Origin of the sequence: Williamsia deligens, from assembly GCF_024171765.1 — a bacterium.
Taxonomy (GTDB): domain Bacteria; phylum Actinomycetota; class Actinomycetes; order Mycobacteriales; family Mycobacteriaceae; genus Williamsia_A; species Williamsia_A deligens.
Map to the genome: position 1 here is coordinate 687,875 of NZ_JAMTCI010000001.1, position 57,671 is coordinate 745,545.

Annotated in this window: 50 protein-coding genes and 1 pseudogene (2 of these 51 running past the window's edge); 23 read left to right on the forward strand and 28 right to left on the reverse strand. The window is 70.7% G+C overall.

The window, feature by feature from the left end:
• The 3 genes in view from LX14_RS03245 to LX14_RS03255 are tightly spaced (each overlapping or abutting the next) and all read right to left on the reverse strand, a layout consistent with a single transcriptional unit that may run on beyond the window.
• A protein-coding gene (locus LX14_RS03245; RefSeq protein WP_253645834.1) for an ABC transporter permease crosses the window boundary here: on the reverse strand, positions 1–79 show its beginning. The gene continues 776 nt to the left of window position 1, outside the view; the window shows 79 of its 855 coding nt (coding positions 1–79); the start codon lies at positions 77–79; its stop codon lies off the left edge, out of view.
• Positions 76–1,032, reverse strand: a complete 957-nt coding sequence (locus LX14_RS03250) for an ABC transporter permease (protein WP_253645835.1) — start codon at positions 1,030–1,032, stop codon at positions 76–78. Before LX14_RS03250 ends, LX14_RS03245 begins: the two co-directional genes overlap by 4 nt.
• Positions 1,029–1,868: a sulfurtransferase gene (locus LX14_RS03255; RefSeq protein ID WP_253645836.1), complete on the reverse strand. Its 840-nt coding sequence runs from the start codon at positions 1,866–1,868 to the stop codon at positions 1,029–1,031. The genes LX14_RS03250 and LX14_RS03255 overlap by 4 nt, the downstream gene beginning before the upstream one ends.
• 127 nt (positions 1,869–1,995) lie before the next feature.
• On the opposite strand from LX14_RS03255, the gene LX14_RS03260 reads away from it, so the two are divergent.
• From LX14_RS03260 to LX14_RS03270, 3 genes are read left to right on the forward strand one after another with little or no spacing between them, the layout of a single operon-like run.
• The gene (locus LX14_RS03260; protein WP_253645837.1) at positions 1,996–2,934 is read left to right on the forward strand and encodes a sulfurtransferase; all 939 of its coding nucleotides are present in this window, start codon (positions 1,996–1,998) and stop codon (positions 2,932–2,934) included.
• On the forward strand, positions 2,904–4,214 hold the full coding sequence (locus LX14_RS03265) for an NtaA/DmoA family FMN-dependent monooxygenase (RefSeq protein WP_253645838.1): 1,311 nt from the start codon (positions 2,904–2,906) through the stop codon (positions 4,212–4,214). The genes LX14_RS03260 and LX14_RS03265 overlap by 31 nt, the downstream gene beginning before the upstream one ends.
• On the forward strand, positions 4,211–5,215 hold the full coding sequence (locus LX14_RS03270; protein ID WP_253645839.1) for an LLM class flavin-dependent oxidoreductase: 1,005 nt from the start codon (positions 4,211–4,213) through the stop codon (positions 5,213–5,215). Before LX14_RS03265 ends, LX14_RS03270 begins: the two co-directional genes overlap by 4 nt.
• Before the next feature lie 61 nt (positions 5,216–5,276).
• Here LX14_RS03270 and LX14_RS03275 read toward each other — a convergent pair whose 3' ends face one another.
• Positions 5,277–6,641, reverse strand: coding sequence for an aminotransferase class I/II-fold pyridoxal phosphate-dependent enzyme (locus LX14_RS03275; RefSeq protein ID WP_253645840.1), 1,365 nt, complete (start codon positions 6,639–6,641; stop codon positions 5,277–5,279).
• 179 nt (positions 6,642–6,820) lie between these two features.
• On the opposite strand from LX14_RS03275, the gene LX14_RS03280 reads away from it, so the two are divergent.
• Positions 6,821–8,809: an OPT family oligopeptide transporter gene (locus LX14_RS03280; RefSeq protein WP_253645841.1), complete on the forward strand. Its 1,989-nt coding sequence runs from the start codon at positions 6,821–6,823 to the stop codon at positions 8,807–8,809.
• 24 nt (positions 8,810–8,833) lie between these two features.
• On the opposite strand, the gene LX14_RS03285 is transcribed toward LX14_RS03280, so the two are convergent.
• Complete coding sequence (locus LX14_RS03285; protein ID WP_253645842.1) at positions 8,834–9,430, reverse strand: TetR/AcrR family transcriptional regulator; 597 nt, start codon at positions 9,428–9,430, stop codon at positions 8,834–8,836.
• 158 nt (positions 9,431–9,588) lie between these two features.
• On the opposite strand from LX14_RS03285, the gene LX14_RS03290 reads away from it, so the two are divergent.
• Entirely contained in the window at positions 9,589–10,161 is a 573-nt protein-coding gene (locus tag LX14_RS03290) for a DUF308 domain-containing protein (RefSeq protein ID WP_253645843.1), read from the forward strand.
• A gap of 407 nt (positions 10,162–10,568) precedes the next feature.
• Here the strand turns inward: LX14_RS03290 and LX14_RS03295 are convergent, their stop codons facing one another.
• The 3 genes from LX14_RS03295 to purL all read right to left on the reverse strand — a co-directional run bounded on the left by LX14_RS03295 (position 10,569) and on the right by purL (position 14,766).
• Entirely contained in the window at positions 10,569–11,648 is a 1,080-nt protein-coding gene (locus tag LX14_RS03295; protein WP_253645844.1) for an NAD(P)H-dependent amine dehydrogenase family protein, read from the reverse strand.
• Positions 11,649–11,752: 104 nt separating this feature from the next.
• Positions 11,753–12,040: a hypothetical protein gene (locus tag LX14_RS03300; protein WP_253645845.1), complete on the reverse strand. Its 288-nt coding sequence runs from the start codon at positions 12,038–12,040 to the stop codon at positions 11,753–11,755.
• A gap of 440 nt (positions 12,041–12,480) precedes the next feature.
• Complete coding sequence (gene purL / locus LX14_RS03305; protein WP_253645846.1) at positions 12,481–14,766, reverse strand: phosphoribosylformylglycinamidine synthase subunit PurL; 2,286 nt, start codon at positions 14,764–14,766, stop codon at positions 12,481–12,483.
• A gap of 115 nt (positions 14,767–14,881) precedes the next feature.
• Between purL and eccA the strand changes: the two genes are divergently transcribed.
• From eccA to LX14_RS03330, 5 genes are all read left to right on the forward strand, one after another.
• The gene (eccA, locus tag LX14_RS03310) at positions 14,882–16,675 is read left to right on the forward strand and encodes a type VII secretion AAA-ATPase EccA (RefSeq protein WP_253645847.1); all 1,794 of its coding nucleotides are present in this window, start codon (positions 14,882–14,884) and stop codon (positions 16,673–16,675) included.
• A 133-nt stretch (positions 16,676–16,808) separates the two neighbouring features.
• Positions 16,809–20,237, forward strand: coding sequence for an ATP-binding protein (locus tag LX14_RS03315; protein WP_253645848.1), 3,429 nt, complete (start codon positions 16,809–16,811; stop codon positions 20,235–20,237).
• Between the two features lie 106 nt (positions 20,238–20,343).
• Complete coding sequence (locus LX14_RS03320; protein WP_253645849.1) at positions 20,344–21,741, forward strand: FAD-binding oxidoreductase; 1,398 nt, start codon at positions 20,344–20,346, stop codon at positions 21,739–21,741.
• A gap of 81 nt (positions 21,742–21,822) precedes the next feature.
• Positions 21,823–22,260: a VOC family protein gene (locus LX14_RS03325; RefSeq protein WP_253645850.1), complete on the forward strand. Its 438-nt coding sequence runs from the start codon at positions 21,823–21,825 to the stop codon at positions 22,258–22,260.
• A 72-nt stretch (positions 22,261–22,332) separates the two neighbouring features.
• Positions 22,333–23,085 carry an SDR family oxidoreductase gene (locus LX14_RS03330; RefSeq protein ID WP_253645851.1) on the forward strand — a complete coding sequence of 251 codons (753 nt, stop codon included), beginning with the start codon at positions 22,333–22,335 and terminating at the stop codon, positions 23,083–23,085.
• A gap of 3 nt (positions 23,086–23,088) precedes the next feature.
• On the opposite strand, the gene LX14_RS03335 is transcribed toward LX14_RS03330, so the two are convergent.
• Together LX14_RS03335 and eccCa are read right to left on the reverse strand one after the other, a co-directional pair.
• Positions 23,089–23,508 (reverse strand): DUF3761 domain-containing protein, encoded by a 420-nt coding sequence (locus tag LX14_RS03335; RefSeq protein ID WP_253645852.1) that lies wholly within the window; start codon positions 23,506–23,508, stop codon positions 23,089–23,091.
• 105 nt (positions 23,509–23,613) lie between these two features.
• Positions 23,614–27,627, reverse strand: coding sequence for a type VII secretion protein EccCa (eccCa, locus tag LX14_RS03340; RefSeq protein WP_253645853.1), 4,014 nt, complete (start codon positions 27,625–27,627; stop codon positions 23,614–23,616).
• 82 nt (positions 27,628–27,709) lie between these two features.
• Here eccCa and eccD point away from each other — a divergent pair, with 82 nt between their 5' ends.
• From eccD to LX14_RS03355, 3 genes are read left to right on the forward strand one after another with little or no spacing between them, the layout of a single operon-like run.
• Positions 27,710–29,266 (forward strand): type VII secretion integral membrane protein EccD, encoded by a 1,557-nt coding sequence (eccD, locus tag LX14_RS03345; RefSeq protein ID WP_253645854.1) that lies wholly within the window; start codon positions 27,710–27,712, stop codon positions 29,264–29,266.
• Entirely contained in the window at positions 29,263–30,759 is a 1,497-nt protein-coding gene (gene mycP / locus LX14_RS03350) for a type VII secretion-associated serine protease mycosin (RefSeq protein ID WP_308214064.1), read from the forward strand. Before eccD ends, mycP begins: the two co-directional genes overlap by 4 nt.
• Positions 30,759–31,529 carry a hypothetical protein gene (locus LX14_RS03355; RefSeq protein WP_253645855.1) on the forward strand — a complete coding sequence of 257 codons (771 nt, stop codon included), beginning with the start codon at positions 30,759–30,761 and terminating at the stop codon, positions 31,527–31,529. Before mycP ends, LX14_RS03355 begins: the two co-directional genes overlap by 1 nt.
• Before the next feature lie 9 nt (positions 31,530–31,538).
• Here the strand turns inward: LX14_RS03355 and eccB are convergent, their stop codons facing one another.
• Positions 31,539–32,978: a type VII secretion protein EccB gene (gene eccB, locus LX14_RS03360; RefSeq protein WP_253645856.1), complete on the reverse strand. Its 1,440-nt coding sequence runs from the start codon at positions 32,976–32,978 to the stop codon at positions 31,539–31,541.
• Positions 32,979–33,049: 71 nt separating this feature from the next.
• On the opposite strand from eccB, the gene eccE reads away from it, so the two are divergent.
• On the forward strand, positions 33,050–34,801 hold the full coding sequence (eccE, locus tag LX14_RS03365) for a type VII secretion protein EccE (RefSeq protein WP_253645857.1): 1,752 nt from the start codon (positions 33,050–33,052) through the stop codon (positions 34,799–34,801).
• Positions 34,802–34,897: 96 nt separating this feature from the next.
• Here the strand turns inward: eccE and LX14_RS03370 are convergent, their stop codons facing one another.
• From LX14_RS03370 to LX14_RS03400, 7 genes are all read right to left on the reverse strand, one after another.
• On the reverse strand, positions 34,898–35,203 hold the full coding sequence (locus LX14_RS03370) for a WXG100 family type VII secretion target (RefSeq protein WP_253645858.1): 306 nt from the start codon (positions 35,201–35,203) through the stop codon (positions 34,898–34,900).
• A gap of 47 nt (positions 35,204–35,250) precedes the next feature.
• Positions 35,251–35,574 carry a WXG100 family type VII secretion target gene (locus LX14_RS03375; RefSeq protein ID WP_253645859.1) on the reverse strand — a complete coding sequence of 108 codons (324 nt, stop codon included), beginning with the start codon at positions 35,572–35,574 and terminating at the stop codon, positions 35,251–35,253.
• A gap of 85 nt (positions 35,575–35,659) precedes the next feature.
• Entirely contained in the window at positions 35,660–36,445 is a 786-nt protein-coding gene (locus LX14_RS03380; RefSeq protein ID WP_253645860.1) for an ESX secretion-associated protein EspG, read from the reverse strand.
• Positions 36,445–37,395 carry a PPE domain-containing protein gene (locus tag LX14_RS03385; RefSeq protein WP_253645861.1) on the reverse strand — a complete coding sequence of 317 codons (951 nt, stop codon included), beginning with the start codon at positions 37,393–37,395 and terminating at the stop codon, positions 36,445–36,447. The genes LX14_RS03380 and LX14_RS03385 overlap by 1 nt, the downstream gene beginning before the upstream one ends.
• Positions 37,396–37,463: 68 nt before the next feature.
• A complete protein-coding gene (locus LX14_RS03390) occupies positions 37,464–37,766 on the reverse strand; it encodes a PE domain-containing protein (RefSeq protein WP_253645862.1) in 303 nt (100 codons plus the stop codon).
• 26 nt (positions 37,767–37,792) lie between these two features.
• Positions 37,793–39,061, reverse strand: coding sequence for a hypothetical protein (locus LX14_RS20595; protein ID WP_301283151.1), 1,269 nt, complete (start codon positions 39,059–39,061; stop codon positions 37,793–37,795).
• 53 nt (positions 39,062–39,114) lie between these two features.
• The gene (locus LX14_RS03400) at positions 39,115–39,432 is read right to left on the reverse strand and encodes a type VII secretion target (RefSeq protein WP_253645863.1); all 318 of its coding nucleotides are present in this window, start codon (positions 39,430–39,432) and stop codon (positions 39,115–39,117) included.
• A gap of 251 nt (positions 39,433–39,683) precedes the next feature.
• Between LX14_RS03400 and LX14_RS03405 the strand changes: the two genes are divergently transcribed.
• Positions 39,684–40,145, forward strand: coding sequence for a hypothetical protein (locus LX14_RS03405; RefSeq protein ID WP_253645864.1), 462 nt, complete (start codon positions 39,684–39,686; stop codon positions 40,143–40,145).
• Positions 40,127–40,573 (forward strand): YbaB/EbfC family nucleoid-associated protein, encoded by a 447-nt coding sequence (locus LX14_RS03410; RefSeq protein ID WP_253645865.1) that lies wholly within the window; start codon positions 40,127–40,129, stop codon positions 40,571–40,573. Before LX14_RS03405 ends, LX14_RS03410 begins: the two co-directional genes overlap by 19 nt.
• On the opposite strand, the gene LX14_RS03415 is transcribed toward LX14_RS03410, so the two are convergent.
• Genes LX14_RS03415 through cysD form a run of 3 tightly spaced genes read right to left on the reverse strand, consistent with a single transcriptional unit; the run spans position 40,566 to position 44,106 of the window.
• A complete protein-coding gene (locus tag LX14_RS03415) occupies positions 40,566–41,318 on the reverse strand; it encodes a 3'(2'),5'-bisphosphate nucleotidase CysQ (RefSeq protein WP_253645866.1) in 753 nt (250 codons plus the stop codon). The genes LX14_RS03410 and LX14_RS03415 overlap by 8 nt on opposite strands.
• The gene (cysC, locus tag LX14_RS03420; protein WP_253645867.1) at positions 41,315–43,192 is read right to left on the reverse strand and encodes an adenylyl-sulfate kinase; all 1,878 of its coding nucleotides are present in this window, start codon (positions 43,190–43,192) and stop codon (positions 41,315–41,317) included. The genes LX14_RS03415 and cysC overlap by 4 nt, the downstream gene beginning before the upstream one ends.
• Positions 43,192–44,106 (reverse strand): sulfate adenylyltransferase subunit CysD, encoded by a 915-nt coding sequence (gene cysD / locus LX14_RS03425; protein WP_253645868.1) that lies wholly within the window; start codon positions 44,104–44,106, stop codon positions 43,192–43,194. The genes cysC and cysD overlap by 1 nt, the downstream gene beginning before the upstream one ends.
• Before the next feature lie 127 nt (positions 44,107–44,233).
• On the opposite strand from cysD, the gene LX14_RS03430 reads away from it, so the two are divergent.
• The 5 genes from LX14_RS03430 to LX14_RS03450 all read left to right on the forward strand — a co-directional run bounded on the left by LX14_RS03430 (position 44,234) and on the right by LX14_RS03450 (position 49,723).
• Positions 44,234–45,130, forward strand: a complete 897-nt coding sequence (locus LX14_RS03430; RefSeq protein WP_253645869.1) for an enoyl-CoA hydratase — start codon at positions 44,234–44,236, stop codon at positions 45,128–45,130.
• Positions 45,130–46,308: an acyl-CoA dehydrogenase family protein gene (locus LX14_RS03435; RefSeq protein ID WP_253645870.1), complete on the forward strand. Its 1,179-nt coding sequence runs from the start codon at positions 45,130–45,132 to the stop codon at positions 46,306–46,308. Before LX14_RS03430 ends, LX14_RS03435 begins: the two co-directional genes overlap by 1 nt.
• Positions 46,305–47,294: an acyl-CoA dehydrogenase family protein gene (locus LX14_RS03440; protein ID WP_253645871.1), complete on the forward strand. Its 990-nt coding sequence runs from the start codon at positions 46,305–46,307 to the stop codon at positions 47,292–47,294. The genes LX14_RS03435 and LX14_RS03440 overlap by 4 nt, the downstream gene beginning before the upstream one ends.
• Positions 47,291–48,412 (forward strand): acyl-CoA dehydrogenase family protein, encoded by a 1,122-nt coding sequence (locus tag LX14_RS03445; RefSeq protein WP_253645872.1) that lies wholly within the window; start codon positions 47,291–47,293, stop codon positions 48,410–48,412. The genes LX14_RS03440 and LX14_RS03445 overlap by 4 nt, the downstream gene beginning before the upstream one ends.
• Before the next feature lie 66 nt (positions 48,413–48,478).
• Complete coding sequence (locus LX14_RS03450) at positions 48,479–49,723, forward strand: sensor domain-containing phosphodiesterase (RefSeq protein WP_253645873.1); 1,245 nt, start codon at positions 48,479–48,481, stop codon at positions 49,721–49,723.
• Positions 49,724–49,741: 18 nt separating this feature from the next.
• On the opposite strand, the gene LX14_RS03455 is transcribed toward LX14_RS03450, so the two are convergent.
• A complete protein-coding gene (locus tag LX14_RS03455; RefSeq protein WP_253645874.1) occupies positions 49,742–50,536 on the reverse strand; it encodes an SDR family NAD(P)-dependent oxidoreductase in 795 nt (264 codons plus the stop codon).
• Positions 50,537–50,622: 86 nt separating this feature from the next.
• Here LX14_RS03455 and LX14_RS03460 point away from each other — a divergent pair, with 86 nt between their 5' ends.
• Both LX14_RS03460 and LX14_RS03465 read left to right on the forward strand, forming a co-directional pair.
• A complete protein-coding gene (locus LX14_RS03460; RefSeq protein ID WP_253645875.1) occupies positions 50,623–51,471 on the forward strand; it encodes a helix-turn-helix transcriptional regulator in 849 nt (282 codons plus the stop codon).
• A gap of 21 nt (positions 51,472–51,492) precedes the next feature.
• Positions 51,493–51,861 (forward strand): annotated as a pseudogene (locus tag LX14_RS03465) (nucleoside deaminase); the annotation flags it as partial.
• Positions 51,862–51,877: 16 nt separating this feature from the next.
• Here the strand turns inward: LX14_RS03465 and LX14_RS03470 are convergent.
• The 6 genes from LX14_RS03470 to hsaA form a co-directional block, all read right to left on the reverse strand.
• Positions 51,878–53,029, reverse strand: coding sequence for a sulfotransferase family protein (locus tag LX14_RS03470; protein WP_253645876.1), 1,152 nt, complete (start codon positions 53,027–53,029; stop codon positions 51,878–51,880).
• Between the two features lie 48 nt (positions 53,030–53,077).
• The gene (locus LX14_RS03475; protein WP_253645877.1) at positions 53,078–53,860 is read right to left on the reverse strand and encodes an SDR family oxidoreductase; all 783 of its coding nucleotides are present in this window, start codon (positions 53,858–53,860) and stop codon (positions 53,078–53,080) included.
• Positions 53,857–55,068 carry a hypothetical protein gene (locus LX14_RS03480; protein WP_253645878.1) on the reverse strand — a complete coding sequence of 404 codons (1,212 nt, stop codon included), beginning with the start codon at positions 55,066–55,068 and terminating at the stop codon, positions 53,857–53,859. The genes LX14_RS03475 and LX14_RS03480 overlap by 4 nt, the downstream gene beginning before the upstream one ends.
• The gene (gene hsaB, locus LX14_RS03485; RefSeq protein WP_253645879.1) at positions 55,059–55,631 is read right to left on the reverse strand and encodes a 3-hydroxy-9,10-secoandrosta-1,3,5(10)-triene-9,17-dione monooxygenase reductase subunit; all 573 of its coding nucleotides are present in this window, start codon (positions 55,629–55,631) and stop codon (positions 55,059–55,061) included. Before hsaB ends, LX14_RS03480 begins: the two co-directional genes overlap by 10 nt.
• A gap of 10 nt (positions 55,632–55,641) precedes the next feature.
• Positions 55,642–56,559 (reverse strand): iron-dependent extradiol dioxygenase HsaC, encoded by a 918-nt coding sequence (gene hsaC, locus LX14_RS03490; RefSeq protein ID WP_253645880.1) that lies wholly within the window; start codon positions 56,557–56,559, stop codon positions 55,642–55,644.
• A gap of 85 nt (positions 56,560–56,644) precedes the next feature.
• On the reverse strand, positions 56,645–57,671 hold the 3' portion of the coding sequence (hsaA, locus tag LX14_RS03495) for a 3-hydroxy-9,10-secoandrosta-1,3,5(10)-triene-9,17-dione monooxygenase oxygenase subunit (RefSeq protein WP_253645881.1). 155 nt of this gene lie beyond the right edge of the window; the window shows 1,027 of its 1,182 coding nt (coding positions 156–1,182); its start codon lies off the right edge, out of view; the stop codon is at positions 56,645–56,647.

Below are 57,671 nucleotides of genomic sequence, written 5' to 3' on the forward strand. Positions count from 1 at the left end.
CCCCCGCGAGCGCTAGGCCGACCGGGATCCGGCGCACACGCGGCACCGCCCAGCCCTGGATCACGGGTGCCGCGCTCATCGGGCGCCCTCCTTCAGTTGCGGGTCGACGAGCGGCAGGGCGAGGTCGACGACGAGGTTCACCCCGAGGTAGACGGCTGCGGTCAGCAGTGCGACCGCGAGCACGACCGGGAGATCCTTGGCGGTGACGGCGTCGACCGTGACGGTCCCCAGCCCGGCGCGCCCGAACACCTCCTCCACGACGACCGTGCCGGTGAGCAGGCTGCTGATCGCCCACCCGGCCAGCGTCGTCGCCGGGATGAGGGCGTGACGCAGACCGTGGACGACGCGCAGTCGGATCGGACCCACACCGCGCGCCCGCGCCGTCACGGCGAACGGCTGCTCCAACGCCCGCTCGATGCCACCGCGGATGACCTGCGACAGCACGCCGGCGATGGGCAATGCGACGGTCACGCCCGGCAGAACGAGCCGCTGCAGTTCCGTCCCGGACGTCACCGGCAGGACACGCAACGTGAACGCGAACACCCAGATCAGCACCAGGCCGATCCAGAACGTGGGCGCCGACGCCGCCGACAGCTCGAGGCCGCTGACCACCCCGGCGAGGGGTCCGCGCCGGCCGGCGGTCAGCACGGCGAGGACCGGCGTCACCACCACGACGACGACCAGCGCGGTGCCGGCGAGCGTCACGGTCGACCACAGCTGGTCGCCGAACAGGATGTGGCTGACGCGGTCACCCTGGACGAACGAGTAGCCGAGGTCGCCGTGGAGGAGGTCGAGGAGGTAGCGCCCGTACTGCACGATCAGCGGACGGTCGAGACCCCACTCGTGGGCGATGCGCGCGCGCTGCGAGGAGTCGCCGCCGTCACCGGATGCCGCGGTGATGACGTCGCCGGGGGCGAGGTGCAGAGCGAGGAAGGCGACTGTGACAGCGGCCCAGGCGAGGAGCACCGCCGATCCCACCGTGGCGAGGACGCGTCGCGAACCGACGCCCCGTCGCGTCGCGAGGGCGGTCATCGCTCCACCGGCGCGCCGACGACGCTGCCCCACTCGGTCCACGACCCCTCGTAGACACGGACGGCGTGGACACCGAGCACGTCTGTCAGGTCGAGCCACCCGAGCGCCGCGCGGTGCGCGAGCCGGCAGTACAGGATGACCTCGTCTGCGCCGTCGGTCACCGGGGACACGCTGTGGCGCAGCGTCTCCCGATCACGGAGGCGGGAATCGGCGTCGAGGAGATCGAGGGCGTGCAGGTGCCGCGCGCCGGGGATCCGACCAGCGCGCACCGCGCCGTGGTCGACGGGGATCGACGGCGGAGACACCCGCGCGCCCGAGAACTCCTCGGGGGATCGCATGTCCACCACGACCGTCGTCGACGACCCCGACGCCGCCGCGACGTGTGCCCGATCGACGACCGTGGCGGGGTCGGAGGTGCCCACCGCGATCGGCTCGAGCGCGGGCGCCGAGGGCGACAGGGTGACGTCGGTGCGCGTGAGCTGTGCCAGGGCGGCCACCCCGCCGTCGAGGTACCGGAGGTCCCCGTCGAGCCCGACGACGCGGGACGCCCAGAGGACGTAGGCGGCGAACTGCGTCGGGTCGCCGGCGAGGACGATGGTCGACCCGGCACCCGCGCCGAGGTCGGCGAGCCGTCGTGCGATCACGGTGGCGTCGGCGAGCTCGCGGCGTGACTCGTGCCAGACGAGGGACCTCCAGTCGACGACCACCGACCCCGCGAGCCGACCGCGAGTCGCCGGGTCGTCGACCACCTCGACCACGACGACGGGCGCACCCTCGCGGACGGCGCGGACGAGCCAGGCGGTGTCGACGATCGACGATGTGTCGGTCGGTGCCATGTGTCCTCCACGTCCGGTTCTTTTTGTTTGCACGAGCAATGTATACAAACCGCGCGCAACGTGCGGTAACAAAATCACCGTGACCGGAATATTGTTTGCACACCCTCCGAAGCCGTACTTTTCGCCCATGACCGGACCGCGTTCGCAGCATGTGGTGTCCGCGACGGACCTGCTCACGCCCACGTCGCGCGCGACCGTGGTGCTGGACGTCCGCGTCGACCGCGAGGGCCGTCCCGACCCCGGCGCACATCACGCGGGCCGCATCCCGGGGTCCAGATTCGTCGACCTCGACCGCGACCTCGCGGGTCCACCCACGCCCGGCGGGGGTGCGCGGCCCCTTCCCCACCCGGCCGACCTGACGCGGTCGCTGCGGCGGTGGGGTGTCGGGCGCCGGACCACCGTCGTGGTCCTCGACGGGACGGCGTCCGCCGCAGCGGCCCGCGCCTGGTGGGTACTGCGGTGGGCCGGCCTCACCGACGTCCGACTGCTCGACGGCGGGTTGCGCGCGTGGGTCGCCGCAGGTGGGCCCCTCGAGACCGGCGAGGAGGTGACGACCATCGGCGCGCCTCTCGTGGACACACCAGTCGGCGACCACGTGATCGCGGTCCCCGGCGGCCTGCCCACCGTCGACACCGGCGACGTCGCCGTGCTGGCGGAGCGCGGTCTGCTCCTCGACGCTCGCCCGTCGGTCGCCTACCAGGGAGGTGAGGGCAGCCCGGGCCACATCCCCGGCGCCGTCAACGCACCCGTGTTCGACGACCTCACCCCCGACGGCACCCTGCTCCCGGACGATCGGCTGCGATGTCGCTACGCGGCACTGGGCGTCGGCACCGGGGACCAGGAGTGGCCTGTCGCGTCGTACTGCGGCAGCGGGGTCGCGGCGGCACTGCAGGTGCTGCATCTCGCGACACTGGGGGTGCGGGCCGCGCTGTACCCGGGGTCGCTGTCGCAGTGGACATCCGACCCCGCCCGACTCGTCGTCGGCGCCTGCATCACACCCCGCACCGACATCGATCCCACGAGAACGGAGTGGCCATGGTCGGCGACACCGACAGCCGCGAGGTGATCCTCAACGCGAACCTGATCCCCGGTGGCACCATCGGCAGCCCGTGGCGCCGGGCCGCAGAACCCGGGGAGCATTTCGTCTCGATCCAGCACTACCTCGACGTCGCCCGGATCGCGGAGCGCGGCCTGTTCGACGCCGTGTTCCTGGCCGATTCCCCGGACCTTCAGACCAAGGAGTGGAACGCCCCGAGCCGACTGATCGACCCGATCGTCGCGCAGTCGGTGATCTCCGCGCACACCGAGCGGATCGGTCTCATCGTCACGGCGACGACCTCGTACAGCGATCCCTATGTCCTCGCTCGTCAGCTCGCCGGGCTCGCGGCCGTGTCGAACGGCCGGGCAGGCTGGAACATCGTGGTCACCGGCGGCGACGCCGCGGCCCGCAACCACTCGATGGAACAGGCCCTCGCCAAGGCGGACCGCTACGAGAGGGCATCGGAGTTCCTCGACGTGGTCACGGCGCTGTGGGACTCGTGGACGCCGGACGCCATCGACGCGGACAAGTCCACCGGCAGGTACCTCCATCCGGGCCGGATCCACCCGATCAACCACGACGGCAAACACTTCCGAGTCGCCGGCCCTCTCAAGGCGCCGCCCCTGCGGCACGGTCGGCCCGTGCTCGTCCAGGCCGGTGCATCCACCCACGGCGTCGAGCTGGGCGCCCGTACCGCCGACGCCGTCTACACCGCCCACGTCGACGCCGACTCGTCACGGCGTCGGCGCGACGAGATCCGCACGCTCGCGCGTGCCGCCGGACGCGACCCGGACAGCGTGAAGTTGTTACCCGGGCTGATCGTCGTCCTCGCCGATTCCGAGGTCGCTGCCCGTCGGCGGCAGGACGAGCTGGCCGACCTGATCCCCGACGAGGTCCAGATCGTCAACCTCGCAGCGCGACTCGGCGTCGATCCCGACGAGCTCACACTGGATGCGCCCATCCCGTGGGATCGGGTGCCGCCGAACGACCTCTCGGGCGGTGCCCGGGGACAGCGCGCCGTCTTCCTGGAGTTCGTCCGGCGACAGGGACTCGACACCCGCGGCGCAGCACGGCTGCTCGCCGCCGGCAGCGGACATGCGACGGTGGTCGGTGGGCCCGAGCAGGTCGCCGACGTCATCACCACGTGGTTCACGACCGGCGCGTGCGACGGCTTCAACGTCATGCTCGACGAACTCCCCTCGGGGCTGCAGACGTTCGTCGACGAGGTCCTCCCGATCCTGCGTCGCCGTGGGCTGTTCCGGCACGAGTACACGTCGGACACCCTGCGCGGCCACTACGGGCTGTGACCGCGATCGCAGACGACCGGGCCGCCACGGTGCGCGCCCGGTCGCTGTTCCTGCAGCTGCGGGCGGGACGTCCGACACGGGAGATCTACCGCCGCGTCGTCGACCTGTCCGTCGTGGCCGAGGACCTGGGGTTCACGTCGATCTGGTTGGCCACCCGCCATTTCGGGGCGCATCACGCGGCGGCGCCGACGGCGTTCCCCATCCTCGCGGCGGTCGCCCAGCACACCCGACGCATCAGGCTCGGCACCGCAGTGGTCGCGCTGCCGTTCGAGAACGCCGTACGGCTCACCGAGGATGCCGCCGTCACCGACCACCTCGTCGACCGACGTCTCGAACTGGGCGTCGGGAAGGGTCTGGGGTTCGGTCACTCCGCGTCGGCGTACAGCGCGTTCGGGCTGTCGGTGGACGACCGGGAAGCGCTGTACGACCGGCGCCTCGCCGAACTCCACGACCTGCTCGCCACTGGGCTCGTCGACGGTGGTGTGCCGATCTGCCCGTCACCGACCGACATCCGCGGTCGGGTGTGGCAGTCGACCGGCAATGCGGACACCGCACGACGGGCGGGTGCGGCCGGGGACGGTCTCCTGCCCCATCCCGGGTCGGAGGCCGGACGGACCACAGGGATCGAGGCCGTCGTGGGGGCATACCTGGAGACCGCTGACGCGGCGACGGCCCGTGTCGGTGTGACGCTGGGCGTGCTGCCCGGCGTGATCGAGGACCTGCTCGACATCGACCGCGTGCTCAGCCCCGACTACTACTCCGGCACCACCGCCGCCAGCGATCCCGGTCGATTCCTCGGCGACGCCCGGGTCGCCCACGGATCCATCGACGAGGTCGTCACGACGATCACCCGCACCCAGGCTCCCGAGCGGGCGACGGAGTGGTTGTTCTCGGTGCCGCTCACGCTCGAACACCCTGCCTACGTCGACACCCTGCACACCATCGCGACGTCCCTCGCACCGGCGCTCGACGACGCCGTCGCCGCCGTAGACCGTCGCTGAAGTCGACCGCCGCTGACGCGCCCCAGCCGCCGGGGAGTCCGCCCCGAGGCCGCCGGCCGGGTCAGTCGAGGAACTCGCGATGGACCGCCGATGCCGCTGCGGCGATCTGATCGGCGAGGTCCCCGATGGCCGAGACGTCGTCGGGGAGTTGAGGTACCGCGATGCGGAGCAGCCCGGTCCCACTGCCGACGAACGACCGCGCGCCGCTGCCGACGTTCACGCCGCGGCGCGCGAGTTCGAGCATCGCGCCGGTCTCGTCACGGACCTCGGCCCAGACCACGAGACTGTTCGGCCCCGACGACGCGGTGATGCCGCGGTCGGCGAGCGCCGACACCAGGGCCGTCCGCCGTCGGTCGTAGTGCTCGCGCGCGGAGGCGACGACCTCGGCGGCCGACGGGTCCGCGACGAGATGGGCCAACGCGTTCTGCAGGATCCGGCTGTTCGCGGCGATCCCGTGGACCCGCAGTCGGATCGCCTGGTCGACCACGGTGGCGGCACCGCCGATGACGCAGGTCTTGATGTCCATGCCGAAGGCCTTGCAGTAGCTGCGCACCCGGACCGTCCGGTGCGGCAGCCGATCCCCCAACGACGGCGCCTGCGCCACCGCCAGCGGTCCGACCGCGTCGTCCTCGACGATCCACGGGGTGTGCCCGGCGTTCTCGATCACGTCGGCCAGTGCGTCCGCTCGCTCCTTGTCCAGCACCCCACCGGCCGCGTAGGCGCCCTCGGGCTGCAACACCACGACCGTGGGACCCAGTGCCAGGGCGGCGGCGAGCGATTCCGGACGGGCACCGTGATCGTCGGACTCGATCCCCACCACCCGGTATCCGACCGCCTCCAGCGTGTCCAGGAAACCCGGGATGATGGGCTCCTCCACGGCGACGAGGTCACCGGGCGACGCGGCCGCCTCGACGGCGAGCAGGAGCCCCTCGGAACCGCCGCCGGCGGCGACATAGGACTCGGCCGCGAACGGCCAGTCCCGCTGGACGGCGTCTCGCAGCCGATCGGTGATGTAGTCGCGGCGCGGCCGGTTCAGCTGGTCGGTCCGGAGACCGGCCAGGATCGCCGGCGCCAGATCCGGCTGCAGCGAGTAGTCGGGACTCCCGGTCAACAGATCGCGGTCGGCCCAGCCTCGATTGCGCTCCGCACCGTCGGCGGGACCCGCCACGACGGTGCCGCCGCGGCGGTTCGTGTCGATGAGTCCGGCACGCCGCAACTCCGCCCACGCGCCGACGATCGCCCGACTGCTCAGGTGCGATCCATGCGTCAGGTCGCGGATGGTGGGCAGCCGCGCACCCTCCGGCAGCCGACCGTCGCGGATGAGTGCCGTGACCTCCTCACGGATGTCGTCGGCGGTGTGGATGTCGTCCCGGGACAGGGCATGGAAGACCATCTCGGCCGGGTCCCGGACATCCGCGTGCGACACACGTCCACTGTAACCCCGGTCACGAGTAACAGAACGCTATTTGTGCACACGAGCGCGATAACACATCCCAGACGGCCCACCACCTACGGCGTGGCTTCCCACACCCTGATCGCGAGGAGGTCGCATACTCGACGGGCCGGATCCCGACGGGCGCCGGAGTCGACGAGAGGGAGCCGGGCATGGCGTTGAGCACCGAGAGCAGGCAGGACATCAAGGAGTTGACCGTCCGAGGGGTCGTCCTCGGTGGTCTCATCACCCTGGTCTTCACCGCGGCCAACGTCTACCTGGGCCTCAAGGTCGGTCTGACGTTCGCGACATCGATCCCCGCCGCGGTCATCTCGATGAGCGTGCTGCGGTACTTCCGCGACCACACCGTGGTCGAGAACAACATCGTGCAGACCATCGCCTCGGCGGCAGGGACGTTGTCCGCCATCATCTTCGTGCTCCCGGGCCTCATCATGGTCGGGTGGTGGACCGGCTTCCCCTACTGGACGACGGTCGCGGTGTGCGCCATGGGCGGCATCCTCGGCGTGATGTACTCGATCCCGCTACGGCGGGCGCTCGTCACCGGATCCGACCTCCCCTATCCCGAGGGTGTCGCGGGTGCGGAGGTCCTCAAGGTCGGTGACTCCGCGGCCGGCGCGGAGGACAACCGTGGCGGCCTGCGGATCCTCAGTGTCGCGGCGGTCGTCGCGGCAGCGTTCTCGCTCGTCGCCTCCCTCAAGGTGCTGAGCAACTCGGTGTCGGCGGCGTTCCGTGTCGGGTCGGGCGGGACGATGTTCGGCGCGAGCCTGTCGTTGGCGTTGATCGGCGTCGGCCACCTGGTGGGGATCACCGTCGGCATCGCGATCTTCATCGGTCTGATCATCTCCTACGGCGTCCTCGTCCCCATCCGGACATGGGGCGACCTGCCGTCCGGCGAGACCCTCTCCGACGCGGTCTCGTCGGTGTTCTCCTCCGACGTCCGCTTCATCGGCGCCGGCACCATCGCCGTGGCCGCCATCTGGACCCTGCTGCGCATCTTGCGGCCGATCGCGACGGGGATCGTGAGTTCGGCCCGTTCAGCGCGACTGCGGCGATCCGGTGAGACCGTCGACATCACCGAGCGCGACATCCCCGTGCAGATCGTCGGTGGCGTCGCGGTCCTGATGCTCATCCCGATCGGCTTCCTCCTGTTCGACTTCATCAGCGGCACAGCGCTCGACGGGAACGCCGCCGGGATCATCGCCGTCTCGCTGGTGTTCGTGCTCGTCCTCGGATTGCTGATCGCGGCGGTGTGCGGCTACATGGCCGGACTCATCGGATCGTCGAACAGTCCCATCTCGGGTGTCGGCATCCTCGTCGCGATCGGTGCGGCCCTGCTCATCAAGGTCACGTTCGGCAGCGCCGACCCCGGGCAGTCGACGGCACTGGTCGCGTTCACGCTCTTCACCACCGCGGTGGTGTTCGGTGTCGCCACCATCTCCAACGACAACCTGCAGGACCTCAAGACGGGTCAGCTCGTCGGGTCGACGCCGTGGAAACAGCAGGTCGCGTTGATCATCGGCGTGTTGTTCGGGTCGGCCGTGATCCCGCCGATCCTGCAGTTGATGCAGACGGCGTTCGGTTTCGTGGGCGCGCCCGGGGCCGGCGACGACGCACTGGCCGCCCCGCAGGCATCGCTGATCTCGTCGCTGGTGGACGGCGTGTTCGGTGGTTCGATCGACTGGGCGCTGATCGGGGTGGGCGCGCTGATCGGGCTCGGCGTCATCCTCGTCGACGAGATCCTGGGCAGGACGACGCGGTTCCGCGTACCGCCGCTGGCCGTCGGTCTCGGGATGTACCTGCCGATCTCGCTCACCGTCATCATCCCGATCGGCGCACTCCTCGGCTTCTTCTACAACCGATGGGCCGACGGCCGCGCCAACCCCGGCCGCACCAAGCGGATGGGCACACTGCTCGCCTGCGGCCTGATCGTCGGCGAGTCGTTGTTCGGCGTGGTGTTCGCGGCCATCGTCGCCGCCACCGGAGACGACTCCCCGCTGGCGATCGTGGGCGACGGCTTCGACAACCCGGCACAGATCATCGGCGGCATCGTCTTCATCCTGCTGGTCGCGTGGCTCTACCGATGGACCTCGCGCACGGCGACGTCGACACCCGCCGACACCGCCGACGCGTCCACGCTCTGATCGCACCAGGGGCCGTCGCGACCCTCAGCTCCTGTTCGCGTCGATGACGGAGGTGAACGCACCGGCAAGGGCGTCCGCGACGGTGGAGGGCGTCCCGAGGTAGCCGTTCACCATCGCGCCGTCGCGAAGGAGCATCAATTGCCGTGCGGTGGCGTGGGTGTCACCCACCCCGGCCTCGGCGGCGATGTCGGCGAAGGTGTCGAGCAGCCACCGGCGGTGGCCGTCGACGACGCCGCGCACCGGGTCATCTGGGTCGGAGAACTCGGCAGCGGCGTTGATGAACGCGCAGCCCCGGAACCCGGGTCCGCAGCTCGCGGCTCCGAGATCCGCGGCGAGAGCGCGCAGGGACCCGAGCGGGTCGTCCGCGTCGTGGAGCCGTTCCATCCACTGCCGTTCGCCCGCGGCCTGGTGTTCGAGGTAGGCGACGACGAGATCGCTCTTGGTCCGGAAGTGGCGGTAGAAGGTGACCTTCGTGATCCCGACCTGCTCGATGATCCGATCCGCACTGGTCGCACGGATCCCCTGGGAGTAGAACAGCTCGTTCGCCGCCCCCAGGATCCGGTCGCGGGTGGTGGGTGCCGACCGCGGTGTCGCGGTGCCCTCTGACGTGTCCGCCGACATGACTGACTCCCTCCCACTCCACGGTCACCCTACGGACCGACCACCGCCCGCTGACCGTCTATTGCGCTCACGGGTGGAGCCGTCTAGCGTCCATGTAGACGTACTAGTAACTCTACTAGTTCGTCCGCCACCCGGATCCCCCACGGAAGAAGCCTGCGATGACCCACTCCACAACCCGAACGCCGTCCGAGTTCCTCACCGGCCTCCGCGCGGTCTACGCGGTCCGCTCCGCCTTCGCGGTCGTGTGGGCCCTGGCCCTGGTCGTCGCCATGCCCCATGTGGGCCCCCTGTTGACCGCGCTCCTGGTCATCTACCCCGTCGTCGACGCCGGTGCCGTCTACGTCCAGAGCCGATCGGGCCGTCCTGCGTCGACGCCACGGGTCACCGAGAGGATCAACATCGTCGTCAGCGTCGTCGTCGCGGTTGCGGTCGGCGTGGCCTCGACGACTTCCGTCGCCGCAGCCGTCGGAGTGTGGGGAGCCTGGGCCATGCTCTCCGGAGTCGCCCAACTGATCACCGCTCTACAGCGGCGTCAGGCCGGCGGGCAGATCGCGCAGATTGTCAGCGGCGCGATCTCCGTGGTCGCCGGCCTGACGTTCCTCGCGCAGGCAGCACAGGGCACCGACAGCGTCACGAGCGTCGGCGGTTACGCACTTTTGGGCGGGTTCTTCTTCCTGGTGTCGGCCATCCACATGACCATGATTCTGCGCAGGACAGCCATGCATGCCTGAGCGATCGTGAAATTCTCTGTGTCACACCATGCGTCACTCGACACGACTCGGCCGTGGTTGCGCAGCAGGCCGCAGACTCACCTGTCCTGGTCGTGGCTCAGTAGCGGCGGCTTCGCGACGTGAAGTCCATCCCGCCACCGGACAGCAGGATGTAGGCCACCGTCGCCGCACCCACCACGAAAAGTGTCACCATCGGGTCTGTCCTCCTCTGCGCCCGGGGAGTGAGAGCAGCTGTGCCGCAATCGTCGACGGCTCCCCCGGCACGTGAGGTCAACGATATGGGCACGCCGACAGGCCCGCCCTCTCGGACGCGTGCGAGTTCGCCTACATGCCGTCCGCCCAGTGGCGCGCACCACGAAGATCAACCGCGCCGCCGGTGACCCGGGTCACCCGACGACGGTGCGGCCTCAGGTGCCGGCGACGAGCCCGCGGCCGGTGACGAGCGGGAGTTCCAGGGCGGTCACCAGACCGGGCTCGGCCGCGACGACGGCTTCGACCGCGTTCACCAGCCGCATGGCGGTGGTGATCATGCCGGAGATGTTGTGATCGCCGTTCTCGCCCCTGTGGACGAAGTCGACGGTCATCATCGGCTCACCGGTGATCTCGATGCGGTAGCACCCGTCGCCGGTGGTCGGTGTCGGCCAGTCGGGACGTTGTTCCGGGTGTGTGCGGGTGATGTGGTCGAGCACAACGCGTTCGACGCCGTCGACGAGACCCGCCACCTGGAACCGCACCGCCGCCATCGTCCCCGTGGCGATGTCGACGGACACGGTCGAGATGTCCTCCTCGGCCGCGTACTTCTCGACGTGTTCGACCAGCGGTTCGTCGAGCACGAGGTCCAGTCCCGCGGCGATCTGGCGGACCACACTCCCCCACGCCATCGACAACACCCCTGGGGTGAACAGCATCGGAGTCTCGTCGAGCGGCTTGCCGAAGCCGAAGATGTCGCGCATGACCACGGGTTGGTAATACGTCGAGTAGTCCGCGATCTCGTAGCACCGCACCTGGTCGATCCGCTGCGACAGGCTCGTCATGGCCAGGGGCAGCACGTCGTTGGCGAATCCCGGGTCGATGCCGTTGACGTGCAGGCTGGCGCCGCCCCGCACGCCGGCGTCATGGACGCGTGCGACGAGGTCGTCGGGGACGACACCCTTCGGGAACTGCAGGAGCACCGGGCCCGACGACACGACGTTGATGCCGTTCTCCAGGAAGAAGACGAGGTCGTCGATGGCCTCGAAGATGCGGTCGTCGGTCATCGCGGTGTGGACGATTGCATCCGGCTTCAGTGCGAGCAGCGCGTCGCGGTCGTTCGTCGCCTGGACGCCGAGATCCCGTCCGAGGTCGGCGAGATCACCGACGTCGCGACCGACCTTCGCCGGGTCCGACACCCACACGCCGACGAGCTCCAGCTCGGGGCGGGCGACGATGCCGGCGATCGCGTGCCGCCCCACCGTGCCGGTTGACCATTCGACCACTCGCAGTGCCATCGTCGCCTCTCGTGTTCCTCAGCCTCGTGCGCCGAGGGTAGAACACGTTCTAGTTCCGGCGTGTCCGAATCAGCGAGGCGGCACGCAGGCCATCGGTGCGCCGGTCAGGCCGACCGCAACCACCGTGTGGTCGCCGGGAGCACGAGGAGGATGACGGTGACGATCGGGAAGATCAGCCCCATGGTCGCCCCGATCCCGGAGCCCACCGCGAGTTCGACGCCACTGCTGGAGTTCGCGACCGCCGCCACGACGATGACCCCCGCGATCCCGACGAGCACCGACAGCCCGCACCCGACGAGGACCAGCGTCCGGCCGAGGATGCGTCGACGGAGCAGGAAGACGCCTCCCGCGACGAGCACGACGGCGCGCGCGAGGTTCCCGATCAGCTCCACCGCGGCGTATCCGGCGGGGTACGGCGTGCGACGAGGTCGTGCTGAGCACCGCGATGTCGCCGATGACCCCGAACAGGCCCGCCACCGCCCCGAGGAACGCGAGCACCGCAGCGATCACGGCAGTGGCCGAGGTCGGTGGCGACGAGAAGGTGACACCTCCACCGGGGTGCTGCGGATACCCCGGCACGCCATGACCCTGCGGAGCGCCGTAGCCGGGCGGCGGTGGGTAGCCCTGCGGGGGTCCGTAACCGGTCGGCGGTCCGTAGCCCTGCGGGGGTCCGTAGCCCTGCGGGGGTCCGTAACCCTGCGGCGATCCGTAGCCGGGAGGCGGTCCGTACGACGGGGGCTGTCCCCCTCCGCGGTTCGGATGGTCCCCGTGGTCCGGACCGGTCATCGCTGCCTCCCTGAGCCGTGTGGTCACAACCGCACGATGGTACGACTCAGCCGAACAGCGCCGGCAACGTGGCCTCGTGGGTCTCGCGCAACTCCTGCAACGACACCGAGAAGTGGTCCTGGATCTCGACGGAGTCCATCGCCTGATCGGCGACGCCGACGCGGTCCCACGGCAGCTGTCGTGCGTCGAGCATGGCCGTGAACCGTGTCTCCTCGGATCGCGGGACGGCGACCAGCACGCGACCGGCGGACTCGGAGAACAGGTACACGAACGGGTCGGCGCCCTCGGGCAGCACGATGCGCGCGCCGGACTCGCCGGCGAGCGCGGCTTCGACGATCGTCTGCGCGAGTCCACCCTCGGAGAGGTCGTGCGCGGCCGAGATCAGTCCGTCGCGCGATGCGGCGGTGAGGATCTCGGAGATGAGGCGCTCGCGGTCGAGGTCGACCGCGGGCGGGACGCCGCCGAGGTGGTCGTGGACGACCTGCGCCCAGATGGACCCGTCGAACTCGTCGCGGGTCTCCCCCAGGAGGATCAGCGTCTCGCCGGGCTCGGCGCCGAAACCGGTGGGGATGCGGCGGTGGACGTCGTCGATGACACCCAGGACGCCGACCACCGGGGTCGGGAGGATGGGCGTCGAGCCGGTCTGGTTGTAGAAGCTGACGTTGCCGCCGGTGACCGGGATGCCGAGATGCGCGCAGCCGTCGGCCAGTCCACGCACGGCCTGGGAGAACTGCCACATCACGGCCGGGTCCTCCGGCGACCCGAAGTTCAGGCAGTTCGTCACCGCGGTCGGGGACGCGCCGGTGACGGCGACGTTGCGGTAGGCCTCCGCCAGGGCGAGCTGGGCGCCCCGGTAGGGATCGAGGTAGGTGTACCGACCGGAGGCGTCGGTCGCCAGAGCGATTCCACGACCGGACGATTCGTCGATGCGGAGGACACCGGAGTCGGCGTACTCGGCGAGGACGGTGTTGCCGCGGACGTAGCGGTCGTACTGCTCGGTGATGAACTTGCGGCTGCACAGTGCCGGTGAGGCGATCATGCGCAGCAGCGTCTCCCGCAGCTCGTCCGAGGTCGACGGGCGTGCGAGACCGGCCGTCGTCGACGCGACCACCTCGTCCTGCCAGGCAGGACGCTCCACGGGACGCTGGTAGACGGGGCCCTCGTGGGCGACGGTCCGGGGCGGCACGTCGACGACGGTCTCACCGTGCCAGGTGATCTCGAGCCGGTCGCCGTCGGTGACCTCGCCGATGTCGGTGGCCAGGACGTCCCACTTGTGGCAGACGTCCATGAACGCGTCGACGTTCTCCGGGCTGACGACCGCACACATGCGTTCCTGGGACTCGCTCGAGAGCACCTCGGCGGGTGTCATACCCACGGCGCGCATCGGCACCTTCTCGAGGTCGACGTGCATCCCGCCGTCACCCGCGGCGGCGAGTTCCGATGTGGCGCAGGCGAGACCGGCGCCGCCGAGATCCTGGATGCCGATCACCAGACCCGCGTGGTACAGCTCGAGGCAGCACTCGATGAGCACCTTCTCGGTGAACGGGTCGCCCACCTGTACCGACGGCAGCTTCTTGCGGTTCGGCCCCGCTTCCCCGGAGTCGTCGAACGTCTCCGACGCCAGGACCGACACGCCACCGATGCCGTCGAGGCCGGTCCGCGCGCCGAACAGGATGATCTTGTTGCCCGCACCCGAGGCGAACGCCAGGTGCAGGTCCTCGGTGCGGAGGACGCCCGCGCACAGCGCGTTCACGAGTGGGTTGCCGGCGTAGCTGGGGTCGAAGACGGTCTCGCCACCGACGTTGGGCAGGCCGAGGGAGTTGCCGTAGCCACCCACACCGCGCACCACACCGTCGACCACGCGACGGGTGTCGGGGGCATCGGCGGCGCCGAACCGCAATTGGTCCATGACCGCGATCGGACGCGCACCCATCGCCATGATGTCGCGGACGATGCCGCCGACGCCGGTCGCGGCGCCCTGATACGGCTCGACGTAGGACGGGTGGTTGTGCGACTCGACCTTGAACGTGACGGCCCACCCGTCACCGATGTCGACGACGCCGGCGTTCTCGCCGATCCCGGCGAGCATCGACGACCGCATCTCCTCGGTGGTCGTCTCGCCGAAGTAGCGCAGGTGCACCTTCGACGACTTGTAGCTGCAGTGCTCGGACCACATCACCGAGTACATCGCCAGCTCGGCGTCGGTGGGGCGCCGGCCGAGGATCTCGCGGATACGCGCGTACTCGTCGTCCTTCAACCCGAGCTCGCGGTACGGCTGCGGGGTGTCGGGGGTGTCGGTTGCGTGGGTGACGGTATCGACCTGTGCGCTCACCGCGCCATCGTATTCGGTGTCGCCGATCACGTCGTGGCCGGTCACCGGCGGCCGGAGCGGCGTTGACTAGGGTGGGCGCGAGCATTCGTGTGTTTGTGCAGCGAGGGGGCGCACCGTGGGTGACATCCGGCAGGCGCGGCGGTTGTTCGACTTCGGGATCCTGTCTCTCGGACTCCCCGTCGACGGCCAGGAGGCCCCGCGGGATCCGGCGCAGGCAGCACTCGCCTTCCAGCGCGCATCCGAGTTCGCCCCGGAGATGGCCGACGCCTGGTTGGGCCGCATGGCCTGCGGTGACGACGCGTCGCACAACCTGCTGAACCTCTACCGCACACGCGGGTCGCTGCATGCCGAACTGCGCCGACTCGGGCTGCCACCCGGGACGCTGGTCGGTCGCTTCGCCACCGGCCTCTACATCGACTACCCGATCACCTCGACCACCGACGTGATCGCCGCATACGCGGCGTCGCTCGTCACCGGGCTCGATCACACCGGCGCCGAGGAGGTGCTCGCCGAGATCCCCGCCCACGAGGCGACACCGATCGTGACCTACATCCGCGCGATGCTGCACTTCACCACGCAGCGCTGGCCCGACGTCCTGTCGGTGCTCTCGAGCGCGGCGGCGGGGTGGACCGACGAGTACATGGTGGCCGGCGCGAACGTGATGATCGGCTCGGCCTGCGCGCAGCTCGGCATGTTCACCGAGGCCAACCGACGCCTCGAGGAGGCGGAGTCCGGCCCGATACCCGCGGCGGCGACGGCAGCGATGTTCACCCACGGCCTGGTGTTGCGGGAGGAGGGCCACGAGGAGAAGGCGCGCGCCCTGTTCGAGCAGGTCTACTCGCGTGATCCGGGCTTCGCGGCCAACGCCGAGGCGCTGCGCGATCCGCGGTACCGGCTCGTCGTCGTCGATCCCGAGCGCATCGCCCGACGCACCGACAAGTGGGACCCGGCGTCGGTGCCGGAGGAGACGATCGGTGTCGACCTGTCCGCGACCGGCAACGACCGCCTCACCGAGGCCAAGGCGGAACTCGAGCGACAGGTCGGCCTCGGCTCGGTGAAGACCCAGGTCGCGAAGCTCTCGTCGGCGGTGGCACTGGCCAAGGTCCGCGCCGACAAGGGGCTCGCGAGCCAGTCCCGCAGCCTGCACCTCGCCTTCACCGGCCCTCCCGGCACCGGCAAGACGACGATCGCCCGCATCATCGCCAAGACGTACTGCGGTCTGGGACTGCTCAAGTCCGACTCGATCGTCGAGGCGAGCCGACGCGACATGGTCGGCGAACACCTCGGCAGCACCGCGCCCAAGACGTCGGCGCTCATCGACCGCGCGCTCGACGGGGTGCTCTTCATCGACGAGGCCTACACGCTCATCCAGACCGGGCTGTCGGGCGGTGACGCGTTCGGACGCGAGGCCGTCGACACGCTGCTGGCGCGGATGGAGGACAACCGCGACCGCCTCGTCGTGATCATCGCCGGATACGACGGCGAGATCGACCGACTGCTCTCTGCCAACGACGGCCTGGCGTCCCGCTTCGCCCGGCGCATCCGCTTCGAGTCCTACCGACCGAACGAACTCGCGGAGATCGCCGAGGTCATCGCCAGGGCTCGCGACTCGCAGCTGCCCGCGTCGTCGGTGCGGGTGATCCAGGAGGCGTGCATGCCGCTCTACTCCTCGATGGTCACCGACCAGAGCGGCAACCAGGTCCGTCTCATCGACCTCGCCGGCAACGGTCGCTTCATCCGCAACGTGATCGAGTCCGCGGAGGAGGAGCGCGAGTTCCGCCTGAGCTCGGGCGAGATCGACATCGCCGACCTCGACGCCGACGCCCTCATGCGCATCGAACCGTCCGACGTGCAGACCGCGATCGACCAGATCCTGACGTCGATGAACCTGAACACCCGCATGCGCTGACCTCGCACGACGTCCTCCCCCGCGAGCGGGCGAACCCCCTGCGCGTCCGTCCGGGGTCCGATATAACCGGTGTGGCGCAGCGCGAGCAGCCGAGGCGGCGTCGACGAGTTGTTGCGACCTGTCGGGGAGGGCCATGCAGTATCGACTGCTCGGGCCCCTGGCGGTGACCCGGGACGGTGTCCCCTGCGATCTCGGGTCGCCCAAGCAACGCACGGTCCTCGCACTGTTGCTGCTCGACCCGGGAAGGGTCGTGTCCACCGACCGCCTCTGCGAGGCACTGTGGGGTGAGCGTCGGCCCGCCAACGCGATGTCGAGCCTGCACGCGTACATCTCGAACCTGCGGCGCATCCTGCGGGACGACGCGAGCGGGACGTCGCCCATCGTCCGACAACCGCCGGGATATCTCATCGACGTCCCCGCCGACGCCGTCGACGTGGCCGAGTTCCGCGCCCGCGCGGCGACCACGCGCGCGATGGTCGACGACCAGCGCTGGGCAGACGTGCTGGCGGAGTCGGAGCTGGCGTCGACGCTGCGGCAGGGCCCCCTCCTGGCCGACCTCGCCGACGCCGAGTGGGTCGCGCCGCACGCTGCCGCACTGGCCGACATCGACACCGAGATGCGGGAGCACCGCGTCGCGGCCCTGCTCGCCACCGAGCACCTGACCCCCGCGATCGAGGAGTCGACGGTCCTGCGGGAACAGAACCCGTTGCGCGACAGCTCGTGGTGGCTGTCGGCGGTCGCGCTGTACCGCGCCGGGCGCGCACCCGAGGCGCTCGGTGTCCTGCGCGAGCATGCCCGCCACCTCGACGCCGAACTCGGTCTGGAACCGGGCCCGGAACTGCGCGCGGTGGAGGTGTCGATCCTCAACCACGACCCGGAACTCGCGGCGTGGCCCCGCCGACCGGGATGGACCGGAGCGCAGAAGGCGCCCACCCCTGCGACCACCCGCGCCGAAGTGGCCCCCGCTCCGGCTGCGTCCCCGACATCCCTGGTCGGCAGGCGTCGCGAGGTCGACGTCATCGACCGACTCGTCGTCGACACCGTCGCGGGGACGACACGCTGGCTGACGCTCGCCGGTCCACCCGGGATCGGCAAGACCCGACTGGCCCAGCACGCGGGCACGGTCGCGGGCGCACACGGAGGCCCCGTCGTGTGGGCCCGTAACCCCGAGGAGACCGCGCCGGCGTGGTGGACCCTGCGGCAGGTGGTGCGCGGTCTCGATGGCGTCGTCGAGGTGCCCGACGGCGTCGACGCCGACACCGCGCGGTTCGCCATCTACGAGAGCGTGCAGGCCCTGGTGACCGCGGCGACCGCGTCCCGGCCGGTGACGATCGTGGTCGACGACGTGCAATGGGCCGACCCGGCGTCGCTGGGCTGCCTGACCTTCCTCACCGGCGCGCTCGTGGGGGTACCCGTGCTCGTCGTCCTCACGATCCGCGACGGCGACCACACCCCGGCGGTGTCCCGACTGCTCGCCGCCACCGCTCGGGACACCGGCAACCGCCACCTCGCGGTGCCCCCACTCAGCCCGTCGGAGGTCGCGGCGCTGGCCGATCAGGTCGCCGAGGACTCCCTCACCGACCGCGAACGCAGCGATCTCGTCGACCGCACCGGCGGCAACCCGCTGTTCGTCTCCGAGTACGCGCGACTGTCCCACGACGAGCGGGCCGGCGGCGACATCCCGGCCGCGGTGCGGTCGGTGCTGGACCGTCGCCTCGCATCGCTGCCGGAGGAGGTGGTGGAGGTCCTGCGCGTGGCGGCGGTCGTCGGCGACGCGATCGACCTGCGTGTCCTGACGGCGGTGTGTCGCCTGCCCGCCGCGGACATCGCCGACCTCCTCGACCGTGCCGCCGACCACCGCATCATCACCGCGGCCGGTGACACCGACGGATACGTCTTCGCCCACGGACTCCTGCGGCAGGAGGTGCTGGCGACCATGCGGTCGTCAGCCCGGGGGCGCACACATGCCCGCGTGGCGGACCACCTCGCCACCCTCCGGCCGACCGGCGACGTGCTCGGCCGCCGCGCGCATCACCTCGTGGCCGCAGGCCCGCTGGTCGACCCCCTCGACGTCGTCGCCGCATGCTCCGCGGCCGCCGACGACGCGGCCGCCCGCTGGAGTTCCGAGGTCGCCGCGGGATGGTGGCGCGCCGCCATCGACGCCTACGACCACGTCGAGGCCCACCGGCAGGTCGCATCCGTCCGCGACGATCTCACGATCTCGTTGCTGCAGGCCGAATCCCGCGCCGGCCGCGGCCAGACCGTCCTCGACACCGCACGCGCCCAGATGGTGGAGGCCATGGACGCCGGACGGGTGGCGACCACCGGCAGGCTCGCCGGGGCACTGCTGCGCTCGAGCGGTGGGTGGCCGTGGCAAGCCCCCAGCGCCGACCCGGGCCCACTCCTGGACGTCCTGGAGCGCGCCCGCGCCTTCACCGCCGACGACCCCGAGGCGCACACCTCCGTGCTCGCGGCCCTCGCCGTCGGCCACTGCTACAACCCCGACTCGACGGTCCCGGCCGAATGCCTCACCATCGCCGCCGATCTCGCCGCCGCATCCGACAACGACGACATGACCGCCCACGCCCTGCTGGGATACCTGCTCACCTATTCCGGTGTCGCACCGCACAGCCGCGACAGCCTGGACCGCGTGGACCGTCTGCTGTCCCTGGGTCACGCCCAGTCCCGCGTGGACACGGTGATCGGTCACTCCGTCGCGACGATGGCCGCGATGGGTCTGGGCGATGTCGCGCTCGCCGAGCACCACCTGGCCCTCGGCATCGCGGGAAGCGAGGAGCTGCGCCTGCCCGTCGTCCGTGCGCAGCTGCGCTGGATGGAGTCGACGATCGCGCTGTGGCACGGCGATCTGGCCGGGGCGCGCCGGCAGTACCAGATCGCCCGCGAGGTGCACGAGCAGACCGAGCTGTACGTGGCGGGCAGCGGGATGATCGCCCTGATGACCTACGCCTGGGAGCGGGGATCGTTGGCGGAGTTGGGTTTCGCCGCCGACGACCCGCTGCGGTGGATGCAGTCCGTCGTCGACGAAGGCGGCGACAACGGCATGGTCGGCGTGGTGGTGGCGGGCACGGCCGCCGTCGCCGGTGCCCGGGGGGACCGCACGGTGGTCGAGACGATGCTGTCGCGCTGGTGGGCCAACCGCGGCGCGCACGTGTGGACCACGTTGGGCACGGCGACGCTGCTCGCCCACGTCGCGGTCGACCTCCAACTCGCCGACCACCACGACCGGTTCATCGCCGACCTCGCGCCGTGGTCGGATCGCGTCGCGATCGTCGGTCAGGTGGGCTGCGTCGGACCGGTCGCGATGGCCCTGGCCCGGCTGTACGCCGCCACCGGACGGGTCGACGAGGCGCGGGCACATGCACTCGAGGCGCTGCGTCTCGGCGAGCGCACCGACGGTCTGCCGACCGTGCTGCGGGCCCGCCTCTGCCTCGCCCAGCTCGATCCCCCGTCGGCACGACGCGACGCCGAGCTGGCCGACATCCACGACCGTGCGCGCGCTCTGGACATGCTCGGCGTCGCCGAGGCGGTCGGCACCGGCTAGCGCCCCCACCGATCTCCAAGTTCTCTCCAAGCCGCTCGTCGCACTGTTCTCCCGAACCCGGACGACATCGTGGATCCGGGCCTGCGACAGGCGAGGAAGAGACATCATGACCGCAGTACTGCCCCCCACACCCACCGCCGACGTCGAGCTCCTCGACGCCCTGCGCGCAGACGTCACCGGCACGGTCGCCGCACCCGGCGAGCCCGGCTACGAGCGCGCGATGCCGTGGAACGTCGCCGTCCCCGTCGCACCGGCCGCCGTCGTCTTCGCCGTCGGCGCGGACGACGTCGCCGCGACGATGCGGGTCGCGGCCGCGCACGGTCTGACCGTCGCCGTGGCCGCCACCGGACACGGGGCCGTCCCGATCGACGACACCTCGGTGCTGGTCCACACCGGCGACCTCACCGAGTGCGTGGTCGACGAGGCGGGTCGCAGCGCGCGCATCGGTGCCGGCGTGCGGTGGCAGCAGGTCATCGACCTCGCCGCGCCGCATGGCCTGGCCCCGCTGGTGGGCTCGTCACCGTCCGTCGGCGTCGTCGGGTTCCTCACCGGATGCGGCATCGGCCCCTTCGTCCGCACCCACGGCCTGTCGTCGGACCACGTGCGCGCGTTCGACCTCGTCACCGGCGCCGGTGACGTCCTGCGGGTCACCCCCGACGAGCACGCGGACCTGTTCTGGGGCCTGCGCGGCGGGAAGGGGACCCTCGGGATCGTGACCGCGGTCGAGATCGACCTGCTGCCGATCGCCTCGTTCCACGGCGGCGCGCTGTACTTCGACGGCGCCGACGCCGACGCGGTCCTGCGCACCTGGCGCGACTGGAGCCTCGAACTGCCCGAGAGTGCCAACACCTCGATCGCGTTCCTGCAGTTGCCCCCGCTGCCCGACGTGCCGCCGCCGCTCGCGGGCAGGTTCACCGTCGCCGTCCGCTACACCTCGACCGCGGAGCCGACGGAGGCCGCGCGCCTCCTCGCGCCGATGCGTGCCGTCGCCGAGCCGATCATCGACATGGTCGGCGTGATGCCCTACGCGGCGATCGGTGCCGTGCACGCGGACCCGGTCGACCCCATGCCGTCGACCGAACAGCACACGCTGCTCGCAGCCCTGCCCGACGAGGCCGTCGACGCAATGATGACCGGCGCGGGACCGCAGTCGGGGTCGCCGCAGGTCATCGTCGAGATCCGTCGTCTCGGGGGTGCGTTCGCCCGGCCCGCCGCCATCGACAGCGCGTTCTGCCAGCGGGACGCGGAGTACACGCTCATGGCCATCGGCGTCCTCGCCCCGGAGATCGCGGCGATCGTGCCCGGGCACGCCGCCGGCCTCATGGCGTCGATGCAGCCGTGGTCGACGGGTGGCCGCCTGGCGAACTTCGGTGCCTCGGGCGACCCCGAGCGCATCGCGCGGTGCTACGACGAGGACACACGTCACTGGCTGGCCGCTCTGGGCGAGCAGTACGACCCTGCGGGTGTCCTGCGCGTCGGCCAGGTTGTCCGGCACCCTCGCTGAGACACCAGCGGGCCGCGGACGGCGTTTCGGCGGGCCGGTGCCGGGAAACCGGGGCCGACCCGCCGAGACGAAGGACCCACCATGAGCGAGTTCCCCCGACTGGCGAACGTCGTCGTCGACGCGGTCGACGTGCGGACGACGGCCGAGTTCTATCGACGACTCCTCGGACTCGTCTACCGCGCCGGGGACGAGCCGCCCACGGACGGCACCGACGACGCCGACTGGCTGGTCCTGTACACCGCGGGCGGCGAGCGACTGCTCGCGTTCCAGCAGGCCGACGTCCTGCCCGCGACGACGTGGCCGTCGCCGGAGGTGCCGATGCAGATGCACCTCTGCTTCTACGTCGACGATCCCGACCGCCTCGACGCGGAGGCGGACCGTGCGCAGGGACTCGGCGCCACCCTGCGGCAGCACCGGACCGACGATCCCGATGAACCGCTGTACGTCCTCACCGATCCGGCGGGGCACCCGTTCTGCCTCTACACACACCCGTCGGTCCCACCGGGCAGCCCGTTGTGATCAGCGCCCGGGAATGCCGACCGCGGCGGAACCGTCGGTACTCGTCGAGACTTCGACGACGAGGGGACGGCAATGACGCAGGGACGACTGACCGACACGATCGCGGTGGTGACGGGAGCATCCAGCGGGATCGGTGAGGCGACCGCGCGGGCGCTCGCCGCGGAGGGCGCCACCGTCGTCGTCCTCGCGCGACGCCGAGACCGGCTCGACGAGCTGGTGTCGTCGATCGCATCCGAGGGCGGTCAGGCCCGCGCACAGGAGGTCGACGTGACCGATCCCGCGGCCGTCGCCGCCGTCGTCGCCGGGATCGCCGACGAGTTCGGCAGGATCGACATCCTCGTCAACAACGCGGGGTTCCTCGCGAACGGTCCCGCCGTCGACGCCGATCTGGCCGACTGGCACCGCATGGTCGACGTGAACGTCAACGGCGTCCTGAACACGACTCACGCCGCGCTGCCGCACGTGATCTCGGCTGTGGGACACGCGCGCGGTGTGGCCGACATCGTCACCGTCAGCTCACTCGCCGGACGACGTGTGCCGACGTCGGAGAACAACGTGTACTCGGCGACGAAGCACGCCGTGAACGCCTTCGCCGAGGCATTGCGCCGCGAACTCGCCGGTCAGCAGGTCCGTGTGGGGCTGATCGAACCCGGCATCGTCCGCAGCGAGATGACGACCGGCGGTGGCAAGGGCGCACCCGACGCGACGCAGGGTTCCCCCCTGCTCGTCGAGGACATCGCGGCGGCGATCGTCTTCATGGTGACCCAGCCCGACCACGCCGCGATCAGCGAGATCGCCCTGCGCCCGACAGAACAGGAGCGGTGAGCGTCAGCTGCCGAACAGGAGCCCACCCAGGAGCAACGGCAGGAGCAGCGCACCCCCCACCACCGCGCTACCGACGCCGAGGGCACCGAGTGCCACCGCGGGATCCGTGCCACTGCCGCCGCCCGCCGAGCCACCGGAGATCCCGCCATGTCGCGAGCAGGCCCCGCTCCGGTTCTCGGCGTGGCTGTACGTGCCGTCGGCGCACCGGATGCTCGTGGTGCTCCCGTCGGGCACGGGTGTACATCGCCCTCGGGAGTTCTCGTAGTACCCCGATCCGCATCCGTCGCTGACGCTGTGGACCACACCCGTGTCGGCGCGGGCGGTGGCGGCGCCGGTGACGAACGGTCCGGCGACGAGAGCCATCACGAGGACGGCGACGACGACGAGTGCTGATGAGACGCGACGGGCGACGGGATTGTGCATGCCGGAATAGTCCGACAGACGCGGTCGACGACGCGCCGACACGGCCAGCATGTCGGATGTTCGAATGACGCCTGCCACGCTGACGACATCGACTGAGATCCGGGGTCAGTCCAGCGGAGGCGACCAGGCGACCTGCATCAGGCGGTCGCCCGCACGGGTGACGAGCACACCGCGACCGGGCGGACGCGGCGCACTCTTCGTGGTGCCGAGCAGCACCCCCTCGTCCTTGGGCGCGCTCATCATCAGGCCGTCCACCGACAGGTCCTTCAGACGACTGATCACCGGGTCGAACAGCGAGCGTGACGCACCGCCGCTGCGGCGCACCACGATCAGATGCAGGCCGATGTCACGCGCCTGGGACAGCATGTCGACCAGAGGGAGCAACGGGTTGCCCGACGCGACCGCGACCATGTCGTAGTCGTCGACGACGACATAGATCTCCGGGCCCTCCCACCACGAGCGGTCGCGGAGTTCCGCGGCCGTCACGTCCGGGCCGGGCACGCGCCCGGCGAGCACCCCGGCGAGCTCCTGCACCAGCGGCTCCGCCTGCTGCCCCGACGTCGCGTACGCCGCGAGGTGGTTGCCCGACACCTCGCCCAGCAGGGTCCGCCGGTAGTCGAGGACCAGGATCTTGGTGTCCGCGGGGCGTCCGTTCTCGACGAGACCCCGCACGATGGTGCGCAGCAGCGTGGACTTGCCGCACTCGACGTCGGCGAACGCGAGGAAGTGCGGCTGGGTCGCGAAATCGAGCACCACCGGCGACAACTCGGCCTCGTCGATGCCGATGGCGACCTGGGTCGGGCGCGGCGTCGTCGCCCCGAACGCCCGGGCGACGACGTCCTCGCGGTCCACCCGCTCGGGCAGCATCCGCACCGCGGGCGCCTTCTGGTCGGGGTAGTACCCGGCGACCGCCGCGACCGCCCCGGCGACACCCGCCGACAGATCGACGACATCGGAGCGGCCGTCGAGACGCGGGATCCCGATGAGCATGTGCAGACGGTCGGGCGACAGGCCCCGGCCCGGGCGGCCGATCGGGACCGTGGCCGCGACCTTGCGGTCGACCTCGGAGTCGGCCGGGTCGCCGAGACGGAGCTCGATGCGGGTGCCGAGGAGATCCTTGACCACCGGGCGGATCTCCATCCACCGCGAGGCGCTCACCACGAGGTGGATGCCGTACGAGAGGCCCTGTGCCGCAAGCGCGGAGAAGGTGTCCTCCAGTGCGTCGTACTCCGACCGGATCGTCGCCCAGCCGTCGACGACGAGGAACACGTCACCGAATCGCTCGTCGGCGACACCCGCGTCCCCCGATGATCGGCGACGTCGGAACTCCTGCATCGAGTCGATGCCCAGTTCGCGGAACCGTGCCTCCCGACGACGGAGGACCGTCATGACCTCGGCGACCGTGCGACGGACCCGGTCCTCCTCGAGGCGCGTCGCGACGGAACCCACGTGCGGCAGGTTCGCCAGACCGGTGAGCGTGCCGCCACCGAAGTCCAGGCAGTAGAACTGCACCTGGTCGGGGGTGTGGGTGACCGCCGCGGACAGGATCAGTGTCCGCAGCGCGGTCGACTTGCCCGACTGCGGCCCGCCGATCACCGCGGCGTGACCCTGCGCGCCGGCGAGATCGAGGGTGAGGACGTCACGACGCTGGTCGTAGGGACGGTCGACGATCCCCACCGGGAACCGCAACGACGAGACGGGCTTCGACGCCGTGGATCGCCAGTCACGCACCTGCAGCAGCGAGTCGACGGACGGGGAGTCCTCCAGTGGCGGCAGCCAGACCTCGTGGGCGGATCGCCCGTGCCCCTCGAGCTGGGCTACCACCGTGTCGAGGACGGTCACCGCGCGGCCGTCGCGCAGTGCCGGGGTGGTGTCGACGGGGTCCGGTGCGACGTCGATCATCTCGTCGACGGCGGGGCGCACGTCGGGGACCTGTGTCGCGGTGAACAGCCGGATGGGCACCGTCGGACCCGATCGACCCGCGGTGTCACCGCGGCGGGTGGTGACGGTGGACGGGACGTACGGTCCCGAGACGTAGGAGGCGTTGAAGCGGACCGGTTCCGACGAGTCGCACTTGAGGTACGCCGACCCCGGCACGGCCGGCAGGTGATATGCGTCCGGGACGCCGAGGACGGCTCGGGACTCGCTGGCCGAGAACGTCTTCAGCCCGATGCGATAGGACAGATGCGAGTCGAGGCCACGCAGTTTGCCCTCCTCGAGCCGCTGCGAGGCCAGCAGCAGGTGCATCTGCAAGGATCGGCCGAGCCGGCCGATCATCACGAACAGTTCGGCGAAATCCGGCTTCTGCGAGAGCAACTCGGAGAACTCGTCGACGACGATGAACAGCGCGGGCAGCGGGTCGAGTGCGGCGCCGTTCATCCGGGCTCGTTCGTAGTCGGCCACGTTGGCGAAGTTGCCCGCCGACCGCAGCAACTCCTGGCGGCGGTTCATCTCGCCGGCCAGGGCGTCGCGCATGCGGTCGACCATGGCGAGCTCGTCCTCGAGGTTCGTGATCACCGCGGCCACGTGCGGGAGGCCGTCGAGCCCGAGGAACGTCGCACCACCCTTGAAGTCGACGAGGATGAGGTTCAGCGCCTCGGGCGCATGCGTCGTCACCATCGACAGGACGAGGGTCCGCAGGAACTCCGACTTGCCCGAACCGGTTGCGCCGATGCACAACCCGTGCGGCCCCATCCCGTTCTCGGCCGCCTCCTTGATGTCGATCTCGAGGGGCTGACCGCTCTCGGTGACGCCCACCGGCACCCGGAGACGGTCGCGCGGGGTCCGTGGACGCCACACACGGTCGGGGTCGACGGCGCCCGCGTCGGCGATGCCGAGCAGTCGCATGAGGCCCGGGTCGCGAGGCCCGGTGTCTGCGTCGAGGTTCACCAGCTGCGCCGCGGTGGCGAGCGAGTAGCGCGCCATCCGCCGTGCCACCGCCTCGGCGGTGGCGACGGTCATCTCGTCGGCGGCGGCGAAGTTCTCGACACCGAAGGCGGATCGCGCACCGAGGGCGCCACCGTCGATGACGAGCTGCGTCCCTCGCCGTGCGGCGAGCGTCAGCGGGTTGTCGTTGAGGCCCAGGACGGTCACCGAGTCCAGTCCACCGTCGTTGATCGACCGCTCGTCGCCGTTGACGTATCCGCCGGCGAGGACCACCAGCCACTGGATGCGACCGTCGGCGGGGGTCGCGTTGCGCGAGAACCGCGGGCGTTCCGTCAGCTCGGGGTCGTGGTCCTCCTCGAACTCCCGCAGGGACTGGTAGAGCATCCGGGCCGGGCCGGCTCCGTCACGCCGTGTGGGGTGCTGCAGATGCGGCAGCCACTTCGCCCACGACCACTCGGTCGTGTCGGGGTCGGCGCAGACGATCGCCACCCGCACGAGGTCGGGACCGTGAAAGGTGCACAGCTGCAGGATCATCGACCGGGCGAGTGCGTTGACCCGCTCCGTCGTGCCCTCGATCGTCACGGCGGGGAACGCGCGCAGCGAGATGGCGGTCGGCAGTCCGCGGACGACGGCATGCATACGGATGAACCGGCGCAGCGCCATCACCGAGACCGGCTCGAGGTCCTCCAGGGGCCCGGTCTCCGGGCGGGCGAGCCGGGTGGCGAGGCGTTGGGCGCCGATGCCCAGGCGCACATGACAGAAGTCGGCGTCGTCGGTGCGTCGTTCCCACATCCTTCGCGAACCCACCGCGGGCAGCAGCGATCCGGTCGCCGGGTGCGACCAGGACAGCGCGCGCAACTGGTCGGTCGCGGTCTCGTCGACGTCCTTGCGCAGACGGCCGAGATAGCGCAGATAGTCCTTGCGCTCCTCGTTGAGCTCGGCGGCACGGGGTCCCCCACCGCGGCCACCGGAGGCGAACATGCCGACCATCGACATCAGCATCATCATCGGGAAGAGCAGCGTCACCGGGTTCTTCAGCGCCGAGGACCCGGCCGTGAAGAACAGCGCCATCATGCCGACCATGGCGACCACCATCACCAGCGGCAGCATGCGCGTGAGGATGCTCGCCGGGACGGCGCGCGGGATCTCCGGCGGGGCCTGCACGGCCATCTCCCCACCGGGGAGACGGGGGCGCGGAGCCCGCGCTCGACGGACGAATCCCTCGGTCGTCATGCTCTCGGCCTCCCCGTCACCTGCGAACGTTGCGTCGGCTATCGTACGTTTCGCACAGCTGACAGGGAGGCGCTGGCTGCCGATGACGACGTACCCGCCCGGACCGGGCCCCATGCCGGGGAGTCCCGGTGTCGCCGCGGCCATGTCGGCCGGACCCCTGGCCACCGGTCCGCTCTCCCGTGACAGCACACCCCGCCGTGTCGAGCCCCAACTCGCCCGGGTGTCGGTGCTGAGCGGCCGCACCCAGGTCGACGTCGCGCTGCCCGCGGACGTCCCCCTCGCGTCGCTCATCCCCGAGCTCGCCGGGCTTCTGCTCCGCAACCAGTTCGGCGAGCCCGAACGTGTCCCCGACGACCTCGCCGTCCGGTGGACGCTGGGCAAGGTCGGGCAGCCGGTGCTCGACGAGACCAGGACGTTGATCGAATCAGGCATTCACGACGGCGATCTGCTGGTGCTCCGTTCCGAGGGCACCGCCGAACTGCCCACCGTCTACGACGACGTCATCGACGCCGTCGCCGGGATCACCCGCCGCGAGTTCCGCTCGTGGTCGGCCACCGCCGCCCGCTGGGTGGGCGTGGTGGCGTTCCTCCTCGCCGTCGTCGTCTCCGGCGTGCTGACGATGGTCGCCTCGTGGTCGTCGCACCGGTACGACCTCGGCGCCGTCGCCCTGGTCGCGTTCGTCGTCTTCTTCGTCGCCGACCTCGTGGTGCGCGCCAACGGCGCCGACCGCGTCGTCGGTGCGGCGCTGACGGTGGCGTCGTGCGTCGCGGTCTTCGTCGGCTGTTTCGCCACCCTCGGCGCCGCCGACAACGCGGCGAACGTCCTGCTGGGTGCGGGGGTCGCGCTCCTGGTCGCGGTGGTCGCGCTGCGTGTCACCGTGGGCGAGCCGTTCACGCACCTGGCGTCGATCACCGTCGCCGCGCTGGTCACGCTCGGCGCGCTGGGTCAGTTGCTGATCGGTGCGCCCGTGCAGCACACCGCGGCCGTCCTCGCCGTCGTCGCGATGCTGGTCGCCCTCATCGCCCCGCGCCTCACCATCCTGCTGGTGCGCCTGCCGATCCCGACGGTCCCGTCCGCCGGTGCGTCGCTCGACGACATCGATCCGCCCGACCAGCAGAACATCAACGCCGGCGTCGCGGCGATCGGTGCTGTCGCCCTGCCCGAGACCGCCGCACTGGAGATCCGGGCCAAGGCCGCCAACGCCCACATGTCCGGGCTGATGCTGGGTGCGGCCGCCGTCGCCGCCGTGTCGGCGGTCGTGGTCGCCGTGCCCCACCCGGATGTGGACTGGAAGTCGCTGGTGCTCGGCGTGCTCGTCGCCGCGGCGATCGTCCTGCGCGGCCGCTCCCACAGCGACCTCGTACAGGCGGCCGGGATGATCGGAATCGGCGCCTCCGCGCTCCTCGGGGTCGTCGCGGTGCAGTCCGTCGCCGACGGGATCTGGGCCGTGCTCGCCGTCGGCCTGACCCTCGTCGTCTCGGCGGCCTCGTTCCTCTTCGGCGTGGTCACGCCGACGATGGAGTTCTCCCCCGTGATGCGCAGGATCGGCGAGATCGCCGAGTACCTGGTCATCACCGCGACGGTGCCCATCGCGGCGTGGGTCATCGGGCTGTACTCGCTCGCCCGCGGCGCACTGTGACCGCTGACCCCACGACCTGGCGCGCAGGTGGACCCCTCCTGCGCCTCGTGGTCGCGGGCGTCGTGGGAGTCGCCGCCACCTCGGCCCTCCCGCTCACCGGGCTGGTGATGCCCGCGACGGCACAGGCGATGTCACCGCCGACCGTCGGTGGGCCGGTGCCGTCGGAGAGCCCCATCGCACCGTCGGCGCCGACCAAGAAGGCGTTCCTGTGCTCGGCGATGGTGTCGACGAAGTCCGACCACATCGCCCGACCCGCGAACCTGCAGATGCTGAACATCGAGAAGGCGTGGACCTTCTCGCGGGGCGCGGGACAGCGCGTGGCCGTCATCGACACCGGTGTGTTCCGCAGCCCACGACTGTCGGTGACACCCGGCGGCGACTACGTCTCCTCCGGCGACGGCACCGGCGACTGCGACGGGCACGGCACGCAGGTCGCCGGCCTGATCGCCGCGAAGCAGTCGCCCGACGACGGGTTCGCGGGCGTCGCGCCGGACGCCTCCGTCATCGCCATCCGGCAGTCGTCCTCGGTCTACGGTCCGGCCGACTCGCGCCGGGACTCCTCGACCATCTCGACGGCTCCGGACAACTCCGACAACGGGGTCGGTGACGTCACCACGTTGGCGCGGGCGGTCGTGCGGGCGGTGAACCTCGGTGCCACCGTCATCAACATCTCGGTGGGTGCCTGCGCCTCCGCCGGCACCGACCTCGGTGATCGTGCGTTGGGTGCGGCCGTGCGCTTCGCCTACGACCGCAACGTGGTGGTCGTCGCCGCCGCGGACAACATCACGCAGCAGGGTGGGTGCTCACCGCAGAACAGCGCGGCCCAGGGCGGTCGCGACCCGGACCCATGGTCGACGGTCACGACGAAGGCGACGCCCGCCTACTTCAGCCCGTACGTGGTGAGCGTCGGGGCCGTCGAAGCCGACGGGACGCCGTCCACCTATTCCCTCGCCGGACCCTGGGTCACCGTCGCCGCACCCGGGTCGGAGATCGAGTCGCTCAACACCTCCACGCGGCCGATGATCATCGACGCGAACGTCGGTGACGAAGGCCGCCCGGCGCCCATCTCCGGCACCAGCTTCGCGGCGCCGCTCGTCTCCGGTCTCGCAGCACTGATCAGGTCGCGGTTCCCCGACTTGACCGCCCGACAGGTCATCGACCGGATCACCCGGACCGCCCACCATCCGGCCGACGGTCGTGACGGGGCCGTCGGATACGGCCTGATCGACCCGGTCGCCGCACTGACCACCACGACCCCCGATTCGACACCGGCCGACGCATCACCCGCCGATCCACGAACGGGTGACTCGCGCAACGTCTTCGCCGAGCAGCCGCTGCGTCCCGCCGCCGCGCCGGCGGCGCCGAGTCCGGTGCCGCGCTACGTCGCGTTGGGGGTCGCGGGTGGCGCCGCCGTGCTGTCCGTCATCGCCTGGATCCTCCTCCGACGGCGTGGAGGGGACCGACGCCAACTGCGCGAGGGCATCGACTACTGATGGCCCCGGTGGACGCGTGGAGGCTGAGCACTCTGCACTTCCGGCAGCTGTGGGAGGAGTCGGACGCCGCGGACTACCCGCTCGAATTCGCCTACGCCGACGCCGATGTCGCAGCGGGAGCCGACACGCCGCGGCTCCCCGGTCTCTCCGACCTGACGCCTCCGCAGCGGGCCGCGATCGACGCGATCACCCGCCCCCGGGTGACGATCGCGGCGACCGGTCTCGACGCGCGACGCGACTTCGCCGACCCCCGCCACCACGTCCGCATCCTGTCCGCCACGGCCGACATGACGACGGTGTACGTTGCGCGCCAACACCTCGGTGCCACCGTCGACCGCGGCGCGACGGTGGCGATCACCCAGCACGCACCGTCGCAGTGGACCCACGACCTGGTGGGCCTGCTCCCGCGGTCGCCCGGGGCGGGAACGCTCACGACCGACGCCACGGTGGCGTTCGCACCGGTACCCGGGTTCGACATCGGCACCGTCTCGACCGTCGTCGAGCCCCGGACGCCGACGGCGGCCACGGCATTCGCCCGCCCCGACCCGGCGACCTGTGGCAGCCTGCGCGTCCAGGTCGGCTCGATCGCGGACGGACGTCGACCCACGGCTCTGGAGGTGCGTTTCCGCGACATCGTCGACGACGGTCGTTACCTGCTCATCGTCGACGAGCCGGGGGTGGCGATGGGCGTGGACCACAAGGGCTTCGCCTCCATGCTCAACCGCGTCGTCAACACCCTGCGCACGCGACACCGCGCGGCGGGCGACTGACGCCGCCGGTCATGACCCGGCGTCCGGCGTCACGTCCGACCGCTCGATCAACGCCGTGTTCCGGGCCAGGGCGGGACCGGGCGGCATCAACCTGACGATGGGGTACGGCGCCGTGAGCGGGTCCGGCATCCCGAGCGCACCGGTCGCACTCGACGGGACCCCGTACCGCACACCGGTGTCCGCGACGAGGAAGTCCGACGCCGTCTGCGCGCTGTCCGGGTCGCTCCCGGTGGTCCGGACGAAGTAGTTCGTGCCCGGCGGCACGTACGAGACGTCGGCACCGAGACCGTCCGCGCGGGCACCCACCGTCGACACCAGGGTCTTCTGGTCGGCCACCGGGAAATCGGGCTCGAGTGCCAGTCCGACCGTTGCCGCGGTGTCGCCGTCCTTGCGCCATCCGAAGCACAGCGCCTTCTGCGACGTCCCCTCCACCTCCGTGGGTGCAGTGTCGGGATAGCCCGCGACGGAGAGCGATTCGACCGGCTGAACCGTGGTGATCGCGCTCGGGCTGACCGTGATGGGCTGGCCGCTGGTCGCGACCGACGCGCGGATCAGGTCCGCGACGAACGGCGACACCTTCTGGATCCCGTCGCGGAGGACGACGTAGAGCTGATCGCCGCCGCCGGCGGCGGTGTCGAGACTGGACACCCGGATGATCGACCCGATCCGGGCACCGTTCAGGCCGAATCTCGACGCGTCGCCCGCCCCGGGGATCTCCGGCGCCGCGATCGGGCGGGACGGCGGGACCGCATCCAGCAGAGCGGGACTGACCGAGCGGGCGTCCACCGACTGCAGGCCGAGAGCCTGGCGCACCACGACGTCGTCGGGATCGACCTGCGCGCGGGTGCCGCGGTAGAGGACGTAGCGGTCGTTGCCGCTGCGGACGTACAAGGCGTCCGACGGACCGAGATCCCGTGCCCCCGGGCCCGGGACCGGCGCGCCCGCGATGACGCCGACGGTCGGGCTGCCGTCGGGGTCTCGGGGCTCGTCGAGACGGTCGCAGACAGACCACTGCGACACCCCGGGCGCACCCGTCGCCGACAGGTCGCTCGGCGCGCCGGGGATGCCCAGCTGCGCCCCGCGCGGGTAGTCGGCGAGCACGGAATCGCTGACAGAGGCGGGCTTCTCGGCCTTGCCCGCCACGAGACGCGCCGACGCCAGGTTCAGGGCGGGGTGCAGACGGCCGTCGACGATCACGTACAGCTGACCGGACTGCTTGCTCATGACGATCGTCGAGTCGCCCACCGATCCCTGGGGCTTGAAGAAGCCGAGGGCCACGGCACCGCCCACCACCACCAGCGTCAGGATCAGGCCCACGATCACCGCCTTCACGTGCCCGCCCATGGGGTCGTGGATCATGCGGATGTCGCGCCGGACAAGGGCGTGCTCAAGACGCTTCAACAGGAAGCGATAGCCGCTCACCTGCGACTTCGTCGTCCGCTGTGCCATGGCCTCCCCCGTCCGCGCGCGAGTGCTCCACACCCATTCAGCTGTACAGAACTGCTGTTAAGGTACTGGACGTGGCGCACCCGACTCGGCCCGGCTCCTCGCCCCGAGCGTCTGCTCTCGTCCGGGCGCTCCCCCTCCCGTCGGTGATCGCGGCGGAGGTCGTCGCGGTCATCGTGTTCGCGGTGCTGCGCGCCGTCGGGGTGGCCCTGATCCCCACTGCCGTAGCGACCGTCGCGGTCGGGATCATCGGCGCACTCCTGGCCGTCCGCGCACCGTCGGACATCTCGGTGTACGGCCGGGTCGCCCGTCGTCTCGCCTACCTACGACGGTCGGGACGCACTCCCGATGACCCGCCGGTGCCCTTCGATCTCCCCCAGTCCGACGGCACCGCCATCGGACTGCGCTGGGCCGACGACCGTCTCATCACGGTCATCCGCATCGCGCGTCCCGTCGCACCGACCGCGCTGATCCCGTCGAACACCGTCGTCTCGACCTCCGGGCTGTCGTTGGGTGTGGTCGCGCGGGCGTTGTCGCAGTTCGACATCGAGCTGGAATCGATCGACGTCGTGGCGCACGGCTGGCGTTCCCGGGCAGCGGCGCACCTGACCGGGCCCTACTCGACGCTGACCGCCAACCTGCCGACCGTCCCCCAGCAGGACGTCTGGGTGGTGCTGCGTCTGAACCCGCTGCTGTGCCCGGATGCCATCGCCGCGCGCGGTGGCGGCCCGACGGGTGTCCTGCGCACCGCCGTCACGGCGACCCGGCGGGTCGCCAACCACCTCGCACACGAGGGGTACCGGCCCTCCATCCTCTCCGCGGCCGGGATCACCGCGATGGGTGCACAACTCGTGGACCATGCCCAGGTCGACGACGCCGCCGAGGGGTGGACGTCCATCGCGGACGGGTCGTACTCCACCACCTGCTACGCCGTCACCCGCACCGTCGACGCGGATCTCAGCACCGACATCTGGACGACCCCCAGCCTCTCGACCACCTGCGCCACCCGCCTGCGCCGTGAGGGAGCCGGGTACGAGCTGTCAACGGTGGTCCGGTACTCGACGGTCGGCGACCTCACCCTCTCGCCCCCGGCGGAACTGCGACGGCTCGACGGGCACCAACGCGCCGCTCTCGCACGGACTCTCCCCGCCGGCCGCGACAGCATCTCCGCGCTCCCGCGCGACGTCCTGGATCTCGACGCCCTCGACGAGATCCGCGTCGTCGACGGCGGTCACGGCCAGTTGTTCGGCGCGAACGCCTCCGGGGACGCGATCGCGATCCCGCTCTTCGGATCCGACGTGCGTCGTGTCGACGTCTACGGCTCGGCGTTCCTCACGCAGCAGATCGTGGTGCGCGCCATCGCCGTCGGTGCCCGTGTCGTCATCCGCACCGACCGACCGGACACCTGGGCCGCGCTGGTCGCCAACGTCAACGACCCCCGCACGCTGTTCATGTTCGGGTCGCCCATCGAGCAGCGCAGTTCGATCGCGCAGTACTCGCTGTGCATCCTCGACGCCCGCGAGGCCACGGAGGACCCCACGGTCGGCACCCAGCTGCGTGTCCACCGCACCGCCGGCATCCCCGAACGGCTCGACGAGACATCGGATGTCGCGATCTACCAGGACACCCGCGACCAGTCACGCGCCTACATCGTCACCCGCACCGAGACGTGCGCCGCGACACTGGTCGCGCTCCCGTCGGAGGGTGCACTCATCGACGGCGGTCGTCCCGTACGGCGCCCGCAGCAGGCACCCGCGCCAGTCGGTGGTGGACAACCCGCTCCCTCCCAGGACCGCCGCAGTCGCCACTCACTGGGCGAGGGCTGACACTGCGCTCCATCACCGACGACGGCGCACCACCAACGACGACGGGCGGTGCACCGGATGTCCGGTGCACCGCCCGTCGCGGTGAGATGGTGTGGCTCAGGCGTTGAAGGTCCGGGCAACCGCACGCTCGGTGTCGGACATGTTGCCCTGACCGTCGCTCGCGGCGCGGATGATCTGGGCGAGGACACCCTGGATCTCGGTGACGTCGCTGGTCCACTTCTGGTGCACGGCCCGGAAGGACGCAGCGGCCTCGGACTGGGGATCCCAGCTCTGCTCGATCTTGGTGCGGATCTGCTGCATCTCTTCGTTCAGCTGGTTGAACTGGCCCATCTTCGAGTGGATCTCCCCGAGGAGATGCGTCAGCTGGCCGGTGTTGTAGACGATGAGTCCGTCTGCGCTCATGGTGTCGAGACCTTTCTGGGTGTCGCCGGGGTGAGGGGTCGGGAGGATCAGAGGTTGAGGCCGCCGCCGGCGCTGCGCAGGCCGGCCGAGGCGTCGGAGTCGGTGCTGGAGTAGTTCTTCGTGCCCGCGTTGACGCTCTGCAGGACCTCCTGCATGGTCTGCTGCAGCTTGGTCGACCCCTCCTGGTAGCGGGCGTTCACGTTCTGGAACTCCCGCGACGCGTCGCCGGCCCAGATGGACGCGCCACCGGCCTCCTGCACGACCGCGGCGGTCTGGTTGAGCGTCGTCCGCATGTGCTCCTGGAGGGACTCGGCCTGCTGCCGCAGCTGGTCGACTGACCCGGTGTCGATATTGGTGCCCTGATTGGCCATCAGATCTCTTCCTTCGTCGTGTCCGATTCACGGACGCCTGTGGTGTGGCGGAGGAGGTTCCCCCACCGATCCCAGCCGGCGGTCATCAGACGCCCCCGGGAAGTGTGTGTGCGAGCTGTCGCAACGCGGACGCGACGCGGGCGCCGTCGCCGGCGCCGATGGACGTCCACCGCTCACCGGACACCGACGGGGTCGCCACCGACAGCACCCGTCCGCGGGCGGTGTCGAAGACAGCGATCACCGATCGCTGTGCGGCGTCGTCGGCGCGGGCGACGATCTCGGTCTGTCCGACGCAGTCCACCAGGGTCGCCGCGAGCCGACGCGCGGCCGGCTCAGGCTGACCGAGGGCGAAGAAGGCTGCGGCGTAGTCGGTCTCATCCGCGCACGAGCGCAAAGTGGTGTCGAGGACGTCGCTCGGGACACGCAGCTCGGGCACATCCGCGCCCGGCGCCTCCCCGATCAACGCCACGATCTCCGACCTCACGAGGCGGGCGTCGTCACCGGCGACGACCTCCCGCACCGCGAAGGCATCGCCGTTGCGGGACAGCAGGAACCTGCGGTCGGCCGAGGCGACGATGCACACGCGCAGGATCTGGGTGACGTCGACTCGTCGCATCTCCACGATCCAGTCGGCGACAGCGGCCGCGATGAGGATGGACCGAACGTGCAGGTCGACGTTGCCGGCGTCGTCGATGACGTCGCGTGCTTCCAGAGCCGCGCGCGCGTCGTCTCGCGACTGCGCCGTGAGTCCGTCGTCGGGCGTCTCCTCGATCCGCAACACCGTCGGCATGGTCTGCAGTGCGAGAGCGTCACAGAGGGTGAGGATCTCGACGAGCGAGAAGCGGTGGACCACATCGGTGTCGATGACCATCACGCTCCCTCCCGATCCGAGACGCCCAGGACAGGGGGTGCGGCGTCCACGTGACCGTCGGCGACGGCCTCCTGTACAGAATCATAGTTCGTGCCGGCGACCGGTGCCGTGGGGACACCGGAGTGCGACGCCGACGCCATCGGGGCGACGGGTGCGACGGCAGGCCCACCGGCCACCGTGGTGGCACCCTGATCCACCACCGACACCTCCTCGCTCACGACGCCCTGGCCCGCGGCGCGGGATGTCTGCGTCACGTACTCATTGGACGCACGCGCGACCGGAGTGGTTCCACTCATCGCCGCGATGGCCACCATGGCGCCCTGGGCGGCGGCGACCGCGGCCGAATCCTGTTCCGCGAGGCCCGCTTGCGCGGCATCGCGGTTCGCCGCGGCCGCCGGTGCGTGGACGAGACCCGCGGGCACCCTCGCCGGCTCCCACGGCCTGGCGACGGGCGTCGTGGCCTCCTCGTAGGTCTCCATCACCCGTGAGGCCTGCGCCTTCATGCCCATCGCCTGCTCGTCGAGCTTCGCGATGCCCCCGGCGATCAACGCCGACGGTTGCGCCGTCACCGCCTTCAACGCGGTCTCCATCTGGCCCACCGCGGCGATCACGTGGGCATCGGGCATGGCGGCGACGGCGACGGTGTGGGCGATGGCCTGTCGCTCAGCGGCTTTCGCGTTCGCACGGGCGTCGTCGCCGACAGCGGTGACCCAGGCGCTGAGCTTGTCGATGGCGGCGAGAACCCCCGAGCGTGTCGACCCGGTCCAGCCGTCGTCGACGATCTTGCGGACCGCTGCGAACTCCTCCCGGAGCTCGTGGAGGCTCGCGGCGACGGATCCCCATGCGAGGGCGGCCTCGAACATCGGGCGCTCGCCGGCGCCGGCCGAGAGCTGACGGCTCAGCTCCTCGGCCGGCCGCACCTCCCACCGCACACCGGTGAATCCGACCATTGCCCCTCAGTCCTCTCGATCAGCGATCAGCTATCAGCGATCAGTCACGCGCACAGGCGATCCGGAACTCAGAGTCCGGAGAGCTCCGACGCGACCGTGGCGTCGGTCGTCGCGATGGTCGCGGACCCGTCACGCAGCGCGGCGGCGACGTCGCGGATACCCGCGACACCCTTGACGATCTCGGCGTCGAAGGAGTCCGCGGACGCGGTGAACGACGCCGAGGCCGCACGCGAGACCTCGTCGGAGCCGGCGGGTGCGGTCCGCAGGTCGTCGCCGTGGGTCGCGACCGTGCGCTCGAGCTCGGCGGCGATGGCCTCGAGACGGCTCACGGCCTTGCGCAGGTGGGCCGGGTCGACGGCGATGTCACTCATGAGTTCTCCTTCGGGACGATGGATGGTCAGCTGTCGAGCTCGTCGGGGCTGTCCCAGACCGACTGTGCGGCACTCGGTTCGACACCACCGAGCACCGATGGCGCAGCGCTGGGGCTCTCACCGACCACCTCGTCGGCGTGGCGGGCGTCCACCGAGGTCTCCCGGTCGGCCGCATGGGCACTGCTGCTCGAGGCCGACGCCCCGGCACCCGCCGCGCCCATCGGCATCCCGGCGGGACCGACCGCGCTCGTCGTCGTGGTGGCGGTGCGCCCGGTGACCACCTCGTCCTGGTTCGAGGCCGACCCACCGGCGCGTGTGGGTCCGATCGGCGCGTCGGCGGGACGGGTGCCGAGTGGGGCGTTCGCCCCGCCCCCGGCGCCACCGAGACCGCCGACCCCACCGAACCCCGCAGCGCCGCCGGCGCCCCCTCCGGGACCACCGCCACCGGGGCCGGGCCCGGCTGTCTCGGCGCGGACGTCGAGCTTGTCCGAGGCGGCGGCGAGGCGGCCGGACAGCGAGGCGCGGCCCAGTCCACCGCCGATGCCACCCCCACCCACGGCACCCATGATCGACTGCACCGGGCTGGTGACGGCCTGGACCGCCGACGAGGCCATCCCCGGGACCGCGGCGGCGGCCTGCGGCGCCGCGGTGATCGGGACGGGGTGGCCCGCGAAGGTCATGTTGGCGGTGTGCGCGGTCAGTTCCGCACGGGTCTCGGCCACCACCGCGAGACCTTCACTGAGATGTGCGGTGGCCGACGCGATGATGCCGGCCTGCCCGATGGGCGTGATCGCCGCCGGGATGAGAGGGGCGAGCGACGCCGCGAAGCTGGCGATGACACCCTGCAGCAGCGCGACACCCTTGCCGACCGTCGCGGTCGCGGTCGCGACGATGCGCGAGATGTCCGCGCTCTGACCGCCGGTCTCGACGTTGTTGACGTTGGCCTGTGTCCCGGTCGCCATGGCCGCGGACCCGCCGGCCCCCGCCCACAGCGGCATGACCGTCGACATCGCCTGCGACAGGACGCCGAAGACGCTCTCGAACGCCTTCTGCAGCCCGTCGAAGAGCTGGGTCGGGTCGAAGGGGGCATTCGCCATCGACCCCGAACCGAATCCGGACAGCAGGTCGGTCAGCGGCCTGAACAGCGACGCGAGGTCGATCGTCGGCAGCGGCGGCATGGCGGGCAGCGGAGGCATCTGCGGCATCGGGGGCAACGGCGGGAGGCCGAGGTGTTTGCCCAGGATGTCGCCAACCGGCATGTGGAGCAGCGGCGCGACGCCGCTGTGCTCCAGCATGTCCAGAACTGTGGGGCCGTGTCCGGGTGCCGGCGCGTGGCCCGCACCCTCGGTCACAGCGGCGTGCTCGCCGAGTTCAGCGCGTGGCGGGTGTCGCCGTCGGTGCCCTCGTAGTTCGCAGCGGAGGCGAACGCCGATGCGGCACTGCCCTGGTGGACGGCGACCAGCGCGGCCGTCGACACCGCGTTGGCGAACTGCGCCCCGCCGAAACTGGCGAGGAAGTCCTGCCCGATGAGGCCGAACACGGGCACCATGACCGCGACGTTGGCCGCGAGGTCCATGGCCCCGGCGCTGTCGATCGCCGCGCCGACCGCGGACACCGTGGTCCCGTATGCGCGGATCGCGTCGGGCTCGACGGAGAGATTCGTCATCGTGGTACGACCCCCTGGTCTCGACGTAGCGTCGGACGCCTGTCCGACGCCCGGGTGGAGCCTATCCGACTCCGGACGGGTCTTCCACACGATCGTTAGAGATCTTCATCATCTCGAACGGTTGCTCATGTCGTAGGACGCGGAGCACCGCCGATCGGTTCCATCCCGTCCGACATCTCTGTGCCACGGCGCCTGTGGACAAGCCCCCGACACCTCCTGCCCGGACACTCGTGCAATGCCATCATGGGCGCGTGCGACGCCACCCCGAACCCGACTGGTACCCCGACGACGACTGGGACGACGACCCGCAGGCCGACGAGAAGGCCGGTGCGTCGGACAGCGACAGCGACGGCACCGACGGCCCCGCCGGGGACGAGGAGGTCGCGCTGCCCACGGTCGGACGCGCGGCGACCCCCACCGGCTCGGTCGAGGTGCGCACGACCATGCAGGGTCTCCCCACCTCGATCCACATCGAACCGTCCGAGATGGACCGCTCGGCGACACGGCTCGCGCGCACCATCCTGCTGCTGTGCCGTCAGGCCGGGGCGCGGGCGGGGGCGGCACATCGCGCCGAGTTGCTGGCGCAGGGCCACCCCCTCGAGGCCGTGTCCTACCTCCAGCTCCCGACCGATCGCGACGTGGCCGCACTCGACCGTCAGGTGGACGACTTCTTCGACGACGAGGAACCGAGCACATGGATGCGACGCGCATGAGCGGCCAGGACTTCCCGCCCCGGGCACCTCTGCCCGACTCGGCCCCGATGCCGCCGCGGTTCCCGATCACCTTCGACGACATCGAGGCGAGTGCCCGTCGCGCGCTCGACCGCCTGCAGTCGACGTCGGAGAACATCTCCGCCATCCGCGTGGAACACAGCGACGACGACGACCGGGTCACCGTCGTCGTCGACGGCACCGGCGCACTCGTCGACCTGCGCATCGCCGACGACGCGATGTCGATGCCGGCGGCGGAGCTCGCACAACTCGTCGTCGACACGGCGACAGCCGGTGCCGGCACGGCCTTCGCCGAGCTCGGCGGTCACATCACGGCGTTCACGGCGGCTGCCGCGGACGACCCGGGCCCGCAGGGTCTGCTGATGCGTCCGGCAGACGGCGCAGACGAGCCGGGCCGCGGCGTCAGCTGATCGCGTCGAGGACGGCGTCCTTGAGATCCGCGCGGCACACGAGCAGGTCGGGGAGGTAGACGTCGTCGCGGTTGTACTCCAACGGCGACCCGTCGACGCGACTGCACCACAGGCCCACGGCGCGGGCGACGGCGACCGGCGCGGCCGAATCCCACTCGTACTGACCACCGGAGTGCACGTAGACGTCGGCCTCACCGCGCACGACGGCCATGGTCTTCGCCCCCGCGGAGCCGAGGTTCACGACGTCCCCGCCGACGGCGGACGCGACCGGGTCGGCCAGGGCCTGCGGTCGCGACGCGCTGACAACGACCCGCGGACGGTCCGTCGTGCGCTCGGGCAGCAAACCCGCGACGGGGTCGATCCGCTCCTGGTCGGTGGTGTAGGTGACGCCGAGGTCGGGCAGCGCGACCGCCCCCGCCACCAGGCCCGACCCGGCGTGCCAGAGGGCCACGTGCACGGCCCAGTCGGCGCGGTCGGGCATGCCGAACTCCCGTGTCCCGTCGAGGGGATCGACGATCCACACGCGGTCGGCGGCGAGACGTCGGCGGTCGTCGGAGGACTCCTCCGACAGCACGGCGTCGTCGGGACGTTCCTCGCGCAGACGCGCGAGGAGGAGGTCGTTGGCCTGTTCGTCGCCCGCGGCGCCGAGCGCCTTCCCCGACAGTCCGTCCTCGGACCGCAGCCGCACCAGCAGTTCCCCGGCGGCCGCGGCGAGTTCGCCCGCCAACCGTGCGTCGGCCGTCACAGGCCGAGGTCGCGGATGATCGCGTCGGCCACGTCGCCCGGGGAGCCGTCCTCGGGGGTCACCACGAGGTCCGCCGCGGTCGGCCGTTCGTACGCGGAGTCGATGCCGGTGAAGTTCCTGACCTCACCTCGACGGGCGCGGGCGTAGAGGCCCTTGGGATCGCGGCGTTCACATTCCTCCAGCGGTGTGTCGACGAAGACCTCGTGGAAGGTCAGTCCGCGGGCGCCGTGGATGTCGCGGGCGCGCTGCCGTTCGGCGGCGAACGGACTGATCAGCGACACTATGGCAACCGCGCCGGAATCGGCGAACAACGCGGCCACCTCACCGGTGCGGCGGATGTTCTCGCGACGGTCGGCGTCGCCGAAGCCCAGGTCGGCGTTGAGGCCGTGACGCAGGTTGTCCCCGTCCATCAGGTACGCCGGCCGCCCGGACGCGACGAGGCGCCGCTCGAGCTCGACGGCCAGCGAACTCTTCCCCGAACCCGACAGGCCCGTCAGCCAGATGGTCGCGCCGGGGTACGGCCGCTGGTCGGGCGTCACCTTCGACCCGTGCCAGACGATGGTCGCCTCACGGCTCACCGGACCGGTGATCATCCCCGCGCCGACCGTCTGGTGGGTGGCCTCGTCGACGAGGATGAAGCTGCCCGTCTCGCGGTTGCGCCGGTACGCGTCGAACATGAGCGGCTGCTGCGAGTGCAGGGTGACCCGACCGATCTCGTTCAGCGACAACGACTCCGCGGACTCGTCGCGGTGCAGGCTGTTGACGTCGAGGCGGTATTCGACCGTCGACACCTGCGCCCGCGACTGCGTCGTCGAGGAGGCGATGACGTAACGGTTCCCCTCCCGCAGGGTGGTCGCGTCGGAGAACCAGCAGACCATCGCGTCGACGTCGCGGCCCACCCAGGGACGGTTGTTCGGCCGCGCGATCATCTCCCCGCGCGAGATGTCGATCTCGTCGGTGAGTGCCATCGACACCGCCATCGGCGGGAACGCCTCGGCGACGGGAGTCCCTCCAGGACCCCAGATCTCGGAGATCGTCGACGTGAACCCACCGGGGAGCACCACCACGTCGTCGCCGGGTCGGAACACCCCACCGGCGACGGTGCCCGCGTACCCGCGGTGGTCGGACCCGTCCGCACGCTGCGGTCGGATGACGTACTGCACGGGCAGGCGCGCGTCGATGAGGTTCCGGTCCGAGGCGATGTGGACCTCCTCGAGGTGGTGCAGCAGCGGCGTGCCGTGGAACCAGGGCATGGCCTCCGAGCGGTCGACGACGTTGTCGCCGTGCAGCGCCGACACCGGGATGAACGTCAGGTCCCCGACGGTGAGCTTCGAGGCGAACGCCGCGAACTCGGCGCGGATCTCGTCGAAGCGCTCCTGCGAGTAGTCGACGAGGTCCATCTTGTTCACCGCGAGCGTGAGGTGCGGGATGCCCAGCAGCGACGAGAGGAACGCGTGCCGGCGCGTCTGCTCCAGCACCCCCTTGCGCGCGTCGATGAGGACGATCGCCAGGTCGGCGGTGGAGGCGCCGGTGACCATGTTCCGCGTGTACTGCACGTGGCCCGGGGTGTCGGCGACGATGAACTTGCGGCGCGGTGTCGCGAAGTAGCGGTAGGCGACATCGATGGTGATCCCCTGCTCGCGCTCCGCGCGCAGACCGTCGGTGAGCAGCGCGAGGTTCGCGTAGTCGTCACCACGTTCGGCGCTGGTGCGCTCGATGGACTCCATCTGGTCGGTGAAGATCGACTTCGAGTCGTAGAGCAGGCGTCCGATCAGTGTCGACTTGCCGTCGTCGACGCTCCCGGCGGTCGCCAGTCGCAGGAGTTCCTTGCCCGCACGTTCGGTGCCGGGTGCCCGGTGGTCGACCGCGGTCATCAGAAGTACCCCTCTTTCTTGCGATCCTCCATGCCCGACTCCGAGATCCGGTCGTCGGCGCGGGTCGCACCCCGTTCGGTCAGGCGGGTCGCCGCGACCTCGTCGATCACCTCGGCCACCGTCGTCGCGGTGGACAGGACGCACCCCGTACAGGTCGCGTCACCGACGGTCCGGAACCGGACCGTCTCGGTGCGCGTCTGCTCACCGTCCTCGGGCTGCAGGAAGCGGGTGCGCGCCAGCAGCATCCCGTCACGGGGGATCACCTCGCGCTCATGGGCGTAGTAGATCGGCGGGAGATCGATCTGCTCGGCGCCGATGTACTGCCAGATGTCGAGCTCGGTCCAGTTGCTGAGCGGGAAGACCCGGATGTGCTCGCCCGGTGCGTGGCGTCCGTTGTAGAGGTTCCACAGCTCGGGTCGCTGCGCTCGGGGATCCCACGCGCCGAACCGGTCCCGGAAGCTGAACACCCGCTCCTTCGCCCGGGCCTTCTCCTCGTCGCGGCGGGCCCCGCCGAACACCGCGTCGAACCGGTTCTCGGTGATGCCCCGCAGCAGTGCCGCGGTCTGCAGGCGGTTGCGGCTCGCCCCGCGTCCGGTCTGTTCGACCACGCGCCCGGCGTCGATGTCGTCCTGGACCGACGACACCACCAGACGCACACCGGTCTGGGCCACCACGCGGTCGCGGTAGGCGATCACCTCGTCGAAGTTGTGTCCGGTGTCGACGTGCATCAGCGGGAACGGCACCGGCGCAGGCCAGAACGCCTTGCGCGCGATGTGGAACATCACGACCGAGTCCTTGCCACCGGAGAACAGCATGCCGGGGCGCTCGAACACGGCGGCGACCTCGCGGAAGATGTGGACCGACTCCGCTTCGAGGGCGGCGAGGTGCGAGATCTCGTAGCCGCGCACGGCCACCTCCCTGGTGTCGAATTGTCGACGTCGTGTTCGACTATGTGATGGTGAATCTAGGGGCCGGTCTCGACGTGCGTCAACCCGGTGGGCAGCTTTACCAACCAAGCACTTGCTAGGTACCCTCCGAGATGTGTCCGACACCCCCATCCCCGCGCCTCTGACCGGGGACGAGCTGACGTCCGACTCCACCCCGGTGGCCTACGAGGTCGCCGACGGCGTGGCCTACGTGACGCTGAACCGACCCGAGTACCGCAACGCCCAGAACTCGGTCATGACGTACTCGCTCGACGCCGCCTTCGTACGGGCTGTCGACGACGCCGCGGTGAAGGTCATCGTGCTGCGCGCGAACGGCAAGCACTTCTCCGCCGGCCACGACATCGGCACCCCCGAGCGGGACTTCCATGTCCGGTATCCCAACACGGCGTCGCTGTACTGGGACCACACCGATCGCAGCGGCGGCGACCAGCGTCTGGCGCGCGAGATCGAGGTGTACGTCGGCATGTGCCGTCGGTGGCGCGAGATCCCCAAGCCGGTGATCGCCCAGGTCCACGGGGCGTGCATCGCGGGCGGCCTCATGCTCGCCTGGATCTGCGACTTCATCGTCGCCTCCGACGACGCGTTCTTCTCCGATCCGGTGGCCCGCATGGGCATCCCCGGCGTCGAGTACTTCGCCCACGCGTTCGTGCTCGGTCCGCGCCGGGCGAAGGAGCTGCTGTTCACGGGCAAGCGCTTCACCGCCGAACAGGCCGAGAGATGGGGCATGGTCAACCACGTCGTCCCCCGTGCGGAGCTGCAGTCGACCGTCGACGGGATCGCCGCACAGATCGTCGAGATGCCGCAGCTGGGACTCGCGCTGTGCAAGAAGGCCGTCAACATCTGCGAGGACCAGATGGGGCTGCGCACCGCCATGGACTCCGTCTTCGGCTGGCACCACTTCGCGCACAGCGCCAACGCCGAGTCCGCCGGCGACTCGCTGGGCGGTATGGACGCGAAGTCCATGAAGGCCAGTGCGGGCGGGGACTCCTGATGGATCTCGACTTCGACCCCGAGGTCGTCGAGTTCCGGTCGCAGGTGCGGGAGTGGTTGCGAGACAACGTCCCCGCGACCCCACTGCCGTCGATGGACTCCGCCGAAGGGTTCGAGGCCCACCGTGACTGGGAGCGGCGGATGGCCGACGCCCGATGGTCGGTGGTGAGCTGGCCGGAGGAGTTCGGCGGCCGCGACGCCGATCTCGTGCACTGGCTCGTCTTCGAGGAGGAGTACCACCGCAGCGGCGCACCGGGCCGCGTCAGCCAGAACGGCATCTTCCTGCTGGCCCCCACCCTGTTCGAGCACGCCCACCCCGAGCAACTGGCCGCGATCATGCCCCGGATGGCCCGCGCCGACGACATCTGGGGGCAGGCATGGAGCGAGCCCGAGGCCGGCAGCGACCTCGCGTCGCTGCGATCGACGGCGGTGCGGACCGACGGCGGGTGGCTGCTCAACGGTCAGAAGACGTGGAGTTCCCGGTCCAGTTTCGCCGACCGCGGATTCGGCCTGTTCCGGTCCGATCCCGACGCGACGCGGCATCGGGGCCTGACCTACTTCATGTTCGATCTGCGCGCCGAGGGCGTGACCGTCCGCCCCATCGACCAGCTCGACGGCGAACCCGGTTTCGCCGAGCTGTTCCTCGACAACGTCTTCGTCCCCGACGATCCCGATTCTCCCGGTGAGTCGGGGGTGATCGGCACGGCGAACGACGGGTGGCGGATCGCCATGAGCACGGCGGCGAACGAACGTGGTCTGTCGTTGCGCTCTCCGGGTCGCTTCCTCGCCGCGACCGATCGCCTCCTCGCGCTGTGGGGTCGTTCGCGCGATCGCGACGACCTCCCGGCCGACGCCGCCGACCGCGTCGTCGACGCCTGGATCGGCTCGCGCGCCTACGAATTGTCCACCTACGCCACGGTCAGTCGGCTCCTCGACGGCGGGAAGCTGGGGATGGAGTCGTCGATCAACAAGGTGTTCTGGTCGGAGTGGGACATCGCGACCCATGCGACCGCACTCGACCTGCTCGGCCCGGACGCCGAGATCGCCGACGCCGACGACGCCGGATGGCTGGACGGCTACCTGTTCTCGCTGTCGGGGCCGATCTACGCCGGGACCAACGAGATCCAACGCAACGTGATCGGTGAGCGCCTGCTCGGGCTGCCCCGGGGGGACCGATGAGATTCCTGCTGGACACCGAACACAGCGATCTCGCCGGGAGCATCGACGCGATGCTCACCCGCGCCGACGTCACGAAGGTGGTGCGCGCCCTCGTCGACGGCGACACCCAGCCGACCGCCGCGGTGTGGTCGCGGCTCGCCGAGACCGGCGTGCCCGCGCTCCTGGTCGACGAGGAGTCAGGCGGGATGGGCGCCGGGGCCGTCGAGATGGTCGTCGCGGTCGAGCAGCTGGGGCGTCACTGCGTCCCCGGACCGGTGGCGGAGGCCATCGCCGTGGTGCCCACGGTCCTCGCCGCCGCCGGGCGGTCCGATCTGCTCGAAGGCGTCCTGGACGGCGGCCCGGCGACGATCGCCGTCGCGCCGGCCGCTCCTCGAGCCGCCGACGTCGGCCTGTCATCGGCGGTGTTCCTCCTGCGCGACGGGGTGCTGGCGACCGCGTCTCCGGCCACCACCCACCGGTCCGTGGACCCCGCGCGCACCGTGTCCGACGTGGAGCAGACCGACGTGCTCGCCGAGGGTGTCGACGGCGACCGCGCCACCGATCTCGGCGCACTGGCGACGGCGGCGCAGCTGCTCGGCCTGGCGTCGGGGATGCTCGCCATGGCCTCGGACCACGCACGTTCCCGTACCCAGTTCGGCCGTCCGATCGGCTCGTTCCAGGCCGTCAAACACCACCTCGCCGACGTGGCGATCGCCGTCGAGATGGCGCGCCCGTTGCTCCACGGCGCCGCGCTCGCCGTCGACCGACCCACGAGCGACGGTCACGCGGTCCCCGTCGACGCCCGCCGGGACGTCTCGGCGGCGAAGATCGCCTGTGGACAGGCGGCCGACCTCGCCGCCCGCACGGGTCTGCAGACCCTCGGTGCGATCGGCTACACCCGGGAACACGACCTGTCGCTGTACCTGACGAAGACGCGCGCGCTGCTCACCGCGTGGGGGACGCCCGCGGTCCATCGCCGGCGGGTCCTGGAGGCGATCGCCCCATGAGCACCCCCGAGCCGCAGGCCCCGCCGCTGTACTCCCCCGGGATCGACACCGAGGAACAGGCCGCGTTGCGGGCGTCGGTGGCCGACGTGCTGCGCCGTCAGGCCGGTCCCGATCGTCTCCGGTCGGCGATGGCGGCCACGCCCCGTACCGATCGGGACCTGTGGGCCACCCTGAGCGGGCAGGTGGGCGTCGCGGCGTTGTCGATCCCGGAACGGTTCGGCGGTGTGGGCGCGAGCCTTGTCGAGACCCACATCGTCGTCGAGGAGCTGGGCCGCACCCTCGCCGCGGTGCCGATGCTCGGATCCGCGGTGCTCGCGACGCAGGCCCTGCTCCACAGTCGCGACGACGACGCCTGCGACCGCCTTCTCCCGGCCATGGCCGAGGGCGAGACCGTCGCGGCACTGTGCTGGGCCGACGAGGCGGGGTGGGGACGCGGTGGTGTGACCGCCACCGGTGGGTTGCTCACCGGGACAGCGCACTACGTGCTCGACGGCGAGTTCGCGGACGTGCTGCTGGTGATCGCCCGCGCGGGCGGGCAGACGACCCTGCACGAGGTCGCCGCCGACGCCGACGGGGTCACCCGACGCCCCGTCCCCGTCATGGACCCCACCCGGTCGATGGCGAGCATCTCGTTCGACGAGACCCCGTCGACCCCGATCGCGGCACCCGCCGACCTCGTCGAGCGTCTGCTCGCCGTCGGGGCGGTTGCGCTGAGCGCGGAACAGGTCGGTGTCGCGTCCGCGGCGCTGCAGCGGACCGTGGAGTACACGTCCACCCGTACCCAGTTCGGGCGGCCGATCGGGTCGTTCCAGGCCCTCAAGCACCGCATGGCGGACATGTTCGCCGCGGTCGAGACGGCGCGGTCGGTGTCCTACGACGCCGTCGACGCCCTCGTCCGCGACAGTCTCGACGTCGACGAGGCCGTGGCGGCGGCGCGCATGCTGTGTTCGGACACCGTGACCGCCGTGGCCGGCGAGGCCGTCCAGATGCACGGCGGCATCGGCATCACCTGGGAACACGACGTCCAGTTGTTCTTCAAGCGCGCCCACGCGACGACGCTCCTCCTCAACCGCCCGTGGACCCACGCGGCGGCGATCGAGACCGCCGCAGGCCTGTAGGAGGAACCTGCACACGCATGCCTGATTCGTGACAGTCCCCAGCGTCCCGCGACTACCATTCGCCTGATGACACAGGGTGGGGCGTCGCGCTTCGGGCACGCCACCAATTACCTCGGTGACGGTGCCGTCAGCGCCAACCTGTCCACCACCCTCGAACTCGCGGCCCTGGCCGTCGGTTTCTCGCAGGCCCGCCTGCACATCCTCGACGAACACCACCAGTACGTGCTCGCCGCCTTCGGCGACCCCGACAGCGTCGGTCTCATCGTGGACCGGTCGGCGACCATGTGCCGCGCCGTCGTCGACAGCGCCCAGCCGCTGGTCATCGGGGACGCCCAGTCGACATCGGTCGACCCGTCCCTCGCCTCGCCGCTGAGTGCCGCGGGGCTGCGGACCTACGTGGGCGTCCCGCTGTTCAGTCGGGAGCACACCGCGGTCGGGACGCTGTGCCTGACCGACGCGGTCCCCCACACCGTGTCGGCGTCCGACGTGACACTGCTGCAGAAGTACGCGAAGGTGATCGAGGAGCAACTCGAACTGCAGCGGGACCGCACGCGCCTCCCCGACGACACCGGCCTCGACGACGTCGCCGCGGCGCTGTCGAGAGGCGAGATCCAGCCGTGGTTCCAGGCCATCGTCGACCCGTCCGACGGTGCCGTCCGGGGCTTCGAGGCGCTCAGTCGGTGGGTCCACCCGGTGCACGGCGTCCTGACCCCCGCGCACTTCCTGCCCGCCGTACGCGCGACGGACATCATGCTCGACATCGACCTCGACATCCTGCGCGCGTCGAGCGACATGATGCGAGCACACGAGTCGACCATCGGCGACGACCTGCTGCTCCACGTCAACATCGAGGGCGGGCACCTCCACCGACCGGCCCGGCTCGAGCGGCTCATCGAGACCGTCCGCGGGGCCTCCGTGCCCACCGACCGCCTGGCCGTGGAGATCATCGAGTCGACGGTCGGCGACGACCTGCACACCCGCGACGCCCTCGACACGTTGCGCGGCCTGGGTGTCCACGTCGTCGTCGACGATCTCGGTCGGGGATGGTCGTCGCTGTCCCGGTTGGTGCACTGGTCGATCGACGGGTTCAAACTGGACGCCTCGCTGACGGCGTCACTGGGCACGCCCGCCGTGGACCATCTCCTGCGGGGACTCGTCGAGCACGGCGCGGCCAACGGGCTCGTCGTGATCGCCGAGGGCATCGAGACGGCCCGGCAACGACAGGCGCTCGTCGAGATGAACTGCCCTCAGGCCCAGGGGTTCCTGTTCCAACGACCGGGCCCAGAACCGGTCCTGCCGACCGGTTCCTGACCGGGCGACGGACACCCGTCAGGCCCCGGCGCCGCCGTCGACCGGGACGACGGCACCGGTCACGTAGGACGCGCGGTCGCTCAGCAGCCACGCCGCCACCTCCGCGATTTCGCGCGGGGCGGCCATCCGTCCCAGAGGGATCGACGCGACGATGCCGGCCCGCACGCCCGGCGTCGCGTCCTCCCACTCGTCGATCATCGCGGTGTCGGTGCCTCCGGGCGCGATGCCGTTGACCCGGATGCCCTCCGGTGCCCACGTCACCGCGGCGGTCTCGGTGAGGCTGTTGAGCGCGCGCTTCATCGCCCCGTAGGCCGGCAGTGCGGGGTTGGCGCGTCGGCTGCCGATGCTCGACGTGTTCACGATCGCGCCGGCACCGACCCGCCGTATCGCCTCGGCCTGCACCCGCATGGCGATCCACTGGGCGCGGAAGTTGACCGCGAACTGCATGTCGATGTCGTCGTCGCCGGTGGCGTCGAGCGGACCGGGCTGTTGGATGGTCGCGGCGTTGTTGAACGCGACGTCGAGACGTCCGTGGAGGTCCTCGACGTGGGCCACCGCCGATCGGATCGAGTCGCTGTCGGCGAGGTCCAGTGAGACGGCATGGGCCACACCACCGTCGGCCCGGATCTCATCGACGACGCGATCCAGGGTGTCGACCCCGCGCGCGGCCAGCACCACCGACGCCCCCTCCTCGGCGAAGAGCCGGGCGGCCGCCTCGCCGATCCCCCGGCTCGCCCCGGTGATCAGCGCGGCCTTGCCCTCCAGGAGGCCTGCGCGGGTGGATGTCGTGGTGGATCTCGATGTCTCGGTCATGTCGCCAGTCTCCGACCGGATCCGGCACCACAGCCAGGTACAGGCGGTACCACCCTTCCCCTGTGACGCCGCGGCACACTGGGCCGATGGACTCCGCCGGACTGGCCGCCTTCCTCCGCAGTCGTCGCGCGCGACTGCGCCCGGAGGACGTGGGCATGGCATCAGGTGCCCGGCGGCGCACGCCGGGCCTGCGACGCGAGGAGGTCGCCGTCCTCGCCCACATCTCCACCGAGTACTACGTCCGACTCGAACAGGCTCGCGCACCCCGCCCGTCGGTCGAGGTGGTGTCTGCGATCGCGCGCGCCCTGCGCCTCACCGTGGCGGAGACCGATCATCTGCACGACCTGACGGACACGACCCCACCACGCGACGGACTGGTGTCGCGCGACGTGCGGCCGAGCATCCGTGCACTCCTCGACCGACTTCCGCTCACCGCGGGTTTCGTCATCTCGGCGATCTACGACGTCCTCGCCTGGAACGACCTGGCCCGAGCGCTCATGGACGACTTCGAGGCCGTCGCGCCGGCCGACCGCAACCTGGCACGGCGGGCGTTCCTGCCGCCGGATCCGGACCGGTCGCCCCTGTACGGCGTGTCCGATCTCCAGGATTTCCGTCAGGGCGCCGTGATGCAGCTGCGCGTGGCCGCCACCCGCTACCCCCGCGACGACAGCGTCCGGGAGCTGATCGCCGAACTGTCCGAGGGCAGCGAGGAGTTCGCGCGGCTGTGGGGGCGGCAGGACGTCGAGGTCCCGACGATGCTGCGCAAGACGTTCCGGCATCGTGCCGTCGGCGACGTGACCGTCGACTGCGACGTGCTCGCGATCCCGGAGGTCGACCAGCATCTCGTGCCCTGCACCGCCCCCGTCGGTTCGTCCGACGCCGACGCCCTCGCGCTCCTGGGGGTGCTGGGGCCCGAGGCGACGTCGAGGGGGTGAGTTCTGACCTATCCTGCGCTGGTGGCGATCACCGACGACGACCTCGTGCACCTGCGACGGTGCGTCGGGTTGGCGCGTGAGGCCCTGGACGCCGGGGACGAGCCGTTCGGGTCCGTTCTGGTGGACCGCACCGGACGGATCGTGTTCACCGATCGCAACCGCGTCGGCGGCGGCGACGCCACCCGCCATCCGGAACTCGCCGCCGCGCTCTGGGCGGAGGAGAACCTCACTCCCGACGAGCGTTCCGCGGCAACGGTGTTCACGTCCGGGGAGCACTGTCCCATGTGTGCGGCCGCGCACGCCTGGGTGGGGCTGGGACGCATCGTGCACGCGGTGTCCGCGGCGCAACTGGCGGCCTGGTGCACCGAGTGGGGTGCTCCGGCGTCCCCGGGAGACTGACGGGCGGTCAGCTCGTCGGCACCAGACCGTCGAACGTCTCGTCCACCATCTCCGTGGTCAGGCCGTAATCGGCCAGGCTGTACTCGTGCTTCGGGGCGCGGGGCCCCTTCTTGCTGTCGGCGTCCATCGCCGTGACTGCCTCGCGCGCAGCGTCGCTGAACGGGATACCCGCCGCGGAGTAGATCCCCTCGACGACGGCGACCGGATCACGTCGGAGGTCGTCGAAGTCGACGTCGACGAAGTGCGCGGCGTCGTGGCGTGCCCGTGCATCGGCGAAACGCCGCAGACCGCGTGACCACAACTCGAGTTGGGTCGCCCCGATCGTCTCGCCGACGAAGGTCGTCGACCACCCCTCGGTGGCGCTCTCCGCGAGCGAACACATGGACGCGACGATCGTGCGTGGGGCGCGGTGGGTCTGGACGATGATCGCGTCGGGGTAGACCGACAGCAGTTCGTCGATGGCGAACAGATGGCTGGGATTCTTGAGCACCCAGCGCTTCTCGCGGTCCGGGGACCCGATCAGCTGCAGGTTCCGCTTGTGCCGACGGTAGGCGTCGGTCCAGTCCTGGCCGTCGAGCCACCGCGAGTACGACGGCAGGTACGCCAGCGACTCGTACGAGATCGACTTGAGCGTCTGCCGCAACAGCTGCCAGCACTCCTCGACATCATCGGCGCTCATGTAGTGCAGGCCCATGAACTCCGGGTTCTCGACGTGGTGCTGGGCGAAGTTCGCCGTGATGGCCTGGTACACCGGGTTCGATTCCCAGGTGTCCCGGGGTGGCCTGGGCTGGGGGTACTCGGTCAGCCACATCTCCAGGCCCTGATGCGCCGGGTCGGCGGTCAGCAGACGATGCAGCGCCGTGGTCCCGGTGCGGGGCAGTCCGGTCACGAAGATCGGTCGCTCGACGTCGATGTCGGCGAGATCGGGGTGGTCGGTGAACGCCTTCTCGCTGAGCAGGCGCGCGACCAGGGCCCCTTTCAGGAAGAACCGCGACATCTTGCTGCCGAGCTCGGTCAGCCCGGCCTCACCCCGGTAGGAGTCGAGCAGGACCCCGAGCGCCTCGACCGGGTCGTCGGCGCCGAAGTCCTCGAGACCGGTGGCCCGGGAAGCGGAGGCGTGCAGGTCCTCGACCGTGCCGACGTCGGTGCGTGGGGTCATCGCGTCTCCTCGTGGATCATGCGTGGCCTGTCATGCGTGGTACTCGGGTCATGCGTGGTACTCCCCGCAGTTGACGTCGAGGGTCTGGCCGGTGATCGCGCTGGCCCAGTCCGACGCGAGGAACACGACGGCGCGGGCGATCTCGTCCGGCTCCGGCAACCTCTTCAGATCCGAGTTCTTCGCGGTGTCGGCGTAGACGTCGTCCGGTGAGATCTCGTACTTCTTCGCGATCTCGCCGAAGTACCACTGCAGCTGGTCGTCCCAGATGTATCCCGGTGCGACGGAGTTGACCCGGATCTGCTTCTCGCCGAGCTCGGTGGCGAGCGTCTGCGACATCGCCAGCAACGCCGCCTTGGCCAGCTTGTAACTGCCGTAGCGGGGTTCGCTGTGCCGCAGCACCATCGAGTTGATCATGACCACGGCGCCGGCGGCGTCCGCCAGTGCGTCGGTGAAGGCCTTGGTGACGCGGAGACCACCCAGCACCGTCAACTCCAGACTGGCGGTGATCTGCTCGAAGTCCGTGCGTGCCAGCGGTTTCATGGACGGCAGCGCGAAGGCGTTGTTGACCAGCGCGTCCACGCGGCCGAGCTCGGAGACCGTCGTCTCCACGAGACGCTGCACCTGCGCGTCGTCGGTGATGTCGGTGGGGACGACCAGGGACCGGCCGCCGATGCCGTCGATCTCGGCGGCGACGTCCCGCAGGCGCGACTCGGTGCGGGCGGCCAGCACCACCGCGGCACCGGCGTGCGCGGACTGCACCGCGATCGACCGCCCCAGTCCGGGGCCGACACCGCTGACGACGACCACCTTCCCGTCGAGGAGTCCGCTCATCCGAGCATCCGGTCGGCGAAGGCGCGCTGCCGCGCCGCGATGCGATCACGCCACCCGTCGGCGTCGATGGTGTTGTGGTCGTGGAAGGGCAGATGGTCGGCGACGTCGGCGACCGGCACGACGACCGCGGTCGGGCCCTCGGTGACGGGCTCGTCGACGCGCTGCCAGCGGAACTGCATGATCCCGCGCGTCCGCCCGGTCGTCTCGATCCAGTTCGCGACGCCGGGGTCGCTGTGCGACACCACCATGCGGATCATCCCGTCCGGGTCGACCTGGGCCTGATGGGAGTTGAGGCTCGTCTGGTGGTGGACGTAGTCGAGCGAGATGTACCAGAGACTGCCCAGTTGGAACCCCTGATAGGGCGCATCCGACCTCGGGACCGTGATGACGATCGCCTGGTCGTCGGCGAGGTCGAAATGCCCGACGGACGAGTACTGCGTCGCGAGCCCCCCGGGGGTCTGCCGCGGCTCGGTCAGCGTGTTGACCGGCAGGTCGAGGTAGAACCACTTCGGGAAGTTGAACCAGGTGTCGATGCGGGACAGCAGCATCTTGCCGGCCACCCGGTACCGTTTGCGCAACAGGGCCATGTCGGGTTCGACGGGCGCGGTGCCGACGGTGTCGATGCGCTCGATGGCGATCGACCCGCGGGTCGCGGTCCAGTCGGAGTACACCTCCCGGACCGCGAGGGTGGTGGCGCCGTCGGGCAGGACGAAGTGGTCGGTGCCGGCGGTGGCGGCCCCCTCGGGTCCGAGGGTGAAGGCGAACGTCCCGTCGTCGGCGAGGGTGAGGCGGCGGTCGTCGAAGGCGGTGTCCCCGTTCGGGACGGTGTCGGCGTCGTAGTGTCCGGCGATCACCTGGAAGCTGAGATCGGCGGTCGTCCCGCGACGGCCGCGGACGAGGTAGTGGCCGTCCGGCTCGAGATCGGCACTCCAGTACAGGGTGTCGGGGTTGTCGAGGCCCATCTTCGTCCACGGTCCGGTGGCCGTGACGAAGTGCGGGTGGGAGTGGTTGCGCGCCCACGCGAGCTGCATGATCGCGGCGATGCACTGTGCGAGATAGGTGTACCCCTCGGCACGGTCGACGTCGGAGCGGATGAACTCCGCGGTCGCGATGCGGCGTTCCGCCTCCCGGATCGCCTCCGACAGGCCCGCGGTGAGGTCGGCCTCGTCGACCGGCGCGGTGGTCGTCTCGGGTGCGGTCACAGCCATGTGTCCCCTCCGGTCCAGGTGAGGAAGTTCTCGAGCTCGGCCTGCGCCGGCGTGACACGGGGGTGTTCGGTTGACAGGTACCCGCCCCGGTAGAACAACAGCGGCTTGTCCTGCAACACCTCTCCCAACGTCTGCACACGACCGATGACGACGAAGTGGTCGCCGCCGTCCTCGACGCGGTCGACGGTGCAGTCCATCCACGTGAGGCTGCGCTTGATGACGGGCAGGCCGCTCGGCGACGGGTCCCACTCGACGGTCCGGAACTTGTCCTCGCCGGGCGCGCCGAACACGGCGCTCACCTGTTGCTGGTGGTTGGAGAGGACGTTGACGCAGAATCGTCCGGCGGACTCGATGACCTTCCAGCTCCGTGAGGTCTTCTGCGGGCAGAACAGGACCAGGGGCGGGTCGAGAGAGAGCGCGGCGAAGGACTGGCAGGCGAACCCCACCGGTTCGTCGGCGTCGTTCAGCGTGGTGATGACCGTGACGCCGGTGCAGAACTGCCCCATCGCGGTCCGGAACTGACGAGGATCGAAGTCGGCGGTACCGAGCGAGACGTGGGTCATGGCAGTCGGCTCAGGAACTCTTCAGTCCCACCGAGAAATCGTGGCCCCACAGGCTCACCGCGGTGCTCTCCCGCGCGACCCAGGCGCTGTCGTCGACGGTGCGTCCCTCGCAGCCGAACTCGATGTCGAAGCCGCCGGGGGTCTTCATGTAGAAGGACAGCATGAGGTCGTTGACGTGGCGGCCCAGGGTCGCCGACATCGGCACCTTCTTGCGCAGGGCGCGGTCGTGGGCGAGACCGACGTCGTCGGAGTTCTCGACCTCCACCATGAGGTGCACGATGCCGGTGCTGTTCGGGATGGGCAGGAACGCCAGGCTGTGGTGGCGCGGGTTGCAGCCGAGGAACCGCAGCCACGGCACCTCGTCACCCTCGTTGCGACCGACGGCCTGCGGCGGCAGTCGCATGGAGTCGCGCAGCTTGAAGCCGAGGACGTCGCGGTAGAACTCGAGTGCGGCCCGGTCGTCGTCGGTGGTCAGGACGACGTGCCCCAGGCCCTGGTCCTCGGTGACGAAGCGGTGCCCGTACGGGCTCACGATGCGCCTGTGCTGCAGCGCCACACCGTGGAACGCCTCGAGCACATGACCGCTGGGGTCGGAGAAGACGATCATCTCGACGACCTGCCGGTCGACCAGCTCCTCGTCCTTGGCCTCGCGGTAGACGACGCCGGCCGCCGAGAGGCGATCGCGGACGTCCTGCAGCGCAGCGGCATCCGGGCACTCCCACCCGGCCGAGGCGAGCCTGTCGTGCTCGCCGGGGACGATGACCAGCCGGGCCGGGAAGTCGTCCATGCGCAGGTACAGCGCGCCGTCGACGACACCCTTGCCCTCGATCATCCCGAGGACCTTGAGGCCGTACTCCCGCCAGGCGGCGACGTCGGTGGCCTCGATCCGCATGTAGCCGAGCGAAGAGATGGGGCAGGACGCAGTCATACGGGAACCGTTTCCGTCGTCGTGGGGGCAGTCGGCGCGGGAGAGGCGAAGGCGCCCAGACCATCGTGTCCGGGCGCGGCGCGCCTCAGACCATCGTGTCGCCGATGGGGATGCCGAACTCGCCGTTGGCGTAGGCCTGGTAGGCGCGTTCGGCGTCGTTGGCGGCGTGGACGCGTCCGGCGTGGGCATCGCGCCAGAACCGCTGCAGCGGCTGGTCGCTGTCGAGTGCGCGGGCTCCGGCGGCCTCGAAGAGCCGGTCGATGGCGGAGATGGACCGCTGCGACGCCCGCACCTGGTCGCGACGGGCGCGCAGGCGCATCTCCATCGGGACCTCCTTGCCGGCGAGGATGCAGTCGTACTCGTCCTGCACGTTGCCCGACAGCTGACGCCACGCGGCGTCGATGTCGCTGGCGGCCTCGGCGATCCGGACCTTGCCGAACGGGTCGTCCTTCGCCTTCTCACCGGCGTAGGCGGCACGGACGCGCTTGCCCTGGGCCTCCACGTGTGCGTCGTAGGCGCCGTAGCCCATGCCGACGACCGGGGTGGAGATGACGGTCGGATGCACGGTGCCCCAGGGCATCCTGTAGACCGGCGCGGTGTTGTTCTCCAGCCCCGGAGCCGTCCCTGTGGCCATGGCCTTGAAGCTGAGCATCCGGTGCGACGGGACGAAGGCGTCCTTCACGACGAGGGTGTTCGACCCGGTGCCCTTGAGTCCGGCGACGTGCCAGACGTCGCGGATCTCGTAGTCGCTGCGCGGCAGCAGGAAGCTGACGAAGTCGACGGGCTTGCCGTTCTTGAACACCGGCCCCCCGACGAAGGTCCACTGCGCGTGATCGCATCCGGAGGACCAGTGCCATTCCCCGTTGACCTTGTAGCCGCCGTCGACGACCTCGCCCATGCCCATCGGGGCGTACGAGGAGCCGATGCGGGTCGTGGGATCCTCGCCCCAGACCTCCTCCTGCGCCTGCTGCGGGAACAGGGCGAGGTGCCAGTTGTGGATGCCGAGGATCGACGAGACCCACCCGGTCGAGCCGCAGGCGCTCGCGATCCGACGGACGGCCTCGTAGTAGGTGACCGGGTCGACCTCGTAACCACCCCACTGCGCGGGCTGG

Coding starts and splice junctions, on each gene's coding strand:
- LX14_RS03460 (WP_253645875.1), top strand. CDS start 50,623: ATGGACTCCGCCGGACTGGCCGCCTTCCTCCGCAGTCGTCGCGCGCGA.
- LX14_RS03295 (WP_253645844.1), bottom strand. CDS start 11,648: ATGGCACTGCGAGTGGTCGAATGGTCAACCGGCACGGTGGGGCGGCAC.
- LX14_RS03435 (WP_253645870.1), top strand. CDS start 45,130: ATGGATCTCGACTTCGACCCCGAGGTCGTCGAGTTCCGGTCGCAGGTG.
- LX14_RS03400 (WP_253645863.1), bottom strand. CDS start 39,432: ATGACGAATCTCTCCGTCGAGCCCGACGCGATCCGCGCATACGGGACC.
- LX14_RS03385 (WP_253645861.1), bottom strand. CDS start 37,395: ATGGTCGGATTCACCGGTGTGCGGTGGGAGGTGCGGCCGGCCGAGGAG.
- LX14_RS03255 (WP_253645836.1), bottom strand. CDS start 1,868: ATGGCACCGACCGACACATCGTCGATCGTCGACACCGCCTGGCTCGTC.
- LX14_RS03380 (WP_253645860.1), bottom strand. CDS start 36,445: ATGGTCATCGACACCGATGTGGTCCACCGCTTCTCGCTCGTCGAGATC.
- LX14_RS03475 (WP_253645877.1), bottom strand. CDS start 53,860: ATGAGCGGACTCCTCGACGGGAAGGTGGTCGTCGTCAGCGGTGTCGGC.
- LX14_RS20595 (WP_301283151.1), bottom strand. CDS start 39,061: ATGCTGGAGCACAGCGGCGTCGCGCCGCTGCTCCACATGCCGGTTGGC.
- LX14_RS03410 (WP_253645865.1), top strand. CDS start 40,127: ATGGATGCGACGCGCATGAGCGGCCAGGACTTCCCGCCCCGGGCACCT.
- LX14_RS03330 (WP_253645851.1), top strand. CDS start 22,333: ATGACGCAGGGACGACTGACCGACACGATCGCGGTGGTGACGGGAGCA.
- LX14_RS03315 (WP_253645848.1), top strand. CDS start 16,809: ATGCAGTATCGACTGCTCGGGCCCCTGGCGGTGACCCGGGACGGTGTC.
- LX14_RS03375 (WP_253645859.1), bottom strand. CDS start 35,574: ATGGCCAATCAGGGCACCAATATCGACACCGGGTCAGTCGACCAGCTG.
- LX14_RS03325 (WP_253645850.1), top strand. CDS start 21,823: ATGAGCGAGTTCCCCCGACTGGCGAACGTCGTCGTCGACGCGGTCGAC.
- LX14_RS03265 (WP_253645838.1), top strand. CDS start 2,904: ATGGTCGGCGACACCGACAGCCGCGAGGTGATCCTCAACGCGAACCTG.
- LX14_RS03290 (WP_253645843.1), top strand. CDS start 9,589: ATGACCCACTCCACAACCCGAACGCCGTCCGAGTTCCTCACCGGCCTC.
- LX14_RS03320 (WP_253645849.1), top strand. CDS start 20,344: ATGACCGCAGTACTGCCCCCCACACCCACCGCCGACGTCGAGCTCCTC.
- LX14_RS03450 (WP_253645873.1), top strand. CDS start 48,479: ATGACACAGGGTGGGGCGTCGCGCTTCGGGCACGCCACCAATTACCTC.
- LX14_RS03470 (WP_253645876.1), bottom strand. CDS start 53,029: ATGACCCCACGCACCGACGTCGGCACGGTCGAGGACCTGCACGCCTCC.
- LX14_RS03370 (WP_253645858.1), bottom strand. CDS start 35,203: ATGAGCGCAGACGGACTCATCGTCTACAACACCGGCCAGCTGACGCAT.
- eccCa (WP_253645853.1), bottom strand. CDS start 27,627: ATGACGACCGAGGGATTCGTCCGTCGAGCGCGGGCTCCGCGCCCCCGT.
- LX14_RS03355 (WP_253645855.1), top strand. CDS start 30,759: ATGGCCCCGGTGGACGCGTGGAGGCTGAGCACTCTGCACTTCCGGCAG.
- LX14_RS03440 (WP_253645871.1), top strand. CDS start 46,305: ATGAGATTCCTGCTGGACACCGAACACAGCGATCTCGCCGGGAGCATC.
- eccB (WP_253645856.1), bottom strand. CDS start 32,978: ATGGCACAGCGGACGACGAAGTCGCAGGTGAGCGGCTATCGCTTCCTG.
- hsaB (WP_253645879.1), bottom strand. CDS start 55,631: ATGACCCACGTCTCGCTCGGTACCGCCGACTTCGATCCTCGTCAGTTC.
- cysC (WP_253645867.1), bottom strand. CDS start 43,192: ATGACCGCGGTCGACCACCGGGCACCCGGCACCGAACGTGCGGGCAAG.
- LX14_RS03455 (WP_253645874.1), bottom strand. CDS start 50,536: ATGACCGAGACATCGAGATCCACCACGACATCCACCCGCGCAGGCCTC.
- LX14_RS03285 (WP_253645842.1), bottom strand. CDS start 9,430: ATGTCGGCGGACACGTCAGAGGGCACCGCGACACCGCGGTCGGCACCC.
- LX14_RS03480 (WP_253645878.1), bottom strand. CDS start 55,068: ATGGCTGTGACCGCACCCGAGACGACCACCGCGCCGGTCGACGAGGCC.
- LX14_RS03445 (WP_253645872.1), top strand. CDS start 47,291: ATGAGCACCCCCGAGCCGCAGGCCCCGCCGCTGTACTCCCCCGGGATC.
- eccD (WP_253645854.1), top strand. CDS start 27,710: ATGACGACGTACCCGCCCGGACCGGGCCCCATGCCGGGGAGTCCCGGT.
- LX14_RS03280 (WP_253645841.1), top strand. CDS start 6,821: ATGGCGTTGAGCACCGAGAGCAGGCAGGACATCAAGGAGTTGACCGTC.
- LX14_RS03390 (WP_253645862.1), bottom strand. CDS start 37,766: ATGAGTGACATCGCCGTCGACCCGGCCCACCTGCGCAAGGCCGTGAGC.
- hsaC (WP_253645880.1), bottom strand. CDS start 56,559: ATGACTGCGTCCTGCCCCATCTCTTCGCTCGGCTACATGCGGATCGAG.
- LX14_RS03260 (WP_253645837.1), top strand. CDS start 1,996: ATGACCGGACCGCGTTCGCAGCATGTGGTGTCCGCGACGGACCTGCTC.
- LX14_RS03335 (WP_253645852.1), bottom strand. CDS start 23,508: ATGCACAATCCCGTCGCCCGTCGCGTCTCATCAGCACTCGTCGTCGTC.
- LX14_RS03250 (WP_253645835.1), bottom strand. CDS start 1,032: ATGACCGCCCTCGCGACGCGACGGGGCGTCGGTTCGCGACGCGTCCTC.